Consider the following 57,671-nt stretch of genomic DNA (forward strand, 5'->3'; position numbering starts at 1 on the left):
GGTAACACCCAAGCGAGCCATGAACGGCATGACAAACATTCCCTGACGCCACATCGGATTTAAAACGGGGTCAGAGGGATCAAAAATTGCGAGTTCGTAGAGGGCCATTGAGCCAGCCCAACCTGCTACGAGAGCAGTGTGCATTAAATGTACAGAAATCAGCCGTCCTGGATCATTCAGAACTACTGTATGTACCCGATACCAGGGTAGTCCCATTGACTACGCTCCTCCTAGATTTGTAAGGTATACTTTTTTTAACTTTGCCATGAATACCCGGTTTCTTACCCTAAAGTTGACAATTTGTCAAGCCTTATATAAGTTAAGAGAGTTTGACGGGTGATCTGCATCTATGTAACTGACGTGAAGTACCTCATCCCAATACACAAAATGCACGGGGGAGGTTTCGTGTCTGAATCTGCTGTTGCCTTTTAGGTTATCGGTTATCCGTTCCAGGTGACAGTAAATACAATCGGCTAGGTATCTTCTGTCCGCCTGTTTCCGGTTTCCAACTCCCTAACTTAGTCTTACACAGCTTCTCTAGTTGATTGCTCAACTTTGCTCTCTTAAGCTAGAGAACCCACGCAGCAGTCCGCCTTCCGCAGACCGAAAAAAAATTCTCTGATTTTACGCCTCAAACCAGTTTGGACTTTTGGAACAGTGACTCGTTTGATTGCCTATTTTAAAGAAGTGTATCGATAGTTAGAACCAATTGCAAGTCTATTGACAAAACTCACCGACGAACCCTGTGTAAAAAGCTCACAAAAAACGACCCACTTCACTTGCTGATCTGGCTTTATCCCCGAGGCTTTCCGTTCAATATTCACCGTCTGGAGAGATCAAAGCCGTCTCGATTCTTTGACATTGAGCTGAAGCCTTACACAAACGATCCAACACTTGATCAGCCGTAATCAGCCGAGTCAGAATGACTTGACCAATACTCCGACCTGAGTGATGATGATCACTGAGATCAGATGGCTTAACTTCTAGCATCAAAACCCCATCTTCTACCCGATGCAACCACATTTTTTCATTCTTGTCACACAAACAGAGATTCAGTCTCTGGATTTCCGGTGGGCGACGGTGAGCTGCTTCATCCCACAGACCACCAACACCCCAAACACGACCCACAGTCCATCCATCCGTTAAAAAGAAATATTTCATGGACGTTCTGGCGCCAACTCATTCTAGAACTCAACTTTAAGATAGCGCGAAATTCAAGCGGCAATAGATTTGATAATAATAGTTTTGGATTTGGATCAATGTGGCGAAATCCTCCGTCAATCCAATCAATTTACCAAAAAAAGCGGGTCAAAAGCCCCGTCGTTCACGACAGATTATGTTTGTGCTACGATGGCTTATCGTCAGCGACGACGACAAATTATGCTCGTATATGAAATGAAGCTGCAAGGAACATATTGCCAGTACCGAAGCTTGGATGAAGCCATTCGGACAGGTCTATTTGTTCGCAACAGCGTCATCAGGGCATGGTTAGACGGTCAAGTTAAAAGTCGCAACGATACCTACAAGCACTGCAAACTGTTGTCAGACAACCCAGAGTTTCCTTGGGCATCAAGGTTAAACTCAATGGCACGACAAGCACACGCAGAAAGAGCTTGGGCATCAATTGAAAGGTTTTATCGGAATTGCAAGCAGAAAATACCAGGCTCCAAAGGATTTCCAAAGTTTAAAAAGTATCAAGTTAGAGCGTCTGTTGAATACAAAACATCGGGCGGTCAACTTTCGGAAGACAGACGTTATTTAACGTTCACAGACAAGTTTCAAACGGGTACGTTTAAGCTTTGGGGAAGCCGGAACCTACACTATTATCAGCTCAAACAAATCAAACGAGTTCGGGTAATTAGAAGACATGACGGGTATTATGCTCAATTTCTGATAGACCATGAACGAGAGGAGAAAAAAGAACTCACAGGAAAACAAACAGGACTAGATGTAGGTTTAAACTATTTCTACACAGATTGTTCTGGCAATCAAATAGACAATCCTCGGTTTTTGAGAAAAGATGAACGCAAGCTTAAAAAGCTACAACGTCGATTATCAAGAACTCACTCGGGCAGTCGAAATCGCCAAAAAGCCAGAAACAAACTAGGTAGAGCGCATCTCAAGGTTTCACGCAGACGTAACGATTGGGCTTGCAAACTAGCCCAACACGTCATCCGGTCTAACGACTTGGTAGCGGTTGAAAACCTACGGATTCGCAACATGGTTAAAAACCATCATCTAGCTAAATCAATTAGCGATGCAGCTTGGTACAGGTTTCGAGAATGGTTAGAATATATGGCGCGAGTTTATGGGGTTCCAGTTATTGCTGTTGAACCCGCGTATACTTCTCAAAACTGTTCAAATTGCGGTAAAAAGGTTGTAAAAACTCTTGCCACACGGACTCACAAATGCCCTCACTGTGGGTATATTGCTGACCGGGATGAAAATGCCGCCAAAAACATATTGAAATCCGCATTAAAACAGCTATCAAATACCGTCGGGCAGACGGAAGTTAACGCCTCCCGAGAGATTGATCTCTGCTTTGTTGGGGAAACTCAACCTAGTAAGTCAGCTCGTGGAAAGAGGAAGCCCAGACAGTGATGTTTGGAATCTCCGTTGTTTACGACGGAGAGGATGTCAACTAACCCCAATCTCAACTCAGCCAATATCACTCAATTTTCACAACTAGACGCGATAATGAGAAGATTATTATAAATAATATTATACTAGCCCTTCGGTCTATGCGGCTAACAGGAGACATCCCTCAATGAAACTCGCCGATTGGATTGGTTTTTTTTGTCTGATTCTGGCTCTGCTCATCCTGTGGCAATTTCGACAGATTGTGTTGCTCATTTTTACATCCGTCATTTTAGCAATCGCCCTGAACAGTTTAGTTCGATGGTTACAACGCTTTCGACTAAACCGCAATCTTGCCGTGATCATTGCCCTCAGTTTAGTAGTGTTGTTTGGAACACTCTTTTTCAGTCTGGTTATGCCCCCTTTTCTGACTCAATTTCAGCAATTAATTGAGTTGGCACCCCGAGGATTCAATCAATTTATTCGTTGGGTAGATAACCTATTAGAAAATCCTCCGATCTGGTTCCCCCAACAGTTGGAGTTTCGGGTTCCCACCATTCCTGAAATTGCTCAACAAGTGGGTCCTCTGGCTCAAAACGTCTTAGGTAACTTTTTTGCCTTCTTTTCCAACTCCCTCACCACTCTGCTCCAACTGCTGCTGGTGATTGTATTAACCCTAATGTTTCTCAGCAATCCCGTCGCCTATCGCACAGTCTTTGTCCGTTTATTTCCCTCCTTTTATAGACGACGAGCGGATGCAATTCTCTGCGGATGTGAAACAGTTTTATTGCAGTGGATGGCGGGAATCGTAATCAACTCTATTTTTATTGCAAGTCTCAGTGCAATTGGTTTACTCATTCTGGATATTCCCTTTGTCTTTGCTCATGCGTTGCTAGCCGGAGTTTTTAACTTTATCCCTAATATTGGGCCGGCTGCTAGTGTGGTTTTTCCCGTATCAGTTGCCCTTTTAGATACACCCTGGAAAGCGTTAACGGTCATTATTCTCTATATTGTCATTCAAAATTTAGAGAGCTACTGGTTTAGCCCGATGATTATGCAGAAGCAGGTGTCTCTACTGCCTGCCGCCACATTAACCGCTCAAATTTTCTTTGCTCGCTTTTTTGGTTTTTTAGGATTAATATTAGCCCTTCCTTTAGCAGTCGTTTCCAAAATTTGGATTGAAGAAGCCATAATGAAAGATATCCTCGATCAATGGCAAAGTCAGCGGGCAACATCTTTTATAAACACTTCCCCCGAACCTGTGAGTGAGTTTGAACCCAACTCTGAACCTTTCTCTAGTGATAGCCTTTCTCCTCTTGAAAATGAATCGGATTTTTCCTAATGAAAGAGATCGAACAAGTCGCCGCAGCTTTAGAAAATCAAGACTATCGCACTGCGGCTAAACTCCTAAAAAAACTGCAAAAAGAATCCCCCCAAAATCCTTGGGTGCAGTTGTATATTGGTCGTTGGTATGAAGCAACGGACAAGCTAAAATCAGCCGAAAAAATCTATCGACAATTGCTTCAGAATGCGACTCATCCTAAAATCATTGATCAAGCTCGAAAAGGTTTACAACGCCTCGAAGCTATCGAACAAAACCGACGACAAGCCGCGATTATCGCAGCCAAAACAGACCCCCGCAATACAGAAGCCGGAGTTTTAATTCTCGAACCGATTAATCCCGAACAAAAACAAGCCGCAGCCCAACATTTAGCTAAACTCTTGAAGACGGATACTTATACCGCTCGGATGCAATTACAGAGTCGAGGTTGGCGACTTTATCGCACAGGTGAAATGGCGGAGTTACAGGTTTATGGTCAAGAGATGCAAAATGCGGAAATTCCAGTCTTTTGGGTGAGTCTATCTGATCTTGAGAAAATTCATATATTTCGAGTTCTCTATTTTCAGTCAATCTCACCTCAACCTGTCGTTGTTTGTCAAAATGAGAATAATCAATTGGGGTCGCTGACGTTTAACTGGAGTGAGGTTACACAACGAGTAGAAGGTTTACTTCCCCTATTTATGGAAGCGATGGACTACGACCCCCGACGTCGCCGCACAGACCGATTTCGCCATAAAGAAATGACTCAGGACTATGCTCAAGTGTATGATTTACATCTGGGGGTTCGCCAGTCAATTCTGCGCTTTTGTGACCAAACTTATGACTTTCAGCAAGGAATTTCTTTACATCCGGCGACAACATCGGATGTTCTCGAAAAACGTTCTGATCTCGTAGAAAATACCACTCGTCTCAATTGGAATCGTCTACTGGAGCGATTTAATCACAGTTTAGCTAATGTTCGGCTCTGGTCTGATTTTACACCTTTTGCAGAAACGGCGATTGACTATACTCAACTTCTCAGCCGTTTAAACTCTCATGTTGATATTGATCGCAAATCTGAAACGCCTTGGGACCCTGCATTTCATCTCTATAGTGGTTTGGTTTTTCTCAAAACTCAATCGAAATAGCGGACAATATTTTAATCATTGTCATCCGCTACTTCCTCAATATTCAACTGTTAATCAACGTTACTAACGAGATCCAACTTGACGCGCCATATCCTTAAACATATTCATGCTGGGACCTGGACGACGACGGCTAGAGGAGACTGATTTCATTAAGTTATCCGGCGCAAAATTCATTCCTGCGGGAGTGCTTTGAAGACCATCATTAAAAGAAGGAAGTTCTTTCGGCTTCACAGAAATCGCCTCAACGGTTGCTTTAGCTTGTTCTTTAGCTTCCTGAGTTGCAGGCTTGGCTTTGGCTTTAGTGGTTTTTGTCTTTTTGCTGGTTTTTGCGGAGGGAGTAGGCTCCTCTTTTTCAACTTTCGCTTCTACAGGAGCCTGTTTAGATTCTTCTTTTTTAGCGGGTTCAGTGGGAGCTGATTGGGTTCCTTTGGAATCATCAAGCTCTAAAAAATAATCAGACTTTTTATTAAAACCCAAAATTTTACCTATCATTGCTTTCCCTCTATTTTTTTTAAAAGAAATATTTATACGTTAGATTAGAGGAAAACTGAAAGATTTGTCTATATTTATTTACAATAATTTACAATTATCAGGGTGATAGAGTACACTAATCAATAAACTAAGTAAAAATACGGATTGAATTATTGCAATTCTTGAATAGGACTCTCAGAATTGGAACAGCCGTCACTTGACAAACTGGACTATCACTGCTTAAACAACTCGGTAATATTCGTTTACAGTGTCGAATAAATTCATTTGTTGGGTTCCTATGAACAGCAGCCACCGTAATCCTGTTATCCTAATTCACGGTATATTTGATACCACGGCGATTTTCCGCACCATGTCAGTCTATCTCACTCAGCAAGGATGGGAAGTGCATTGCTTTAACCTGATACCCAATTATGGGTTTTTGGGAATAGACCGACTCGCCGCCCAAATTACAGACTATGTAGATCGAACCTTTCCGCCAGACCAACCCATAGATTTAGTCGGGTTCAGCATGGGAGGTTTGGTCAGTCGCTACTACGTCCAACGCTTGGGCGGAATTGAACGGGTACAACGTCTGATTACCATTTCCTCTCCCCATAACGGCACTTGGACCGCATACTTTTATGTTACACCCGGTACCCTACAAATGCGCCCTAACTCTAAATTTATACAAGATCTAAACCGAGATGTCGCCCAACTCAATGGGATTAACTTTACCTCTATCTGGACTCCTTTGGATGGGATGATTGTCCCGGCGAGTAGTTCTCAACTTCCGGTCGGTCAAGAGGTTATACTCAATGTGTTGCTTCACGCTTGGATGGTAAAAGATTATCGCTGTTTGAGTCAAGTCGCCGAAGCTTTATTGGCTCCGGTGAAAACATCCAAGCCGAACAATAATCAATATTTAGAAGTTCGCGACTTCAGGACTTCAGGAGTTAAGGACTTCAGGAGTTGGGAAAATCGGGAGTTGGAGGAATAGAGAAAAAACGGTTAACTCAAATCTCTGTTAACGGTTAACTGTAAAACGTGGTGAATAATTAAAGTTTAACTGCCTATTTTAAGATGTCAAATTTTAACCTAAATTGGAATGATTGGTTGTTGGGATCAAACCCTTGGATCATCGCGATCGCTTTGAATACCATTTTACTCAGTCTCGTGGCGATCGCCCCAAAAAAATTGCTGACGACGGCCGGAATCATTCATGCTGGAATATTAGGTGTATTAATTTGGGGCTGTTTAGGTTGGCAAGGTTATTTAGTAGTCGTATTTTACTTTATTGTTGGTTCTGGGGTGACTCGAATTGGCATGGCAGAAAAAGAAGCCGCCGGAATTGCTGAAAAACGCAGTGGTGCCCGAGGGCCAGAAAATGTTTGGGGTTCAGCGCTGACAGCGGCGTTGTGTGCGTTGGGAATTTTGCTAGTGCGGTTGCTGTCTGCTGAAAGTAGCATGACTAGCGAGATTATCTCTTTGTTGCTATTGGGTTATGTGGCGAGTTTTAGTACAAAGCTTTCGGATACCTGTGCTAGTGAAGTGGGAAAAGCCTATGGTCAACGCACCTTTTTGATTACGACGTTACAGCCTGTTGCCAAAGGGACAGAAGGAGCGGTCAGTTTAGAAGGAACCATTGCCGGGGTTGTCGCTTCGATTTTAATGGCTGTGGTGGGTTGGGGAACGGGTTTAATGGATGCTATCGGTATAGTTTGGTGTGTGTGTGCGGCTTTGATCGCGACGAATCTGGAAAGTGTGATTGGGGCAACTTTGCAGTCTGAGGTTCACTGGTTGACCAACGAAGTCGTGAATTTTATTAATACATTTATCGGTGCAATTGTGGCGATAGGACTGGCCCTGGTGTGGAATTATAGTCAAACATTGTGAATGACTGAAGCCTTGTTGAGACAGAGTTATTCAGGTTAGCATAGACTAGCTTGCTTGTTTTGTACAGTTGTTTTTTTGTTGAGGAAGTGACTCGGTATGGCTCAACCTTTTTTAACGGTTAATGATGAACCCATTACATTGGGACAGTCTTTAAGGTATTTGCAATCTTCGGGCAAGTTACAATCTTTTATCGGGGAAATGCTGCGCCAGTATGTTCTTGATAAAGAGCTAGCGGCGCAAGAAAACCTCAATATTAATTCCGCGTCTGTTGAACAAGCGGTGATTAATTTTCGACTCGAACGGAATCTCAGCGATCCCCAAGCCTTTCAGGAATGGCTGGAACGCAATCAAATGAGTTATGATTCTTTTCATCAACAAGTGGAAGCGGGATTTAAACGAGAGACACTGAAACTCTCGATTGTGCAACCGCAACTTGAAGCTTATTTTCAGGAACGAAAATCATTTTTAGATACGATTATTCTGTCTCGGATTGTTGTTGCTGATTACGAACTAGCAGAAACATTACATCGTCGTCTTCAAGAAGAAGAAGCTCGTTTTGAGCAACTTGCACGGGAATATTCTCTGACTCCTGAACGGAATGTTAATGGGATGATGGGAGCGGTGAGTTTGGGGTCTTTACCTGAAAATCTCAAGCCGATAATGACGGTCGCGACTCTCGGACAAATTGTTGGCCCTGTAGAGATTGAAGGGCGTTGGTGTATATTTCGCGTTGAGCAATTAATTGAAGCTTCGTTTGAGGATCCGAAATTGAAGCAAAAATTACAAAATGAATTGTTTGAACGCTGGATTAATGAAAAGCTGAAAAGCTTAACCGTCAAAATGCAAATTGCTGATTAAAAAGAGTGATGAGTGCCGATTGCTAATGGCTAACTTTTAAACAGAAATTAGCGATTAGCAATTAGCAGAACATTTACACTTTATTCGTCTTCTTTAGGGCCAAAAACAAACTGCAAAACCATCGGTTCTCCACCCGTTTGATGATAGCGATCTGCCCACTGTCTGAGGATTTCATCTAACTCCTCTAAAGCCTGATCAATTCGCTCAGGCGGAATATCGAGTTCTTCTAAAGCTCGCATAACTTTGGGTTGACGTTCCGCCCAGTCTCTCATTAAGCGGAAATATCGAGCCGTATCTTCGACCATGACATAGGTGCGCTCTTCTTGATCTTCTGGAGAATAGGATGCACGGGTGAGTGCATAAAAAGGCATTCCCCAAGGAGAATCAACTTTCGTTACCGTACCCGAATAAATCAAACGACGCTTAATATGTTCGGCTAAAGCTTCACTCAAAGCCATCCGCCGACTCGGATCTAAATCCTCTTGAGAGCGTCTATGAAGAAACTCAATTAACTCCATAAATTGAAAAGAGTTAATTAGTTGAGCATCCGGTAACAGTTTAGGAAGTTTGCTTTCGATCACGCGCTTTTCTTCTGGTGTCAGACTGTTACCCAGAATTCGCGGTTTTCCCGGTTGCCAGGAGTATTGTTCTAGCCAAACATAGGGAAACTGGATTAAGTAGCGAGGTTCTTGAGACCCCAACATTTTCAACAGTTTTCCTTCCGTTACCGCTTGTCGAACTTCCTCAACAATGACCTTAACGCGCTTCGGTTCAATATGATGCAGGTGTCCTGTCATTCGCAGGTTTTGATCCTGTTCCATATAGGTCATGTAGATGGCACATTTTGCTGCGGTAGCTGCCGCATCTAGAAAAGCCCCATGCCGATGCCCACTCGTCCGCATGGCACTAAAAGCCAAATATAACATGATCTGATCCATTGAGCTGGGGCTAAGAGTTTTGATCAGATCGGTATCTTTTCTCATGATTTTCCTTGAAATAGCCTATCTTGGAGGCATGGTATCATCCTCCGTTAACGGTCGCTTAGGTCTGAACTTGCTCAATCTTAACCTGAAGCAAGTCCCCTAATCACATCGCTCATACCAGTCCCTCGCCCCTGATGTAGATGAGGCATGGGTGCGATCGTGAAGTTTCATCCGAATCACGTACCATAGCACCCTCTGTTGTCAGTCAATTAGGACTGCTTTGCGTACATTATACCCTCAATAATGAATGAATTGTGTTAATTAGTTTCTATAATATAGACAAAAACCCTAAAAATGCAAAACTGCTAACATCCCAACAGAAAAAAGGTAGGATAAATAGCAGTCTGATCAATTGAATTCAGTTTAGGGTTGTTCAAGATAACATACTATGATGCTTTTGACTCTCTCTTTAAAATCAGCCGATCTTGAATGTATTTAACGACCACTCCCCCGACCAAAAAAAATGGAGTTATTTTCGGAGTTCACAGTTGGGTTCTCTACAAAGTTACGTCGTCCACTACCGCGAGAGGGATCAGAACCTTTGTTATTCTTTAAGTGTGCTGACATCATATATTTTTGGTTTTCTAATTCTAAAAAGGCTGTTGATTGATGATTGGCGGCTTGAACTTGACTCGTGATCCCCAAGAATAAAAGGCTAGTGAGGGCAAAAACTATTGTTAGTTTCATGGGAAATGTCCGTAATAAACCTGTCCATTTCTTGATACGAACCCAAGTTGATGAGATCAGGATAAGATTAAAAAATTTTCTACAAAAATTGATCTCGCGTTACAATGTAAACGGGTCTTTAAGTGTTTTTACGGAGACTTGACTGAACAATCAGGAAATTTTCTACAATTTAGATAGAGATTCTATTCTGTAATCGCGATCAACCCAAAACTCTATTCACGATGTAGGAGTCAGATTTTTATCTGTCACACTTCGCGCTCGTCTGTATTTGGAAATTTCGTTATATTCGGATGAGAATAGGTAGCAACAAAAATATTTGTGTGGAATGAAAATATTTTTATTCTGTTTTGATTCAGGGGTGGAACGCAGAGGATAACCTGAACTCTAGATCTGATAATCCTTAATCAGAGATACCTGTAAATTTCCGCGACTGTTCCCCCTCATCGGTGCAAATAATTGTTTGAATATTAACTCGATTTTTTGAGGGAATGAAATCAATTCAGATTCTCAATAACTTCGACAATAAACCAATGACCAGCATGATTTATTCGTCCTTTGACTGAAACTTGAGAACCATTAATACACTGTTTTAACTGTCGCTCAATCTCAGCATCGAGCGTTACTAATGTCCAGGTTTGAGCAGCTAGTTTTTGTGGAAAAGTCAGGGTTAAAGTATAGTTTTGTTCTTGAGTGCGATGAAAAACACCTTGAAAACAACTCCTGTATTCTTCCACTTCAGGCGTTGACAACTGGGGAGAACTTTTAGTGTTGAAATCAACTTGATTTGAGGATTGACTCTTGAGAGTCTGTAAAGACCAATGAGAATAAATTTGCTGGCATGAAAACTCTAAATCATAATAACCATGAGTCGGATACGCTTCTGGATATTGAAGATAATAACACTGCTTGTCTGCCCAATCCGGACGATCTGGGAGTAAATTAAACAGAGGAATGATAGCCGCAGGTGCAACCGGATCATGCAATAATTCTTGTTGTAGCCGATGAACCGATAATTCTCTCGGTTGACAACGATATGCAATACACAAAGCCGCCGCCATTCCTGCTGCTTGTCCGATGCCTAAAACCACAGGTTGCAAACGAGTCGCACCATTGGCAATATGAGACACGGAGATATTTTTTTCGCAGACCAATAACCCCTCCGTTTCGACAGGAATTAACGCCCGATAGGGAATTGTAAACGGTGTTCCCGTCCAGCGTCCCCCCCATCGCAAATATTTCAGTTTGACCGGGAAAATATCTTGAGTGTAATGATGATCATTGGGATAATTGCCAATGGCGATCGCATCACATTCGCCTGTTGTATAATTAATAGGGAGAGGAGCAACATTCCCTCCCGGCATCGGCAAAATATCTTGTTCCCGAATAGTCGTTAACCCTTGTAAGCGTCGGCTTTCCCGATAATATAAATGCAGGGCAAAAGATGTATCGAGAGAATGAGGAGACTGAATGTTATCAGTCAGTTGTGGAGACGGAAAGATTCCTGATGCCAAACCATAGCGGCGTCCGAGTTGCTTCTGAATAAAGCGGACAAAACTTTGAGTATGCCATCGGCTTTCTTGAAAAAATTCTTGCTGTTGGGCGGGAGATTGAATTAAGCGATTTAATCCTTCTCCGTAGTCATTCCCCCGACAAGGCCAATTAATCATCATTAGCCCACCCGGAAGCCGACCATAATTGAGAAATTGTTCGGGGCCATAACCTTCCCAAGCCCCCCCAAATTTTTCGGGGTTATCGATGGGAGGGGCGGGAATTTCAGGAGAAACGGCATTTTCCCCAAAATCCCGTAAAATCGCCACCCAAGTCGGGGCTTGTACCGGACAAGATTTTGTTAGAGAATTGGCAATAACAGGCGCACTGGGTTCTTCCCATTCGGTTTGCAATTCCCAACCCCAACGATAGGGAACTTCCGCCAGTGCCAATAAATCCCCAAGTTCAGTGGCATCTACAGTAATTTCAGCATTAACCGTGAACTCCGAAAATCGCACCCCGATAATTTTGTTGTCTCGTTTGAGGACTTCCTGCGGTTGATAGCCAGAAATCCAGTGCAAATTGGGTTGTTGTGATACCCAGTCGGCAAAAATTTCCGCCCCCACTTTGGGATTAAACGTAAAAAAGCTGACCCAACCCCAATCGAGTCCTTCAGGTTGTCGGCGTTTTAACTCTTGTAAAAATGCCCCCCACAACCCGGTTTGAAAGGCGAGTAATTCGTTGCCATCCGGTGCTGATACGCCGGCTGAGGTGAGCATTCCCCCCAACCAGGTGAATTCACTGATTAAAATAGTATTGGCACCTCGACGGGCCGCTTGTAGCGCAGCAGCAACACCACCTGTTCCCCCACCAACAACTAAAACATCGGCATTTAATTGGTCGGTCATGGTTGGTTTTGGGGTTTGGGGTAACGACAACAGATTAGCTTATCTTGATTAGCCGATTGAGGCTTTTTGGCAATGTGTTTGAGAGCAGCTTATATTGGAAACGTGGGGTAGCAACAACGTTTTAAAGCGAGCAGTCGAACATTCAATCGAGATGAAAACCTTGAGCTATTATCAACACCTGTTTAGAAAAACGAGTCTTTGTTCTGTCGCGCTGATGGGAATTTCTGTTCCCCTGATGATTGGAGGTTTGGGTATTCGGGGCGCAAAGGCTCAGTTTCTCCCCCCTAAACCGATTCCGGTTCCAACTCCTACTCTTAATTCAGAGCCAATTAATACTGCACCAACGCCTATTTCTGAGGGCTATATTCTGGGTGTGGGAGATCGCTTACAAATTGATATTTTTAATGTTCCTGAGTATAGCGGCCCCAACGGTCAACATCAAGTTTCGGTGGATGGTTCGCTGAATTTGCCTTTGGTGGGGAATGTTCCGGTGCAAGGGTTAACCACCGAACAAGCGACAGAAGCGATTAAACAACGTTACGCAGAATATCTGCAACGACCGATTATTTCACTGACCTTGCTTTCGGCCCGTCCGATGCAAATTGCGATTGCTGGAGAAGTTCAGAGTCCCGGTGCTTACACGTTCTCGGGTGTGGCTGGCGGTAATGCAATGCCTGGTGTCACACCCAGTTCCGGGGGTTTGCAACTGCCTCGGGTGACACAACTGTTGCAAATGGCCGGAGGAGTGACATCGCTTGCTGATATTCGCCAAGTCAAAATTCGTCGCAAACAGCCCGGTTCTGCGATTGAACAAATTATTAGTGTCGATTTGTGGGAACTGCTGCAAGCGGGAGATTTACGTCAGGATATTAGTTTGCGAGATGGAGACACGGTTTATATTCCGACGGTAACAGACATGAATCGTATCGAAGCCCGTCAGATGGCGGTGGCGAATTTTGCCAGTTCGACGTCTCAACCAATTAGTGTGGCGGTGGTCGGGGAGGTCAATCGTCCGGGAACTCATTCGTTGGCGACTTCCCAAAGTGTACCGTTACCTGACCCTGAAAATCCTCAACAATTGATGGAGTCTTCAAGTACGGAAGGGATGGGGGTGTTTACAGTCACGAGGGCGATTAAAACCGCAGGTGGAATTACGGCGATGGCGGATATTCGGAGTATTGAAGTTCGTCGCTTCAGTCGGACAGGAACTGAACAAGTGCTTTCGGTCGATTTGTGGTCGCTGTTGCAAGAGGGGGATTTGACTCAGGATATTGTCCTTCAACAAGGAGATACGATTGTGGTTCCGACAGCAACGGCATCAACTTTTAACCAGACGGACGATGTGGCAATGGCGAGTTTTTCTCCTGATACGGTTAAGATTAGTGTAGTGGGAGAAGTGATGAGGCCCGGACCTATTCAGGCAACACCGAATACTTCTCTGAATCAAGCGATTATGGCCGCCGGAGGGTTTAATCAGTCCAGAGCGAATCGAAAGACTGTTGAATTAATTCGGATTAACTCCAATGGAACGGTGACTCAAAAGATGATTACGGTTGATCTTTCTCAGGAGGTCAATGATCAGAATAATCCGATTTTGCGTCATAATGATGTTATTGTGATTGGACGTTCTGGCAGTGCTGCCTTTCAAGATGGGGTCGGTGGGGTATTAGGAAAGTTAGGCCCCTTTAATGGAGTTTTTGGAGTCCTGAGATTTGTCGGGATTTTAGATTAGAAGCTTTAATTTTGGGGGGTGTGAGGAGCGCACTTGTCCCGTTTTTGACTGTAAATTTCAGGTCGGTCGTTTTTTGGGATTATCCTGAGAAATGAGGTGATGTTTTTATGGAAAAGTTTTTGATAAAAAAAAATTCATTCTGAAGACTTGAAGCTGTATCTTTCTCAGGATATGATTGAAATAAAGCTTTAAACTGGCCGTCAAAAAATTAGCTTGGATTTTTATTTTTATCGATTTCAGTTTTGTTGGTCGTCCTTTTGGATAAACTTCGATTAAAACGTTTAGTCAACCACCTCTCAAATTACAATGAACACCGGAAAAAATAGTCAAGTCTCTGTCTTTCATCCTCAGAACAAAGCTCAAAATTTTGCCGCAGCTTACCCTTTAGAACAAGGTTCGTTTGGTTATCAACCTGAGTTTTATTCTCAATCTCATGCTCAACCCAAAAATCAATTCTGGAAAGGAATTTGGCGACGAGCAATTTTAATCTTAGGAATTACGGCGGCGACGACTTCTGGAACTTACCTCTGGACTAACCATCAAACCCCAGAGTATCGAGGTTCATTTCAACTGTTTATTCCCTCAAATTCTGACAGCGAAACTGGGGAAGCTTTATTTGAAGAATCAGAACCCGAACTTAGTTATGCGTCTCAAGTCAAGCTGCTACAAAGTCCAAAATTAATGTCGGGAATTATTGAACAAATTAAAACCCGATATCCCGAAATTAACTATAGTGCATTATTTAATCAGAAAACAGGTCAAACCGTATTAGAATCTGATAAATTGTCAATCACTCCCATTCCTGACACTCGTATTTTAGAAGTTAGTTATCGGGATACTGAACCCCAGAAAGTGCAGTTTATTCTTGAAAATATTGCGAAAAGCTATCTTGATTCTAGTCAAAAAGAAGAACGGTTTGACCCGAACCAAGAGCAATTGAAGCTGATTAACAATCAACTCAATCCCTTACAATCTCGGGTAGAAGCAGTTAAAAAAGAACTGCTCAACTTGCAAAACCAGTACACCTTTATTACTCCTGAGATTAAAACCAAACAACTCACCGAACAAATCAGCCAACTCGAAGTCGAAAAACTGGAAACGAGAGCGCAACTTGAGCAGCAAAAAGCCAGTTATTTAATCATGCAACAACAGCTAGGACTACAACCTGAACAGGCGATGTTAGCCTCAGCGTTGTCTCAATCTCCTCGCTATCAAGCATTGTTACAAAAACTGCTAGAACTAGAAACGAATATCGCCATAGAATCGGCTCGTTTTACCAGTAAAGCACCTCAAATTCAAGCCTTACTCGACCAACGTCAGAGAATTTTACCGTTATTAAGTGAAGAAGCTGAACGAGTTCTCGGACAAGATTTGTCGAGTATTGACCCCCAAATTTTGTCTTTTCAAGACTCGATTCGCATGGGTTTAACTCAACAATTGGTGACTACGGCAAACCAAATTTCAATGTTGGAAATTCGCACCCAAGTTTTGGATAAAGCTGCTCAACAATTAAATGAATCCGCTCAAGGTTTTCCAGCGGTCATGCGACGTTATTCTGATTTAGAACAAGAATTACAAGTCGCAACCAGCCGTTTAAATGATTTATCGCTCAGACGTCAAGAACTTCAGTTAAAAGTTGCCCCGCCGCCGCCTCCGGCTTGGGAATTGATTGCTGAACCTTCTATTCCTCGCAACCAACAGGGAGAACTGATTAGCGTTTATCCCATTGTGCCATTAAATTTGGCGCTGGGTGGACTGGCGGGTATCGTTTTGGGGGTTGCCGCCGCACAGTTAGTGGAACGTTTAGATAATGTTTTCCACAACACCAACGAAGTCACAGACCGAGTACCCTTTCCCTTGTTGGGTGTAATTCCGGCGAGTAATGAAGCGTTGATGCTTCCCGCCGCGACAATGCCTCGGGTAGCGGTTTCGACGACTCGAACCTATGAACCCAGTTGTACCCCGTTTCAAGAGGCGTTTCGTTCTCTGAGTGCGAATATTCGCTGCTTAAACCCAGAAAGTCCTGTTCGTTCTTGTGTGATTAGTTCCGCGACTCCCGCCGATGGCAAGTCAACCGTGGCGATGAACCTGGCAATGGGCGCCGCAGCGATGGGACAACGGGTGTTGTTAGTTGATGCAGATTTGCGTCAACCCAAAGTGCATCGGATGTTGCAACTCTCCAACGAAAAAGGGTTGAGTGATGTCTTAATTCAAAACCTAGAAATTCAAGATGTTGTTCAGCAAACTCTCAGCGATGAGAATTTGTTTGTCTTAACTGCGGGTCAACCGATAGCAGACCCCACCCGGTTGTTATCTTCGGCATCGATGCAGGCGTTGATGGGTCACTTAGCAGAGATTTTTGATTTAGTGATTTACGACACGGCGCCGCTGTTAGGGTTGGCGGATGCAAACTTGTTGGCACCTCATACAAACGGGTTAATGATGGTGGTTGGTGTTGGGAAGACAGACCGGGCGGCGGTTGATTTAGCGTTGCGAGAATTGCAAATGGCAGGTGTTCCCGTGTTAGGAATGGTTGCCAATGGAGATAAGCAAGAACGCAAATATTACGCGGCTTACTATTAAGTTCTAAAAACGGTTATTGGGACGGATAAACTCACCACAAAGGCACAAAGTCACCAAGATGTTTATTTCTTAGTGTCTCTGTGTCTTCGGGGTTTATTTGAGCTTTTTAACTGTGGGATAACTGCTGTTGGCAATTAAATTCCAGTTTAAAATCAGGTCATTAGAATCACCTGCAAGTTCAACTCCATGATTCAATTCTGCTTTTTGTAGAGTTTGCCAAACGTCACGAATTTGAATCATCTCAGCAGCAATATTCGGGTTGTCTGCGGAAAAACAAATAATCAGAAGTTCAGCCGTGGGGGTTTGTTTGAGGAATAACCATTCTTTTTCTTGCAGAGACATTGTTGATGTACTTGAATCAATGGTTTTAACAATGACTTGAATTTCGGGTAAATGGTCACTCTGACAAGACCAATCAAAAACGGTATTATTCCTTAGAGTAATATTATCATAACCCAGATTTTTATACAAGGTTTTGGCTAATTCTTTTGGGGAGGTTATTTCTAAATTGGCTGCTTCTGAGAATTCAGAAGTCGATAAACTGCAAATTCTCAATTCATCCAAAAGCGGGTGTATTTGAGTCGGTTCGGTATCAATTAAATTTGCCAGGGGAAGTAAGTTTTCCAAGCCAAACTCGCCGAAATGATGATTCAAGCTTTCTGTTAAATAAGATAGCATAATCTGGCGATTCGGATGACCGAGAATGTAAAAGGTATTTTGTTGGGAATCAAAATAATCTGTTCCCGGTACCGCTTCGGCAATTTGTAATTCATTGGGTAAAAATAAGTTAACGCTAATTTGACTTGCGGGTTGAACTTGAACTCGGGTTAAAAAGTTGCTATCGCAGATAAATTCTATATCCTGTTCGTGAATAAATAATCGTTTTAATCCTTCTAAAAATTGGGTATAATTGATGGTAAATTTCCATTGTTCACACCATTGTAAACTTTGGATATCGTTCGTTAGATGAACATTAACAGGTTGTTCACTCACATCTCGCAGTAATGAAAGACTACCGCTTCGTTTCGCTAATTTTGGGGAAACTTGAGGATGAAGAATTCGTTTAGGTTCAATATAGTCTTTTCGCCAAGGTGCATCCGGAATTAAAATTTCTGTGGCTTCACACAATGTATTCGCCGCAGTTAACAACAAAATATTATTAACGGATTTTTCCTCCAAATCAAGTTGTAACTCTAATCGCTTTAATACCTGAATAACACAGTTTAAATCTTCTAAATATAGAGGTTGATTCTTGTATTCTTCTACAATTTCTTCAATCAAATTGAGATCATCTTCTACCGTTGGAGATTGACGTTGACCTAAAAGTTGATAAACTTCTCCAATTTGATGAGAAAATGAGATTGTAATCCGACGTTTACCAAAAAATGAAACAGTTTCAGTAAACACATGAACGGGTTTCCAGAAGGTGTTAGTTGACTCATCCCACAAACAACAACACCATTCAAATCGTTCTCGAATTTTCTGGCGTTCTTCCTCTGTTGTTTGGCGGTTATCAACAAAATTATCGTAGAGATGCTGATAAATTGAACGCACAGACTTGAGAACAATTTCGGTTTGTTCGGCTGGGGGTTTGTCGAGATTTTCCCAAGTTTGAATAACCGCTTCAAAATGGTTGAGAACTTCTGCGGATGAAAGAGGAATAAATCCCAGTTTTTGCAGAAAATTTTGAGTCTGTATCTTTGAAACAGGAAAAATAGGCTTCTGACTCGCCACCAAACAAGCCTCATCAACCCAACCCACTTCATCGGCTTTGTACAGTCTATTTTCTGGAGAAATTGCAGCCGGATAATTTTGTATAAATTCTGGATTTCGTTCAACCGCTAACCAGGCTTTTTCTCGCAAGGCTTCCGCTAGAGTTTTACTTCCATTATTGACTCGAAAATCGAGAATATTGCCATTGTTCGCAATGTATGAGAATATTTCTAGTACAGCATCTCGAACTGCATCTCCTCCCAAACGGCTGGCGGTTTGGATAAGCTGTTCAATACAGGCGAATATATCCTCAGCATTGGGATTATTTTGCATTCCCAGTTGAGAGAAAAACTTCAGCCAATTTTCAAGTTTTTCCCCATAAAACTCAACATCAGGAAATACCGCTTGATTTCCTAAAATTGTTTTGACAATTTCCCGATCTGGATGGTAGATTAAACTAGGCGATCGCAATCGTCCATCGTTACACCGAACTAAACGCGCTTTTTTGATTTTATCTTGGAGTTGATAAAAGTCATTAGAATTTTCTTGAAACTCCAATTTAAGGCTATTTAGATTATCTCGAACCCAAGCCAAAGCAATCAACTGTTCTTCGTCGGAAAGGTAGGGATATTCTCGCAGCAAACAGTCTTGAATAAAGGTAATTTTATCCAAAACGGGAACTTTCAAAAGTTGGAAGAATGTCAGCCATTTTGTTTGAACGGTTCCCAACTTCAAAAGTTTAAGTTCGCCGCCAATTTCTGGGGGTTGATAGCCATTTTTGGGAAGATAAACGGGTTCGTCGGTTAAGTTGACAACCTCATCAGCGACGGTGAGGTAAAGGGGAAGTTGACGCAACTTTTCCAATCGTTCATCATTATATTTGTTGTCACCCGTCAGCCATTTTTTATCGGCTAAAAAGTCCAGCAATACTTCACAATGTTCGGGATGGTAGGGAGAAAGTCCCGGTTTATAATAAAGGTGAATAGTATCGACAACATCGGAACCTGTTACAAACCAAATCAGTTGATTATACTGTTTTTTTGCAAAATCTATAATGGCTTTTTCCAGCTTTGGCGGTGCGTTAACGATTTTTACGCCAAAATATTGTAAGGATTCTAAGGTTTGCTGACTGATATTTCCCGAAATTGAATTATCATAAATTAGCGGTGTTGTCACCGAACCCCCCCGATAAAGTTTTCCATCTGTTGCGGGAACGAGGGGAATTGTGTTCAGTTTTTCTTGAAGCTTATCAGCATCCCTCGAAGGGAGGTAGTTTGTAAAATACTGATAAACTTTCGTTAGCCATCCTTCGTTAGGAAGTTCAGTATTATCAGAATTCCAAGCTAAACCATCAGCATCTTGACTGTCTAAAATTAGAGTTAATTTACTCGCAACTTCTAAAGGAGTCATTTCCGAAACTCCTTCGTGTATTGCTGAGACTATTGTTGATAACTTCGGATGAAGGAACCATTCGGGATAACTTGCAAAAATTTCTCGAACTAAATTGATATAAGTATTATCAACTTTAATTCGAGCGTTGTCAACATAAACTGTTCCCGTTGAATTATATCCGAAAACTTCTAAGCTGTTATTCGCCAAAACCGCCAACGGTAAACCCCGTAAATCTCTATGATTATCACTCACACAATATCGGAGTAAATGATAAATCCAATCTAACCGTTTTAAACAAGGTTTGGGAGCATTTTTTAACTCAACAGTAAACCCAGCTTTTTCTATCAAATGCTGTCGCAATTCTGCGGGAGTAAACGGTTTTATTTGGGAATTTAAAGCTTCAAATGCTGTGAGAATCGCTTGGGGTAATTGGGGTTCGGTAATATCAATTTTCTCAACTCGTAGCGGTTCCAATAACTGTTTATACCAATCTCCCGTTAACGTTTTAATTGTATTTGGAGAAACCCAGCGAGTGCTTGAAATCACCTTAATATTGTCTTGGATTTCAAGTTCTGTATGTTCAACCGCAGAACGAACGACGGGTTTACAATAAAGAAGCTGAATGATAAACTGATTCAGATGTTCTAAAGCTTTGCTGGTTGTAATTTTTTTAATCGGCCAAAGTTGATAATATTCTTGAGGATTATACTGTCCTAAATCTTCAACCAAATCTGCAATTAAATTCGCACAAGCATGAGAAACAACATGACGAACTAATAACTGATTCCAAATCGCTCGCGGACGGTCTTTTCCGGTTTGTCCGAGGTCACTGCTGAGGTTATCTCGGGAACTATTTAAGTTAAAAAATCCGTTAATATGTATCGGAAACTCCGTCTCTAAAGGAAGCGGTAAAAAACAATAAACTCGCCCCCGAATGGGTTGTGCTTTTTCTCCCTGACAAGAGGTAGAAATACGAGCCGCAGCCCCCGCCCAAGGTAACACTTTCTCCCGACTTTCATACAGGGCTGTGATGACGTTTGCGAGTTCTTCACCCTCATCAATTCTAATTACTTGAGCAACTCGCCAAATTGATGTTATCGTATTTTTTAAGCTAACTGTCTCGATTTCGTGGCGATAGGAAATAGCGGCTAAAGATTCTTGATGGCGACAGTGTTCAATGAGGAGATTAAAATCATCGGGAATTGCATTAAGAATAGTTTGACGTGCTTCTTGAACTTCTTGATCATTTTTAGTTGTGATTCTTAAAATTTCCTCACGAGTTCCATCACTATCCGCCGGAATTTCATAAACATGAATTGACTGAACTGACTTCAGAAACAATAATAATTCTTCGCCGCACGCGACTAACTCCTCCAAAAGTTCTTTAACATTTGACTCCGTAAACGCTTGCTTGCGAATTTCACTTTCTTTCGCCTGTTCTTCGGTTCTTAGCGGTAAACGAAATAACGTTCCTTGAAAATCTTCGCTATTTTTTGCGAGTCCTCCCGCTTCGTAAACTTTTAGAAAATCGGGATAATTTTCCCACCATCCCGCAGCGAAAAAGTGCCATTCTCGCCCCGGTTCCTGTTTGGAAGTTCCCGGAATAGCATTTCCATGAGGGTCAAAAAAGATCAGGCGATTTCGAGAGATAAAACTTGGATAGTCGGTAACATGATAAACGGCGTTGAACCCAACCCCAAACCTTCCTGTTTTTTGTAAATCTTGTGCTTTTTCGCTCTGTCCCAAACTGCGAATACTGTTAAAATCTCGCTCGGTAAATGTGCTATTATTATAAACGAGCATAGCAGGCCCTAACAGTTTAACCATCCGTTCGTCGGGGAGGTTGGAAGCAGAATGAGTCCGCCAGTCAAGGGTAATTTCAACTTGGGTGGCTCTGGCATCATCTGCATTTTGAATCAGTTCTTTAATAATCCCAACGCCTTCAGGATAATCTCGAATAATTCCCCGTAAACGAGCAATTAAAGGTTCAAACTGATAAAAAGAGGTTCCGGTGATCAATTGATCATTCATGGCTATGCTATTTTTTCCTAAAGCATTCTCAATTTTTTAGTTCTTCTTTCTTGAAGCTACACTAAAAAGAAGCAAAGAACAATAGCAAAAACACTGAATTTTAAAACAACTTTTGTTGAAATATAAAGCGAAGTCAAGAGATTTTACGAATGTAGTTAGTCTATCAAATAATTAAGTTAATTCATCAGTCTGATTCACCCAAAAATCAGGTTTCAATCTTTAAAATCATAATTCTGGGTGATTTCAACCTGAGACTGACTGCGGGAAACATTACCGCCTCGCTGTCACAGATGACGCGACATCTAGATATTTCTCTCGCGGGGAAAAAAGATTCAGTATAAACTCGCATCATTGTCCCAAAAATTTAAACATTTTACAAAGAAGTATAAAAAGATCTAAAAAAATGTATCAATTTATGTAGACGAATCAGCCCTAGAGAGGTTAAATAATAGTTATGGGTAGTTCAGAGTTAGGATAAAGAAGGAGGGAACAGGTTTAGAAAACGACCCGAACTTTTATCTTAAAAAAAACTAAAATTTATTATGGGGATTGCTACAATAAATCCGGCAACCGGGGAATTGCTCAAAGCATTTGAACCGTTAACGGACTCTGAAATCGAAAACAGTCTCAGCCTCGCCCAGAAAGCCTTTGAACAGTATCGGCGTCTGCCCTACGAACAAAAAGCCAACTGGATGCAGAATGCAGCCAACATTCTCGAACAAGATGCCGAGAAATTCGCTAAATTGATGACGCTGGAAATGGGGAAAACCCTCAAATCAGCGATCGCCGAAGCGAAAAAATGTGCTGTTGTGTGTCGCTACTACGCGGAAAACGCGGCTCAATTTCTGGCCAACGTTCCGGCCGAAAGCGATGCCAGTCAAAGCTACGTTCGCTATGAACCATTAGGGATTATTTTAGCGGTGATGCCGTGGAATTTTCCATTTTGGCAAGTTTTTAGATTTGCAGCCCCCGCACTAATGGCGGGAAACGTCGGCTTGCTAAAACACGCTTCCAATGTCCCCCAATGTGCATTAGCGATCGCAGACATCTTTACTCAAGCCGGTTTTCCCGAAGGCGTTTTTCAAACCCTGTTGATCGGATCAGCTCAAGTCGCGCAAGTGATCAGTGATGATCGCGTCAAAGCAGGAACCCTCACCGGAAGTGAACCCGCAGGCATGAGTTTCGCCTCCCTAGCCGGAAAACACATTAAAAAAACTGTACTAGAATTGGGGGGTAGTGATCCGTTTGTCGTTCTCGAAAGTGCAGACTTAGAAGCGGCAGTCGAAACGGCAGTTACCGCTCGGTTGTTAAACAACGGTCAGTCCTGCATTGCCGCCAAACGGTTTATCTTAGCCTCCGCGATCGCCGATCAATTTGAACAGCGTTTGGTCGAAAAATTCCAAGCCTTAAAAATTGGTGATCCGATGGCAACCGATACCGATATCGGGCCGTTAGCGACACCTGACATTTTACAAGACATCGACAAACAGGTGAAAGCCTCTGTTGAACAAGGTGCAAAAGTGCTGATTGGCGGTCAACCCCTGGCACAACCCGGCAACTTTTATCCGCCCACCATCTTAAGCGATATCCCACCCGGAACTCCTCCCTACACCGAAGAATTTTTTGGCCCTGTAGCGTTGATGTTCCGTGTCTCCAGCCTGGATGAAGCGATAAAACTGGCAAACAGCACAGTCTTTGGTTTAGGTGCAAGCGCATGGACGACAGATGAAGCGGAGCGCGATCGCTTAATCTCCGAACTAGATGCGGGTGCTGTTTTTATTAACGGTTTAGTCAAGTCCGATCCTCGTTTACCCTTTGGCGGAATCAAACGCTCAGGCTACGGACGAGAGTTAAGTATTCAGGGTATGCACGAATTTGTCAACATTAAAACCGTTTGGATTAAGTAACACAAATTCGGAATTTAGGATTCAAAGCTAAAATAATTCAGGCAAAACTGAGCCATTGAGTCTAAGTTGATCCTGATTGCGATTAGTCATGAAGTCAACCGATTCATTCTCAGCTTTGAATCCATTTTCATTCCGATGGGCAATCAATTTCATCGAATTTCCTAATTTCCAATTTTTAGACCTGACATGAACACAGCAGAACTTCTGGTCAAATGCCTCGAAAATGAAGGAGTACAGTATGTCTTCGGACTACCCGGAGAAGAGAACATGGCTGTTCTCGAATCCTTAAAAAGCTCCTCTATTCAGTTTATTACCACCCGCCACGAACAAGGGGCCGCTTTTATGGCAGATGTCTATGGACGCCTGACCGGAAAAGCTGGAGTTTGTTTATCCACCCTGGGGCCAGGAGCAACTAACCTCATGACAGGTGTGGCGGATGCAAACCTCGATGGTGCGCCTCTGGTGGCGATTACCGGACAGGTGGGAACTGATCGAATGCACATTGAATCCCATCAATACTTAGATTTGGTGGCAATGTTTTCGCCTGTAACGAAGTGGAATTCTCAAATTGTTCGACCGAGTAACACCCCGGAAATTGTTCGGAAAGCCTTTAAACTTGCCCAAGCGGAAAAACCTGGTGCTGTTCATATTGACCTCCCCGAAAATATTGCGGGAATGGAAGCAATCGGACAACCCCTCCAACGAGATAAGCGTGAAAAAGTCTATTCTGCTTATCACAGTATGAATGAGGCAGCCGTTGCTCTGTCTAAGGCTAAAAATCCGATTATTTTAGTTGGAAATGGAGCGTTGCGAGCCAATGCCAGTGACGCTCTGACTGAGTTTGCCACCCAACTCAATATTCCAGTTGTTAATACTTTTATGGGGAAAGGTGCGATTCCCTACACTCATCCACTCTCATTGTGGACGACCGGATTACAAAAGCGCGATTATATTAGTTGTGCTTTTGAAAAGTCTGATTTGGTGATTGCGATCGGTTACGATTTGATTGAATATTCTCCGAAAAAGTGGAATCCAGAAGGCACAATTCCCATTATTCACATTAGTGCTACTCCATCTGAAGTCGATAGTAGTTACATTCCCATGGCGGAAATTGTCGGAGATATTTCAGACTCGCTCAATGAAATTTTACGCCGTTCAGATCGCACCGGAAAACCCGAACCTTATGGGCTAAAATTACGCTCATATATTCGTCGCGATTATGAACAATATGCCGATGATGATGGCTTTCCAATTAAACCCCAAAAACTGATTTATGATTTGCGTCAGGTGTTAGGGCCAGAGGATATTGTCATCTCGGATGTTGGCGCTCATAAAATGTGGATTGCTCGTCATTTTCATTGCGATCGCCCCAATACTTGTATCATTTCTAATGGGTTTGCAGCGATGGGAATTGCTATTCCCGGTGCAATGGCAGCGAAATTAGTTAATCCTCATTTAAAGGTGGTCGCCGCGACAGGTGATGGTGGGTTTATGATGAACTGCCAAGAGTTAGAAACAGCTTTACGGGTGGGAACTCCTTTTGTGACAATTGTTTTTAATGATGGCGGTTATGGGTTAATTGAATGGAAGCAAGAAGACCATTATGGTGATTCTTCCTTCATTAAATTTGGGAATCCTGATTTTGTCAAATTTGCCGAAAGTATGGGATTAAAAGGCTATCGGGTAAACTCAGCAACAGACTTAGTTCCGATCTTAAAAGAAGCACTGGCGCAAGATGTTCCGACTGTGATTGATTGTCCAGTTGACTATCGAGAAAATGCTCGATTTAGCCAACGGTCTGAAGGATTGTCTTGTCCGATTTAACACTCTGAGTTCAAACTGAGTAGAGCGTTTTGGTGAGAAGAAAATTAGATTTTTGACACAATGAACCGTTTTCTGTGACAATAGTTGAAATGACTCCCCGCTTAAACGAACTCGATGAAGATTGCGACTTGGAATGTTAACTCAATTCGTACCCGCAAAGAACAGGTGTTAGCTTGGTTGCAGGCTAACCCTGTTGATCTTTTGTGTTTACAAGAAACCAAAGTTATTGATCCAGATTTTCCGCGATCGCCTTTTGAAGATTTAGGGTATCATTTGTATGTTTCTGGACAAAAAGCTTATAATGGTGTCGCAATTTTTAGTCGTCAACCTTTGGAAGATGTTAGTCTGGGTTTTACCGCAATTTTAGCTCAAAATACCGTTCAAACTTTTGACGAACAAAAACGAGTCATCGCTGGAACAATTGATGGAATTAGAGTTATAAATTTGTATGTTCCTAACGGTGCCAGTGTCGGAAGTGAAAAGTATCTCTATAAACTCAGTTGGTTAAAACTCTTAAAAGAATATCTACAAAAAACCCTAGAAAAAAACCCAAATATTTGTGTTTGTGGAGACTTTAACATCGCCTTAGAAGATCGAGATATTCATAATCCCAAAGGTCGAGAAAATCATATCATGGCATCTGATGCTGAACGTCAAGCCTTAAAAGAGATTCTAGAATTAGGGTTAGCCGACGCCTTCCGCAAGTTTAACTCAGAAAGCGAACAATTTAGTTGGTGGGACTATCGCGCTGCCTCTTTTCCCCGCAATAAAGGATGGCGCATCGATCATCATTATTTAACTTCGTCTCTGTATGAAAAAGCCAAAAGTTGTATCATTGATAAAACGCCCAGAAAATTAGAAAAACCTAGCGATCATACTCCTGTTATTGTTGAGTTTTGAAATCTCTTTAGCCATTGTCTCTAATCTTTTCTTCGTGTTTTTGTGTCTTTGTAGTAATATGAAATCTGGTTATCGCTTCCCACTCAGACTCAAGTTGGACTGTAAGATAAGTTTTTATAATCAATAACTAGAAATGGTTTTAAAAAATAAAATTTTGTGGGTAAAATCGGATTTTTAATTGAGAAAATTTCTTAAAAAGTTGACGAAATTATAGGGGTTCTGGTAGACTATAAAAAACACCTCCCAAGGGGTTACTCTGTCTACACGTCAAAATAAAGCCTACAACCCTTATTCTGTGGTTAAATATTAGGATATCCTGACTGAATTTTTTCAACAGCGACGCACCAATTTTCAGCTACTCAGCAAAACCCCAAAATCGGCATATTGACAAAATCGAGTATTTGTGCATTTCTCAGTCAACAGGTTTGACAAAACCCAAAAATTTGAGGAGTCAGAAATTAATCTTGAAGTCTCCCTCACGACTAACCTCCAACTCCTCAGCATCAAGATTCGATTGAACCTTAACTAATTCTAGAAGTTCATTTGAGATCTATCTTGATTACTCTCACAAATTAACTGATCGCTTCCCACTCAGACTCAAGCTGGACTGTAAGATAAGTTTTTATAATCAATAACTAGAAATGGTTTTAAAAAATAAAATTTTGTGGGTAAAATCGGATTTTTAATTGAGAAAATTTCTTAAAAAGTTGACGAAATTATAGGGGTTCTGGTAGACTATAAAAAACACCTCCCAAGGGGTTACTCTGTCTACACGTCAAAATAAAGCCTACAACCCTTATTCTGTGGTTAAATATTAGGATATCCTGACTGAATTTTTTCAACAGCGACGCACCAATTTTCAGCTACTCAGCAAAACCCCAAAATCAGCATATTGACAAAATCGAGTATTTGTGCATTTCTCAGTCAACAGGTTTGACAAAACCCAAAAATTTGAGGAGTCAGAAATTAATCTTGAAGTCTCCCTCACGACTAACCTCCAACTCCTCAGCATCAAGATTCGATTGAACCTTAACTAATTCTAGAAGTTCATTTCAGCAGCTTGAACCTTTTCAACCTGTTTCTTCTTGAGAACCAGCATAATTTGAGTCAACATCACCAAAGCAAAGAAAGCCAACAACCACTGAATCCGACCTGCACTTTGCAAGACAATTTCAGTATCCGCTTGACCAAAACCACCCACATTCGGATCGCGGTTAAGGGGCTGACTGGCGGTGATCTCTTGACCTTCGGAAACAATCAGTTCAGGGCCAGGAGGAACAGTATCAACAACTGTTTTACCCTCAGCCGTTTCAATACTGACTTGGTAGCCAACGCCTTCTTCTTCGGTAATTTGAGAAATAGTACCCGCCGCAGAAGCTTTGTAAACCGCGTTGTTACTTTGGTTTCCAGCCGGATAAACCTGACCGCGACCTCGGTTTCCACCGACATGAACAGCATATTTACCGTAAGTTACAGAAGCATCTGTTTTCGGATCAGGAGAGAGAACCGGGAAGACAATTTCCTGGTATTGTTCACCCGGTAACGGCCCAACCAAGACAATATTATCTTGATCTTCGCTATAAGGTTGGAAGTAGAGATCGCCCACTTCTTCCTTTAATTCTTCAGGAACTCGTTCAGACGGAGCAATTTTAAAGCCTTCGGGAAGCATCAAGACAGCCCCAACGTTCAAGCCGCCTTTGCTACCATCCCCTAAAACTTGCTGTGCGCTGCTGTCATAGGGAACTTTAACAACCGCTTTAAACACAGTATCCGGTAAAACAGACTGAGGTAATTCAACTTCAGTCGGTTTAGCACCGAGATGACAGTTGGCACAAACAATTCGTCCAGTCGCTTCACGGGGAGTCGCCGGAGCAGTTTGCTGCGCCCAGAAAGGATAGGCAGCAGCCGCTTGAGGAAGGGCAATATCACTGGTGAGGAAGAAAGTCACCGTTGCGATCGCAACCAGCGCCATCTTCCAAGTTGCCCGAATGCTACGATGCAGCATTGCAGTTTGGTCAGATTTTGACATTAGTAATGTTCTTAACTCGCTCAAAGTCAAAGGATTTTACTTGAGATCAGGAATCTTATCGTTAAATCTCCCCAATCCCAAATTTTATGTATGGCAGGGAATAGGCAAGAGGGAACAGACACCCCTATAACAAACAGTTCACCCTTTGGGGTTCGTCATCACCCTCTGCCCGGATCACCGTTTCAATTGCTATCAGTTTATTAAGCCCACCAAGGATTTTCACCGGTACGGAAATCGGTTTCTGTCCAGGGAGTAAAGCTGACTTTATCATCTTCAACATTGGCATGAGCCAACGCCAGAGACAAAGGAGCAGGTCCGCGAACAACTTTACCTTGGGCATTATACTGTGAACCGTGACAAGGACAGATGAATTTGTCTTCGCTACCGTTCCAAGGGACAACACAACCTAAGTGGGTGCAAACGGCGTTAATGCCATAGTCTGATAAAGTGCTGTCATTTTCGACCACCAAGTAGGTCGGATCACCTTTTAAGCCTTGGGCTAAAGTGCGATCGCCTGGGTTATGGTTAGCTAAAAACTCACTCGCAATGATGTCATTTCCCAGTGCATCTTTAGCAGTCACACCACCACCGGCACCACCGCTTGATGCAGGAACAAAATATTTAACGAAGGGGTAAAGCACACCCAGAGCTACGCCTGTGGCTGACCCGAACGTTAAAAGGTTCATAAATTGACGACGCCCCATATCGGGGACTTCCGGCGTTTCAGAAATTTGAGTCATAGTTGACGCAGTTGATTCTGTCTTATGTTAGTTTTCGAGAACTTTGGAGCCAACAAACAAAAAATGTATTGCAGATTCGCTTGAACTATTGCACCAAGTCTGCTATGGGTCAAGACCTTAGAGAATGATTCTGTACGGTTTTTTCCCATCATTAGAGCATTATTACATTTTTTTAACTTGGTCTTTTATTATTACAGAATGTAACATAGAGGGGTTCATTCAGGAGTGCGTCATGACGGGAAAAGAACTACATCAGCTAGTGTTGGACAAGTGGGGCGTATCCTATGATGTACAGTTGCGGCGAACCCGAGGCAAAGTTTTCTTACAGATCATGTGGAAGTATCTCGAACAACTGTCTTTTCCGTTAAGTGAAGCGGACTACATCGCTCATTTGAATGCGATCGCTCAATATCTCAATGGATGGGGAAGTGTAGAATTGGTGAAAGACTACATTCAAAATACCCGAGAAAAACCTCGCCTGGGTAAAGCAGTCAGTATTCCTCTAGACTTGGGAGAACGGGCTTCTGAGTGGATCTTTTGACAGTCACCTGGGAGGGAACAGGTTACAGGAGACAGGGGCTAGGAGCAGGGGAAGATTGATAATTCATAATTCATTTGAGTGAGAGCAGTAACTTAGTTGACGATTTATAGTACAACACGGTACTATCTGTCAGATCACATCATACATCTATGCAACGAGCTTTTAAAACAAAATTAAAACTGAATAATAAACAGAAAACTTTAATGGTGCGGAAGGCACCGACAGGCAAGCACTCGAATTTAATTCGAGTGAACCTGTCGGCTCAACACGCAGGCTATTCTAGATGGGTTTGGAATTGGGCGTTGAACCTTTGGCGTCAAGCTTATGATGCAGGATTGAAGCCCTCTGTTAATAAGCTCAAAAAGTTCTACACCAATCATGTTAAGCCTTACTATCCCTGGATGAAAACCTTGTCCTCAAGGGTTTATCAGTTTGCCTTCATGCACTTGGGAGAAGCATTTAGTCGGTTTTTCAAAGGTTTGGCTAAATATCCAAAGTTCAAGAAGAAAGGCAGAAATGATAGCTTTACTCTTGATAACTGCGGTAAGGTTATGCAGTTTTCAGGGACTCGGTTAAAGATCCCCTTCATTGGATGGGTTAGTACCTATGAGCCGTTACCTGAAATCAACACAAAGCGAATTACAATCAGTCGTACTGCCGAGAATTGGTACTTATCCGTCGCCTATGAATTTGAACCCGAACGCACGGAGAAGTCAAGAGAATACCTGGGTGTTGATGTTGGGATAAAGGTTTTGGCGACTTGCTCAGACGGCACTGTTTTTGCTAATCCCAGAGCGTACAAGAAGGCAACTCAAAAATTGGCGCGACTTCAACGCGAACTCTCTAGAAAGCAAAAAGGTTCAAATAACAGGAATAAGGCTAGACTGAAACTGACAAAAGTACATGAAAGAGTGGCTGACATCCGAAAAAATACAATTCATAAATTGACCTCTTGGCTCTGCAAAAATCACGCGGTCATTGGGTTAGAAGACTTGAATGTTTCTGGGATGCTAAAGAACCATAAGTTAGCGGGTGCTATTGCCGATTCGGCTTTTTATGAAATTCGCCGCCAAGTTGAGTACAAGGCTGATTGGTACGGTTCAATCGTAGTTTTTGCGCTATAGATTTTATCCGTCGTCTAAAACTTGTTCAAATTGTGGGCATATTCAAGAAATGCCTCTAAAAGAAAGGGTTTTCAACTGCAAAGTTTGCGGCGAAGTCAAAGATCGTGATTTCAACGCCAGCCTCAATGCGCGAACATCGTGGCCGTTGGCTATTCGGTTTGAGCCTGTGGATCGGGTACTGCCGACAGTCCGAGATGAAGCAGCGCAAAGTCCGATCTCGGCGGTTTCCGTCGAGAAGGAACTTTGCAAGACAGGAACGAAACTTTGATACGGTTTGTACCGTGTTATGTCAGTTTTCGATAGCAGTTTATATATCCTATCAAGATAGCTGAAAAAAGTCGATATCGTCTTCCCCAGTTTGGGTTATCCCAACAGGTGAATTTAGCAGTGATTAAAAGATGCGTTTTCCGAGAGGAACATCTTGATCCGGTTGAACTAAAGCAACTTTTCCTTCATCTATAACAACGCCTAAGACTAGCACTTCCGAGATAAAATTAGCAACTTGTTTGGGCGGAAAGTTGGTAACAGCGATAATTTGTTGATTGATTAAATCTTGTGGTTGATAAAGCTTTGTCAATCCAGCACTTGACTTTTTGATACCCAATTCTCCAAAATCAATCCAAAGTTTATAAGCCGGTTTACGAGCTTCGGTAAAAACTTCAGCTTGAATAATTTTTCCGACTCGAATTTCTAACTTTAAAAAATCTTCGTATGTGGCTTCATTCATAGAGTTTTGCACACTAACTAGAGAAAAGACACCCCTCACATTCCACACAATTCGAGAGTTTTTAGATAATTATTCTACAGGTGACAACAGTTTAAATTCTGTGGAATCAACCATTGCATAACCTTGAGGCCATTGGCTATAAACCCGAGCTAACAAATATTGTGCTAACTTATAATTCCCCTCATTAGACCAGACCCGAGCTAAACTCATTGTTGCTCTAAGTTCTAACAACTTTCCACCTTGAGCATGAGCAATTTCACAGGCTTTATTGAGATAATATTCAACCGATTGAGAATGAGGAGAAGACGCTTGACTTTGAGCCACTAACATAGCCACCTGTTCAGGATTTAAGTTTTGTCCCCCTCCACCTTTGGCATACATCAACTCTCCTCTAAGCCGAAAAAGTTCAGCTTCCCAAAAGCGTTCTCCCGTTCTTTCAACAGTCGATAAAGCCTCAGTTAAAACCGCTAACCCGGCTTCAAACTGTCCGGCTTTCGCATGAGCTTGAGACAGTAACCCCAAGAAATACGTCCAAGAAATTTTAGCACCTGTCGCCGCATGAGCCGCAATACCTCGACGAAGTTGATTAATACCCAAGTCCGTTTTTCCGAGTTCAACCAGCGCCCAACCCTGCATAATAATTCCCGTCGCCAACCAAAACTCAAACCGTTGTTCAGTCGCCAAAGCGATCGCCGCTTCCGCTTGATGTTTAACCGCTTCCGGTTCTTGACGCAGTTGATGAAACATCGCCTTCATCGACAACGCAAACCCGGTACTGTAAGGATGAGACAACTCCAACGCCAAATGAATCGCTTCTTCACTATACTCGAGGGAATCTGCGGTATGTCCGAGTAACCAAGCACTCAACGACATATAAGATAAACTCGCCACTCCCACATCTTGTCCCGTCAGACAAGTTTGACAAGTGCGATTGGTTTTTTGATAGAGTTCATAGCTGACTTTCCAATGTTCGTGAGCCGCTTGTAACCGTCCGAGATAAAATAAAGCAAATCCCAGGGTAAAACGAGCTTCCATCTCTAAAATCGGGTCATTATGGCGTCGAGCCAACCCCATTAACCGACTAGCAAAATCCAGAGCAATGTGATGTTCACAACGGGCGGCATGATAACCCCACAGTCCCCACAATACAGAAAACAATTGCGGAGTCGTTCCGAGTTCCTGACAAATTTCCCGACTGCGTTTGTAGATCTGTTCAACTTCTAGAGAAGCATAACCTTTAGTCGCAATTAAAGCTTTACCCAAAGTCGTTTGTAGATCGAGTTCTTGCTTTAATAAATCGAGACTCGAAGATCCGCCCAGTAAAGAAATAGTAGGACCCTGTTCAGCTTTAAGGCTATGAATCAAATCTAAACCGGATCTCAGATGAGCAATTGCTTCTTCATTAGCCGAACCCAAAAATGCCTTTTCTCCGGCTTTTTGCCAATAGTCAATCGCACAAAAAGACAATCCAGCTTTGGTATAGTGATAGGCAAGTAACTCCGGTTCACGACTGGTTAACAGTGGAAATTCAGCTTCCAGAACACGAGCAATACGACGATGATATTGCGCTCGGGTACTTTTGAGCAAAGAATCATAAGCAGCATCTTGAATGAGAACATTTTTAAAGCTGTAGACGGCTTTGGGAAGTTCACCGTTGACAAACAATAATCGTGTTTCGACTAACTTTTCTAGCCCTCGAATAATGCTACTTTCATTGAGATTTATGGGTACGGGTGCCGGACGACTGGCATCTTTTGTGTTCAGGTCTTCAGATCCGATCGCGATCGCCCGCAACAATTCATAACTAAACTCTCGACCAATACTCGCCCCCAGTTGAGCAACTTCTTTCGCTCCATCGAGGCGATCAAGTCGTTCCATCAACAAGCCTTTGAGAGTATCAGGAATACTGAGCGTCGGTAATGGGCCTGTGAGTTCGTAGGTATCCTCTGTTTCTGTAAATGGCCCCGACTCCACCACCATTTTAGTCATTTCTTCAATAAACAGGGGAATCCCGTCACTTTTTTCAACAATCAGTTTTGAGACGGCATAGGGAAGCCGTTTACCGCCTGTAACGCCCTGAATAATTTGTTCAATCTGATTCGCCGGAAGATGATTGAGATTAATCTGACTCACATGAGGAAGTCGCAGCCAATGAGATTGAAAACCCGGTCGCATGGTATAAATCCGCAAGATGGGATAATTGGTTTCTTCTCGGATCAGTCGGTCAGCAAGTTCGAGGGTCGAGGGATCAATCCAGTGCAAATCTTCCACAATCACCAGAAGCGGTTGCTGACTAGCCGCCTTGTGGATCATCGCCAGCATAACTTCTAATAGCTTTTGTTTGGTGGCTTGGGGCGACAGGTTGAGAGGTCGATAACGCCGTTCATCGATAGGGATAGAGAGTAACTGACCAAACAGGGGAACAGCCTCTTGGCGAGGAATTTGATGAGCATCGAGAAATTGTTCCAGTTTAGCGAGTTGTTGCTGGGGTGAGTCTTCACGAGTGAGTTTTAAGACTCGTTCGGCAATCAATTCAATGATCGGATGGAAAGGCGTATTTTGATAGTAGGGAGAACAAAACACTTCCCTTAAAGTGTAGGCATCGTTAGCAATACGTTCTCGGAAGGCTTGAACTAAACGGGATTTACCAAATCCGGCTTCTGCCATCAACAGGACAACTTCTCCCCGTCCTGATTTAACCCGTTCCCAAATGGCTTGGAATTGTTCAAGTTCAGCTTCTCGGCCTACATAGGGAGTCCAACTACTTTGAGCGACTTTCTGACGCTTGCAGGAGGAGGTTTCTTGTAAAACTTGGTAAATTTCAACCGGAGTAGAAACTCCTTTGAGTGAATGTTGACCTAATGACTGAAATTCAAAAATACCTTGTACCAGTCGTTGGGTAGTCGGACTGACAGCAGCGGTATTGGGTTGAGCAAACCCTTGCAGTCGGGCGGCAATATTGGGGGTTTGACCAATGGCTAACTGTTCCCGTTTATTACCCGCGCCGACCTCCCCAACCACAACTAACCCGGTATGGATACCCAAGCGCACAGACAGTTGTAGACAACGATTGGCAATACAACCAGGTTTGAGTCCGGCAATCGCTTTGATAATGCCCAAAGCAGCACGCATGGCACGTCCGGCATCGTCTTCATGGGCGATGGGGTAGCCGAAGTAGATTAAGATGCCATCTCCGAGATATTGGGCAATGTATCCTTCGTAGTGAAGGACAACATTGGCGCAGGTTTCCTGGTATTTTTGAATCAGTTCTCGTAGTTCTTCTGGGTCGAGTTCTTCCGATAGTGCCGTTGAACCTACCAAGTCACAAAACATGACCGTTAGTTGACGGCGTTCAGCGGGTCGGATCGGAGTGGGTTCTAGGGGAGTGATGGGAGTGACCTCTGGGGACTGACTCTCATTTTTTAGGGATGTACCACATTCTGTACAATACTTGGCTTGGGGTGAATTTTTATGGTGACAGTGGGAACAAACTTTAGATAAAGATGTGCCACATTCCATACAGTAATTTGCACCTTCTGAATTTAAAATGCCACAATTCGGGCAATTCATCATTACCTGAATATTTTGGCTAAGGGAAGAAGTTTTGCTCATCTCAAACCTCACGGCAGGGAGTTGTCTGTCAGTTCATACACATCTTGCATCGTATAGGAGAGTCAAACAAAGATCCGTTCATTTCTCTCTCTTGGCTTTACCCGTTTGTCTGCTTTGACACAGGTGTTGTTTTTTGGGGGTAATACTACGACAGTCGAAACGCCAGAGTGCATAATTAAATCAAGATATCAACCATTGTAGGAAAACCTATAGCTTAAGCTAGAGCTAGGGGTAAAAGTATTTTTCGCCACGTTGGGTGATTAAAACAATGACAAACGTAATGTGCGATCAGCAGATGAGTGCTGAACAGGATTATGACCAACAGTGTCTTGAGAAGCTAGGCTGGGCAATGAAACAGCTTGACATTGTTGTAGAACCTCAAGATCTGGCTAAAATTACAGAGCTGATTGTTCAGACGATGACAGGGCCTTGGCGTTATTTTCATACGCCAGAACATATTTTTGAGGTTGGGGGGTCTGAGCATCCGATTGAGGTACTGGCGGCTTTATTTCACGATGTCGTTTATGTACAGGTCGATCAAAGTGTTAACTTTAATTTGACTTACTACATTGTTCCGTTTGTTCGTCAGGTGTCTGAACATCTGGTGATTCGGGATGCTTCTGAGTTGCCCCCTGACAAAAGCTTTGAGATGGTGATGCAGGTATTTAACTTCTCTCCTAGTCAGGTACTTTCGCCTCTTGAAGGACAAAATGAGTTTTTGAGTGGTTTGGTGGCGGCGAAGGTTCTTGACCCGTTTTTACCGCCTGAATTGATTCTTCAAATTGTTGCCTGTATTGAAGCGACGATTCCTTTCCGAACTCACAACGCAGAAGGACTCAACAATAGTGATATTTTATATCGTCGTTTACAACAGATTACTGCACAGTTAAATCTGAAGTTGACCTCAGAGGAGTTGAGAGCGACTGTGATTCGTTCAGTGTGTATTTCTAATCGAGATGTGGGTAGTTTTGCTCACCTGAATCCAGGTCGTTTTTTAGATAATACTTGGAATTTACTGCCTGAAACCAATCATCATCTTAAATATTCCAGTTCTTATACGATTAATCAATATCGCACGGCTCTACAAAAGATGGAAGGCTTTCTCAATTTTATTAAACCGGAAGTAATCTTTCATCAATTTCAAGGATATCCGACGGATGAAATTTATCACGATTTAGTTGAACGCGCTCGCAAAAATATTGAAGTTGGACGACTTTATCTGGGAACTAAACTGTTTACTATTGCTTTTTTAGAAGCTCTTTCTCTCCGTTTTGGACGAGTGATTCCGGTTTCAACTTTAATGGGAGAAATGCCGACTGAAAGCTTTGTGGCGGCTTCTTTGGTTGACTTTCTACCGGAGATTTCCCATCCTCGTCAACCCAAAAATGAATTAGATCAACAAGTGTTAACACTGTTAGATAAGGGACGCACTCAAAGTGCCTCTTATGATATTAAAAATTCTCCTCTCGCTACCTATATGGTGAAATCGATGGGGTTTGATGAGATTCGACATCAACGTAACTGCGCCCAAGAATTCTTTCAAAATGCAATTTCTGCTGAGGACTTTTTAGCGGGTTGTGATGCGAATGTGAAAAAGACGGTGACAGATGGCATTGTCAAGTTATTTGATAGTCGCAAAGAGGCTTTGTGTCGGTCTTAAGAGGAGACAGGGGACGGGGAATAGGCAACAGGCAACAGGCAATATCTCCCCATCACCCCCTCTCCCTACCTCCCTATCTCCCTTCTTTTTTCCAGCGTTCCGTCCCTTTTTTTGTCGGTAAACCTGCTGCGTTAAATGTCCAAATATCTCCTTTATTTTGTGGCCCGTAACTGAGATGAATCGGTCTATTTTGACTATAAAAATATAAGGAATCAAAAGGCAACTTTTGGGCGATAATCCAATCCACAAATTCACTGCTGTCTAAACCTTTAATTTGACAATCACAAGCCGCCCCCAATCGTTCACAATAATATCGACCATTTTTTTTAACTTCATGGGCAATATGTTGATCTAGATGGGGTGCAACTCGACCATTTTTAAGTCCGGTAATCGGATCTTTTTTTTCAAGAAATCGTTTTAAATCCTTTGAACAAAATCCATACGTTAGGTGAAATCTTTCGAGTCCAAAATGATCAATAATCGGATCAATCAGCCATTGATTTAACGCTTGAATCGCGACAACGCTTTCGGTCGAATCGGGATAGGGATTAATCTGAGTTGTATATTTTTGATAGGTCTGAGTGCAAGTACAAAAGGATTCTAGAGTCAGATACTTTCCCAGTTTTACATCTTTCATCGTTCTTTGGGACTTTTGAACTATGATGGAATTGAAGCCTAAATTAAATCAGAATCTATTAGAGTGTCAAGGAAAACAACAAAAATATTGCAGTTTGAGGTGATCACCAATTGTAAAATACCCACTGAAACCATAAGTCATTACCCGTCAGATTTCGCGATTCGCATAAAACGTGGATGAGATAGAATACTACTACCAAATCTTAAATCTTCAGCCTGATGCAACGCTTGAGGATGTCAAACAGGCTTATCGAAATTTGGCTTTGATTTGGCATCCAGATCGCTATCCTCATGATTCTCGCTTGCAAGCCGAAGCCGAACAAAAATTTAAAGAAATCAATTACGCTTATGTTCGGTTGCGATCGCTATTGAGTGATCCTCAGTTTTCTGTTTCTCGTCTACGAACACCGCCTAGTCGTGATTCCCCACGCCCCACATCACCCGATGTCAATGTTCAAACTTCGACGGTTCATCCGAACACTCCTCCATCGGTTAATTCCCCTCTCTCCGAGCCAAATTCCCCTCTAATTCCGTGGGGATGGCTAGCAGGTACTTTTTTAGGGTACACCCTAATTGGATGGATTCTAACCACCATTACCGTTCCCTTATGGAATGAAATTCTCGCCCTGATCTTGTGGTTAATTATTGCGATTTCCGCCTCCTGTGGAGAAAGGTTTGAACATTCCTGGTTTATTGCTTTAATGATTGCGGGTGGAATAGCGGGATGGGTGACGGGAAATCAAGCAGGTGGAATGGTAACAGGAAGTGTTTGGACGATGATTGGGATGGTATTGGGTGCGATCGCCGGTTCACAAGCCCGAATCAAAGCGATTTTATGGATACTCACCCTCGCCGGAATTTCTGCGATCGCAGGATTGGTCGCGGGAAGTAAAACGGGAGATTGGCGCGGATCGCTGTTGGGCGGTATTCTAGGAGCAGTCATGGGGGCGACAATCGGAATGATTTGTGATCGAGCTTTCCAAACCAAAGGCAGGAGCAAAAGCCATGTCGGAAGCGTCTTTGGTTTTGGGTTCGGAGCTTATATCGGTGCATGGACGGGTGCAGGACAAAATGCCGTGATTCGAGCCTTTGAAAAAACAGGCTTAGAAATAATTTTTGGAGTATGGGGTGCGATTGTCGTCATTTCTGGAGTCATTGCCCAAATGGTTGCCGGAGAAAAATTAATTGAATCCTTTCATGGATTTTATACTTTTCTGATTCTCGCTACAACTTCTGGTTTAGGATTAACACTCGGATACTGGCTCGCAAATAAAGGTTGATTTTGCTATTCCCTACTGATTCAAACAATAACTGCAAGAATGAGAGTTTACGGACACAGGTATTGCTTGGGTGGACAACGATGGAACTCAATTTACGCAGATTTTTTCGGGCATCTAATCCCGCAAAAACATTAAATTTTGGTACAATAGAAGACCGACAATACTATATTGATTTTTCTGAAGTTCGTGGCGGAAAACTGATTGAACAAATTGCCCGGACAATTACTCGCCTGTCTCCAGAAAATCCCACTTGTCAGCTTTTTACTGGACATATTGGTTCGGGAAAGTCCACAGAATTGTTACGACTGAAAGCGGAATTAGAAGAACAAGACTTTCATGTTGTCTATTTCGAGTCGAGTAAAGATCTCGATATGGCGGATGTAGACATCACCGATATTTTGCTGGCGATCGCTCGTCAGGTTAGCGAGAGTATAGAACAACTCCAGATCACATTGCAACCCACCGGATTTAAAGCCTTGCTTCAGGGTTTAGCAAATGTTCTACAAGCCCAAATTGATATTCAGGCGGATCTCCCGGCGTTAGGAAGTGTGAGTGGGGATACAGAGGGAGAATTTTCTCTCTCGTTAGGAATTGGTAAAATTACGGCTAAAGCTAGAGATAGTCGTGACCTGCGGACTCGGTTACGACAATATTTGGAACCGCGTACCAACACCATTTTACAAGCGATTAATCAAGAATTGCTGGCACCGTCTATTGAACAATTAAAGCAGCAAGGTAAACAAGGATTGGTGGTGATTATTGATAATCTAGATCGAATTATGAGTTCGAGAACCGCCACTGGAAGACCTCAACCTGAATATTTATTTATTGATCGCGGTGATCAATTAAATCAGTTGGGTTGTCACGTTGTTTATACGATTCCTTTGGGATTAATTTTTTCCAATGATTTAGGACGACTGACTAATCGATTTGGCGGTGATCCGAAAACTTTACCGATGGTTCCGGTTCGTTTTCCGGATGAAACGCCTTGTGAAGCAGGGATTGAATTGTTGCGACAAATGGTTATGGCGCGATCATTTCCTGAAGTTAAACCGGATGAATATTCGAGTTTTATTCCTCAAGTTTTTGATCAACCGAAAACTTTAGAGCGGTTGTGTATGATGAGTGGAGGTCATGTCCGAACGTTGTTGGTTTTGTTGTATAGTTGTCTTCAAAAAGAAGATCCACCGCTTTCGAGAGAGGCTTTAGAAGATGTGATTTTACAACGTCGTCATCAGCTATTATTGGCGATTGAAGCCAATGAATGGGAAATGTTGCGTCAGGTGGGGAAAACTAAAAAGTTAAGTGGTTTAACTGATTATCAAACTTTACTGCGGAGTTTGTGGGTGTTTGAATACCGTTATCGTAAAGATTTTTGGTTTGATGTTAATCCCATTTTGGTTGAAGCCCCGGAATTTCAAAGCTAGTTAGACTCGGTTATGGTAACGGATGGGTTGACTGCGGGGTTTTTCAGGTTGATGATGTTGGAAACGGATTGTTAGATAGATCGGGGATAAGTATGAATTAAGATGATCTATCCGTTTTACTCTTAGCATTGGTTTCATTATCTCTGTCCAAGTTGAATCCGTTACCAGGGGGATGTCATAATAACAAAAGTGTTAACCTGAATAGATTGATGATTCAAGGAACAACAAAACTTTTGGGTGTGATTGGCGATCCGATTGAACATTCTTTGTCTCCCGTGATGCACAATGCAGCAATTGCTGAGATGAGAGTAGACTATGTTTATCTTCCTTTTCCGATTCAATCCACTGATTTAGATGCAGCTTTAGCCGGATTTGCGGCGATTGGTGTTCAAGGATTTAATGTGACGATTCCTCACAAACAAGCGATTCTTTCTCGACTCTCTAAAGTTTCCAAAATTGCCGAAGCAGTGGGCGCGGTGAATACGGTTTGGCGAACTTCTGAGGGGTGGGAAGGAACAAATACTGATGTGGCTGGATTTCTCGCACCGCTACAAAATATTAACACATTTTGGTCTAAAAAAACAGCCGTTATTTTAGGAAATGGGGGTGCTTCTCGGGCGGTTGTGGCTGGATGTGTGGAGTTAGGAATTACAGAGATTTATGTGATTGGAAGAAATCTACAAAAGTTAGAAGTCTTTCAGCAAAGTTGGTTAGAATCTCCTTTATCTTTATCGCTACAAATTCAGACTTGGGAGAATTTAACTGAGATTATTCATCAAGCTGATTTACTCGTGAATACAACGCCAGTGGGGATGTATCCTCATGTCGAAAATTCTCCCGTAACAGAAGCAGTAATGGATCGGCTAAAATCGGATGCGATCGCTTATGATTTGATTTATACCCCTAACCCGACTCAATTTTTATCTCTAGCTAAAGCCAAAGGTGCAATTATTATTGATGGCTTAGAAATGTTGGTTCAACAAGGTGCATCCGCATTACAGCTTTGGTTAAAACAATCCGTTCCAGTTGAGGTGATGCGTTACTCACTTCAGAAAAAGTTAGGATTGTTGTGATCATTACAAGTATTACTGGGGTAAAGCCGAGATACGTGTAAAATAGGACATGACGTAAATTTTTGTAACAATATCGAATTTTAAGTATTTTTTATGTTAGTAGAGGACATCAACACTCATTCAACAAGGGCAGAGTAGAACAACTACTCTGTCCCCACCCAGAAAAATTCAGCAAAAAGTATTTTAACTTGGTATTGATGTTTCTAAAACGTGTGCGGACAATTCATAACAAAGCTAAAGAAGAGTTGGACAGACTTCGACAGAAACATCTGGAGACAACGGAAAAATTAGTAGACATTTTCACGAATGTATTGCAAGTGTTTGGAGATGAGTCTACCGATACGGAAACCATGACGGAAATTCAAAGTATTTTGAATACAGCAGGAGGAGTTGAGCAACTTTTGATTGAATGCGAAGGAGTTGGGGAATTATAGTCGAAAGAACCGTTTATACCAAGCTTTTCAAGAACTCGGACGGGTGGTTAGAACGGTCTTTTTATTACAGTATATTTCGGATGGGCAACTGCGACAGCAAATTACGGCAGTTACCAATAAGGTAGAAGCTTATCATGGCTTTGCCAAATGGTTTTTCTTCGGAGGTGAAAAAATTATTGCTAATAATGAATGACCCGGACGAACAGGAGAAGATTATTAAGTATAACGATTTGATTGCCAATGCAGTGGTGTTTCATAATACGGTTGATTTGACTGAAGTGTTGTGTCAGCTTAAACGTGAGGGGTATTTAATTTTACGTGATGATGTAGCAGCTTTAAGTCCATATTTGACAGGCAAAATTAAGCGTTTTGGAGATTATCTGATCGATTTAGATTCAGTGCCACAGGCTTTATATGAGGGGATAACACTAACATTTTAAGGCGAGAATCGGCTTTTCTTTACAAAACTTTACATCGTGTCCGATTTTGCACGTATCTAGGCTTTACTCCGTTAAGAGGCTCTTGGGTCTGAGTTATTTATGGACGGGTTCCCTCAATGGTATTCAGCTCCAGATTGGGGGGACTTGGCTATTTTATGCTGTATTGGTGGAAAACCTTCAAAAATCCACCCAGAAGTTTAATTTTCTGGATTTTGGCAAGCGATATACTTGATTGAGATGACTGGCAGTCCTTCGTCGGAGAGAGTTTAATGATCCATCTCAATCAATTGATTGTCACATTGATGCAGGTGGTGATAGAAAATGCAGGAGCCGAAACTGGTGCTCTGGTTCTCCTGGAAGAGGATCAACTTACTGTGATGGCTCAATGTAGCGGAAGTAGACAGTGTGACCTAGAAAAGCTTGCTGTTGCTGACTGTGCAACGATTCCTGTCTCGGTCATTCACTCGGTAGAACGCACTCAAGAAACTTTGGTGTTTGATGATGCAGTCAGCGAAGCGTCTTTTTCAACTGATCCTTATATTCAACACCAACAGACGCGATCGCTCCTGTGTATGCCAATTCTCCAGCAAAATCAGCTGATCGGCATCCTTTATCTGGAGAACAATCTCAGTACCGGAGTGTTTACCAGCGATCGCTTACAAGTCCTGAAACTGTTGATGGCTCAGGCAGCAATTTCACTAGAAAATGCTCGGTTGTATGAACAGTTAGCAGACTATGCCGAAACACTGGAACGCAAAGTAGAAGAGCAAACTCAAGCCTTGCAGCAGGAGATCGCGGAACGTCAACAAACCGAAGCCGCATTGAGACAAAGTGAAGCAAATTATCGCAACCTGCTACAAACCGCGAATTCCGTCATCATTTGCTATGACACGCAAGGACGAATTCGATACATCAACGATTATGGGGTGAAACTCCTGGGCTATGAAGAACATCAGATTGTAGGGCGAACCTTATTTGAAACCATCATTCCAGACATCGAAACCTCTGGGCGGGATGTCAAACCCTTTGTCCATGATTTACTTCGTAATCCTCAAGCGTACCCGCAAGGCGAGGGTGAAAACCTGTGTCGAGACGGTCGGCGAGTTTGGATGGTCTGGTCGAATCAAGCCATCTTCAATGACCAGGGAGAGGTCGTTGAAATCTTATCGGTGGGCAACGACACCACCCAGCGTAGGCAAGCAGAAGAGGCATTACAACGCAGTGAAGCCAAGTTCCGAACGATCTTTGAAAATTCCCAGGTTGGTATCTACCGAACCCGCCTTTGTGATAGCTTAATTCTCGATACCAATCAACGCTTTGCCGATCTGTTTGGCTTTGATTCACCAGAGGAGATGATCGGGCTTGAACACACTACAGGCTACTATGTCGATCCTAACGTTCGCCAACACGCTATTGAGGTGCTGAAGCGGGATGGGGAACTGCGAAGCTTTGAAGTCCAGATGCGAAAACGAGATGGGACAGTGTTTTGGGGACTTTTCTCTTCTTATTTGAATGCAGGCGATGACTACATCGAAGGGGTGATTGCGGATATTAGCGATCGCGTCTTAGCAGAAACCGCGCTGCAAGCCTCTGAAGCAGAACTGCAGGCGCTCTTTTCAGCCATTCCCGATCCGCTGTGTATCTTCAATGCTGAAGGGCAATTGCTCTGTGCAATCAAAGGGAATCCGTCCTATGGAGAGGAGTATAGGGAGGAGTATACTGGCAAAACACTGCATCAACTCTATGCCAGGGAACAAGCCGATGAATTCCTGAGTTATATTCAGCAGGTACTGAGAACCCAACAAGTCCTTACCGTTGAATACAGCCAGTGGCTATCTGGACGAGAAATCTGGTTTTCGGCTCGCGTTGCCCCGATTCAGCACGAGCAAGTGATTTGGCTGGCGCGAGATATTACACCGCAAAAGCAAGCAGAAGAAGCCTCCATTTTAGAGGAGCGCAACCGCATGGCACGCGAAATTCACGATACCCTTGCTCAGGCGTTTACAGGCATTTTGGCTCAGGTGGGAGCCGCAAACCAGGTGTTAACGGATGATGTAGAAGCAACTCAGGCGCACCTAGACCTGATCAAAGAATTGGCGCGAACCGGACTGTCTGAAGCGCGGCGATCAGTAGTAGCGCTCCGTCCTCAGCTTTTGGAGGAAGGCAGTTTACAGAGCGCTCTACATCGTCTCATCGCTCAAATCAGAACTGCCGCAATGGATACCACTCTATATTATGAGATTGAGGGTGCAGTGTATTCTCTACCCACTGAAGTCGAGAGTAACCTACTGCGGATTGGGCAGGAAGCCTTAACTAATGCGATCAGACACGCCAACGCTGATGAAATTCGAGTGGAGCTAATCTACGATCGCAATCAGTTTTGTTTGCGCGTGAAAGACAATGGACAGGGCTTTGGAGTTGGGAGTATTCCATCCTCTGAGGGGTTTGGTTTATTAGGCATGAGCGAACGGGCAGAGCGCATCGGCGCACAACTCACGATTCGGAGTCAACCTGGACAAGGAACAGAGATTATTGTCACCGTCGATCGGGAGTAGCATCACGATGAGCCAAGCCACAACAATTCGGGTTCTGATTGCGGACGATCATGCTATTTTTCGGCAAGGATTAGCCACGATTATTAACCGTGACCCAGAGATGCAGGTGATTGCCCAAGCCGAAAATGGGGAACAAGCGATCGCTCTATTTGGGGAACACCAACCGGATGTCACGCTAATGGATCTGCGAATGCCGGAAGTGGAAGGAGTTGCCGCCATCGGTGCAATTTGTGCGCTCGTTAAATCTGCTCGGATTATTGTACTGACCACCTATGATAGTGACGAAGATATCTATCGGGGATTGCAGGCAGGCGCAAAAGGATATCTGTTGAAAGACACTGAACCTGACGAGCTTCTGAATGCCATTCGTACCGTTCATCGGGGTCAGAAGTACATTCCGCCTGATGTGGGAGCAAAGTTGGTACAGCGCCTTAGCAATCCAGAACTGAGTGAAAGAGAACTAGAGGTACTCCGCTCACTGGCGCAGGGGATGAGTAATGCCGATATTGCGACTGCTTTGAGTATCGGTGAAGGCACGGTTAAATCTCATGTTAATCGGATTTTGAATAAGTTAGATGTCAGCGATCGCACTCAAGCTGTAATTGTTGCTGTTAAACGCGGCATTGTCTGCTTGTAGAACTTTCGATCAAATTGGGATTCTAACTTGAGTTAGAACCAGCCTTCTACTCCACGATGGCATGGTTGCTCTATCAATTTATACTGTAAAAAATTTAACTTGCTATAGACGACGGCTTGAAAGCGATCTCCTATATTAAATTTATGCAAACAGTTATGCAGTCAATGGATTGAGTAAGTAAATTGCAAGGTTCCATGCCTGATGCAAATGTATAAAAATGAACGACGATCGTAGCCACAGTTCCTTACTTGTACCACCTTCAACCCAGGATTGGATGCGAGGTGTGCTGAGTGCTAAGGTCGTGCTGGTGATGTATGGAGACTATCAATGCTCCAGAAGTGCAGACGTTTACAGGATGATTAAAGCGATCAAACGAGAGCTGAATACTTGTTTTGGAGAAGATTATTTATGCTTCATCTTCCGTCATTTTCCGCAAGCACAGATTCATCCCAATGCTCAACGGGCAGCCCAAGCAGCCGTTGCTGCCGCCGCCCAAGGAAAGTTTTGGTTAATGAATGATACTTTATTTGCCCATCAACAGAAGTTAGAAAATGGTTATCTTGTAGAGTACGCCAATGATTTAGGGCTTGACATTCCTCAATTTCTCAAAGAGTTGTCTAAACAAGTGCATATTGATCGCACCCATGAAGATATCGAAGGCGGAATACATAGTGGAGTAACAACTGCTCCAGCCCTATTTATTAATAACATTCGATATACCGGACGCTGGAGAATGACAGAGTTGATGACAGCCATTATTGCTGCAAGTCACTAAGCTCTATCCATATCTGACTTGTTTGCTAGTGCTAGTGAGCTATCTAATTTCGATCAAGGGCCGGACGACAACGACTGGGCAGGCATCGACATCTTCCGCCTAGATGATAAAGGCAAGATAGTCGAGCATTGGGACGTGCTTCAGACTATCCCGGAAGCGTCGGCTAACGATAACACAATGTTCTAAACAGTTGAGTGCTGGTCGTGTGAAGGCCGGTTTGTACAACGGCACTGTTTATTCTAAATCAAGGAGAGTTGGCACAGATGGAATCTATGAAAGCAGCCGTATTAACTGCGTTTGGTGATGCTGAGAAGTTCGAGATTCAAACGGTTCCCACACCAACACTGAAGGCGAATCAGGTGTTAGTCAGAGTATGTGCAACCTCGATTAACCCGGTCGATTACCAAACTCGTCGTGGTGATTATAAGGAACTGGTTCAATTACCCGCCATCCTTGGAGTCGATGTTTCAGGGGTGATTGAGGCCATTGGCGAAGCTGTGGCTGATTTCAAGGTGGGAGACAACGTGTATTATTCGCCGCAAATTTTTGGAGAATTTGGTAGCTACGCTCAGTATCATGTGGCTGATGCAGCGATTGTTGCATTGAAGCCTGCAAATCTATCGCACATTGAAGCCGCTTCTTTTCCGCTTGCAGGCGGAACGGCTTGGGATTGTCTGGTGACCAGGGGCAATCTACAAGTTGGTGAAACAGTTCTCATCCATGCGGGTGCGGGTGGAGTGGGTTCGATCGCAGTTCAACTCGCTAAAGCGATCGGGGCATACGTTTTTGCGACGTGTAGTTCTAGAAACCGAGATTTCGTGACAGAACTGGGCGCAGATCGGGTGATTGATTACAAAAATGAAGATTATGTAGAAGTCATTCGTCAAGAAACAAATGGACTGGGCGTGGATTTAGTTCTAGATACGATCGGCGGAGAAACCATTCAGCGTAGTCTAGAAATCATTCGTCCCTTCGGTAGGCTGACAAGCATTGTAGACATTGCAACTCCGCAATCGCTTCTTGAAGCATGGGGTAAGAATCTGACGATTCATTTTGTTTTTTCACCCCAGTATCGAGCCAAATTAGAGGCTTTGACAAAACTAATCGAGCGTCATCAGCTTCGCCCAGTGATTGATTCAGTATTTTCTTGGGATCAGGTCGTTCTGGCACATCAGCGTCTAGAGCAGGGAGGGACACGGGGCAAAATTGTGCTGAAGTTCACAGAAAATTAGACCATCTCTTGTCTAGTTGATCCAGCTTGGCGCAAAGAAGACGAAACGATTTATGCACCTGAAATTGAGGCAACCGGATCACTCTAATCTAATCGCTCAAAACTATGAATTCACAAATAGCTCAAACCACCACTACTGCGGACTCGTCCGCACAACCATACCAACGGCACAAAACTCGATATGCGAGGCGTTGTTGTTGTGGGACTGAGAGAAAACACGATCGCATGGGCGCGGTTGTATATGGAGCAGCTTGCCCAAGTCCTACAAGCAGACATCCTAAAAGCAGTCTAACTGCTAATCAGCTTTAACTACAAGGAACAATCACCATGTCAACTGATGAGAACAAAGTTATCGCACCATCTCGACAGACTATGTATTCGAGAAAACTCATCAACAAGATAATCACTGCTTTAGGATGCATTTTTGTTACGTTACTCGTTGTGTTTTTACCTGCTACTACTACTGCACAAACTCGACCAGCAATGATTGCACCACAAACTCAACCAGAACAGAACCGCCGTGAGCAAGGCAATCAAGTTATCAATAAGCTAACCGGTGGAGCAGGGCAACCCGTACTCAATGCTCTCCGTCAGGATTTTCCGTTTCTTGCAGATGCGATCGTAGACTATTCCCTCGGTGATGTCTGGTCACGTCAGGGACTAGACGATCGTACCCGCCAGCTTGCCACTGTTGCCGTCTTTGCCGCCGCCGGAAATTTGCCACAGATGAAGATCCACGCAAGCTATGCCCTCAGACTTGGCGTAACGCAAGACGAACTTAAAGAAATCATTTACCTCACCACAGTAACGGCTGGTTTTCCGCGCTCGATTGATGCGGCACAAGCATTGCGAGAAGTCTTCACCGCGCAATAAAACGTTTTAGCACTACACCATAAGTTCGCTCGATAACCGCAAAATAAATAGGAGATAAGGCTCATGACGACGAATAAAGACACTCAAAAAGTTATTGCGATTACTGGAGCTAGTAGCGGTATTGGTGAAGCAACTGCTAGATTGCTGGCTCATCAGGGTTTACGGGTTGTGTTAGGGGCGCGACGCACCGATCGACTCGAAGCAATTGCTGCCGAAATTCGCTCCTTTGGTGGCGAAGCAGAATATCGTACCCTTGATGTCACCAATCTCGAAGACATGCAAGCCTTTGTCGAGTTTGCCCAAGATAAATTTGGTCGCCTTGATGTTGTGGTGAACAATGCAGGCTTGATGCCGCTCTCCAGGCTAGAGGTACTCAAGATCGATGAATGGAACCGCATGATTGATGTGAACATTCGCGGTGTGCTTCACGGAATTGCTGCTGCACTACCCCTCTTTAAGCAGCAACGATCAGGGCAGTTTGTCAATCTATCCTCGATCGGCGGTCACAACGTCTATCCAACCGCAGCCGTGTACTGCGCCACTAAGTTTGCAGTTTGGGCGATTTCCGAAGGACTGCGGCAGGAATCGACAGACATCCGGGTTACGGTGATTTCGCCTGGCGTGACGGAAACTGAACTTGCCAGCACGATCACGGATGCTGAAGCAGCGGAATGGGTGGGGGGATTTCGTGAGGCAGTGATTCCAGCAGATGCGATTGCACGGGCGATTGCCTTTGCGATCGAGCAACCCGCAGGGGTGGATGTGAATGAAATCATTGTTCGACCGATTGGGCAAATGAGCTAAGAAGACGGATCATTTGGAGACTAAACCAATGGCAATTCTGAAACAATTTGGGATTTTATTTGTATTGGGCAGTGTGGGAATTGTCATGTTCACGATCACGTCTATTCCTTTAATCGAGCAACAGTTAGCGAAACTGTCTCCAGAAACACTGGAAAAAGTGCCTCCATTGGGAACTTTAATGCTTCTGCAAGGACTACAGTATTCAATTCTACTGGCAATCAGCATTCTGATCGGAATTGGCTGTGCCTATCGTGTTGGATTAAGCTCCCATTTGATTGATCATTGGGTGTTTCATACCGCTAAGTCTCTATCTTTTGCTGTTGAGATGAAGTGGAGCTTGGGTGTGGGTGCAGTGGGGGCGATCGTTCTCTTGTTGCTCGATCGGTTGATGCAACCTGCCCTACCTGAAGCACTACAGGCAGCCAATAATACAGAACCAAGTGGGTTGAATTTGCTCACAGCAATGTTCTATGGTGGCATCACTGAGGAGATTTTGATGCGCTGGGGTTTAATGTCGCTGCTTGTTTGGATCGCGTGGAAAGGTCTAAAACAAGGCGTTACGTTGCCAAGTCAAGGGATTTACCAGGGTGCGATCGTTCTAGCCGCTTTGGTATTTGGACTACTACACCTGCCAGCGACTGCCGCGATCGTTCCCCTCACGACCGTTGTGATTGTCCGAGCGATATTACTCAATGGGATTGCTGGCATTGCTTTTGGTTGGCTCTTTTGGCAATACTCGCTTGAGGCTGCGATGTTATCCCATGTCAGCTTTCATGCCTTTTCCTTTGCTCTTAGTCTAATGCTTGCAAGATTTGTCTAAGCTTTTTTCTAAAGCGATTTCATGATTATTTCAAGAGAGAACAACCGGACTTGATTTTAGGAGAAATAGAATGATACTGCACGATAAAGTGGCGTTAGTTACGGGAGGCGCATCGGGAATTGGTCGAGCAACAGCGATCGCATTCGGTGCTGCTGGAGCCAAAGTGGTTTTCTCGGACATACGCGGTGTAGAAGGTCAAGAAACGGCTGATTTGATTCGCGAGACTGGGACGGAATGCTTGTTCGTGAAATCAGATGTATCGAGTGAGGCGGATGTCCGGGAATTGGTGCAGAAAGCGATCACGACCTACGGCAGACTCGATTGTGCCTTTAACAATGCTGGCATTGATCTTGCTGTTAAACCACTGCACGAACAATCGATCGAGGATTTTGACAAGATCATGTCGATCAATGCGCGAGGAGTATTTCTGTGCATGAAATATGAAATTCAACAGATGCTCACCCAGGGCGCAGGCGCGATCGTGAATAATTCGTCCACCAATGGTCTTGTTGGGCTGCCGGGAATTTCTCCCTACGTTGCCAGCAAACACGCGGTGATGGGGCTGACACGCACTGCCGCACTTGACTATGCCAAACAGGGCATTCGGATTAATGCTGTTAATCCCGGTCCCATTGCGACTGATCTAATGGCTCGTAGCGCTAACCAGATGGGCATCACGTTCGATGATCTCGGATCTATGGTTCCAATGGGTCGGATTGGTCAGGCAACGGAAATTGCTCAAGCAGTTGTATTTCTCTGCTCTGATGCTGCCAGCTATATTACAGGACAACCTTTAGCGATCGATGGCGGATATACAGTGAGTTGATTTTTGATTGTTGATCGTGGAATCACAGTGAATCGATCCATCAACAAATCAAACCGCGATCGCTTCTTTAAGAGATAATCAGCTCTGCAATTTTAGATGGTGAATCAAATGATTAAGTACAAAGATTTTGCGCCTCGAATTACTGAACGGGGACCCTTCGGCGGACCTACCGAGTATGAATCCTTCTCGGAGGTTGTGAGTGCTGTAAATCAGTGGATCGAAAGTACAACGATACAGGTGATCAATGTTGAAACTGTTGTTTTACCTGATCGGATTAAAGGCATGGGTGATGGTGACTACGGAGTGACGACCAGTAATGCTTTCTACCCAGTGATGATCAGTCAGGGTCTTGCAATCAATTGCTTTCAATGTGTGCGTGTGTGGTACAGAGAATAAGCTTTATCGGAAAGAGAAAAAATGAAACGATTTACCGGGTTTACTTTCCTGTATCTTGCGCTGGGAGTTTGTCTAACGGCGATCGCGCTTGGATACCCAAATCTACCTTCGGGTCTTCAAACCAGCCTGTTCATCAGTGCAGGAGTATCCTACCTTGTTTGTCTCTTCAGTACCTTCCCATTTTGGCGGGAGACGACAATCCGCTTCTATCGCCGCCGCAATTCACTGGTTATTCTACCCTGGTTGGTGATTGGATTCAATATTGTTTGGATGATCTGGGAGGTTCAGAGTCAGAACTGGACAATAGAAGCCATTTTACAAGCGTTTTCGCGGCTAATAGTTGTCTTACTGTTTGCAGAAATCATTGCGATTACATGGCAAGTGAATTCTGAACATTAGTGTCTAAATCGGATGATGCCCAAACAAACTCGTTTCAGCAACGCGAGATAGAGTCAAACATACTACACAAGGAACACCATGAATAAGCCCAAGTTTTTTGTCACCCCTGGTTATGGGGAACGCCTGCTGAATGAATTGCATTACTCGCAAGCAGTAAAAATTGGCGATCGCGTTGAGACATCAGGTCAAGGTGGCTGGGATGACAATCTGCAAATTACCGAATCGCTTGCAGACGAGATTGCTCAGGCGTTCCGGAATGTAGAGCGAACCTTGGCAACTGCTGGTGCGGGTTGGGAGCATGTTGTCCACGTTAATTCTTACCATGTTGGCGGGTTCCCCCCGGAGGTTAACGAAGTGATGTCCAAGCTATTTCGTCATTATATGCCCAACCACGCTCCAATCTGGACACAGGTAGGAGTCGCGGCGCTTGGACTACCCACGATGCGGATTGAAATTCGCGTGACTGCAATTGTTCCGTGAGTTTTGCAAGCGTTAATAACACAATTTATGCTGCTCGAAAACTGGTCTATCACTTAAAAGGAGAACTCAAGACTGTGAATTCACAAACAGCTCAAACCACCACTAATGCTGACGAGTCGGCAATCCGTGCTTTCCTTCACCAGATCTCAATTAAGTGCGGATATTCTCAAGTAGGTGCGGAATTCCGCGTTTTACAAATATTTACATCGTGTCCTATTTTGCGCTGATCTCGGCTTTACCCCTTACTGAAACCAGATCAAACATTGCTGTTTCCATCTGATTTCCAATAAAAATCCTATAGTCTGTAAAAATATCCATCGCCCAGTATTTATACTACTGCAAATTTACCTGCTGCTCTGATTTCAGGTACTACATTTCTTCCAAATGGGATGAACTGCGTTTTCCGGGAACTAAACCTCGACGTTCTGAAGTAATTGCTAATCGCATAAAACGACTTAAGTGTTGTAAATTGGGATGATCGGATAATAATTCTAACTGTTCTAACGCTTCTTCGAGTCGATAGCCGGAACGATACAAAATCCGAAATGCTTTTTTCAACAGCGCCAAATCTTCTGGGCTAAAACCTGACCGTTTTAAACCAATACTATTCAGCGATCGCACTTTCGGAGGTGTTCCTTCTACCATCATAAACGGAGGTACATCTTGAACAATGCGCGTCAATCCAGCAATCATTGCTAGTTTACCAATATGAACAAATTGATGCACACCCACAAGTCCACTAATTCGGGCTTGAGACTCAATATGAACATAACCCGCTAATGCCACACTATTAGCAATAATAACTTGATCTTCAATCACACAATTATGAGCCAGATGAGAATAAGCCATTAACAGATTTTGATTTCCTAAAATGGTAGCTTGACCTTCATAAGTCGCCCGATTAATGGTGACATATTCTCGAATCACATTATCATTACCAATGCGGACAAAACTAACGCCTCCCTGATATTTTAAATCTTGAGGTTCAGTTCCAATAACTGCACCCGGAAAAATTTGATTGCGATCGCCAATTTCTGTCCAGCCCTCAATCACGACATGAGGGCCAATGGTTGTATCACGCCCTACCTTAACATTTTCCCCAATCACAGCATAAGCTCCCACTTGTACACTGGGGTGTAGTTGTGCTTTGGGATGAATAACAGCCGTTGGGTGAATTAAGGTGATCATAGAGATTTGTAATATTTAGGGTTGGTGATGGGGGGTGATTTCAGAATGTTTAAAATCTAGTCCGATCTCTAAAATCACCTGATAACGCTGATTAGTCTATGCTAGAAAACATCAATTCGCCTTCACAAGTCCGTTTACCATCCACTTCGGCTTTGGCTTGAACTTTGGCAAAACGACGGCGTTTCAAGGAAAGTATATTAACCGTCATAATCAGTTGATCGCCGGGAACCACGGGACGACGAAATCTGACTTTATCGATGCCTGCAAACAGGAACAAGTTCCCATCAACATCAGGAATTTGGGTTAAAATCACTCCCGCGACTTGGGCCATCGCTTCGACGATCAAGACTCCGGGCATAATCGGTTTTCCGGGAAAATGCCCTTGAAAATGAGGTTCGTTGAAGGTGACATTTTTGATTCCCACCGCCCGTGTACCGGGTTCATACTCAATGATGCGATCAACGAGGGCGAAGGGATAACGATGGGGTAACAGCTTTTGAATTTCTTCGACACCCATAACAGCTTGAACCACTTTTGTCGCGGTGCCGTTGGGGGTTTCCACAGGGTTAGAGTTAACAGGATCGGATTTTACGTCTGACATTTGATCAAATTCACAGTTTCTAGTTAGCTTCCCATTTGTCGGTCAACTCTAGCAATAAAGTTCAACGACAGAGGGTTCAATGGGCGGCTAGGGCGACTTGTTGAATGCGTTGAACCAGTTGGGTATGTAGGTGGTGTCCGGCTTTGTAAGCCAAGTAATGAGCTTGGGGAATAACTCCCAACAAGCTCAAATCCCCTACTAAGTCTAAAATTTTATGACGGACGGGTTCATTTGAAAATCTCAAAGGGGGATTTAACCAACCGTCGTCGCCGCAAACCAAGGCATTATCGAGGGTTCCGCCTTTGATTAATCCGGCTTGTTGCAGGTGTTCGACTTGATGATCGAGAACGAAGGTGCGGGCCGGGGCGATCGCTGTTAAAAAGTCTTCCTGTTGCGGCACCCAACTATGCCATTGTTGACCGATCGCCGCCATTTCAAAATCTATGGCGTAGCTAAAGCGAGTTTCGTCTGCGGGGATAGCCATCACAAAAGCATCGCCCTGACGCACGATTATTTCTTGGCTAATGGGTATGATTGGGGTGGTTTGGCAGGTGATTGCGAGTCCTGCATTTGCGATCGCTCTCGCCCAGATTTTAGCTGATCCGTCTAACAACGGAATTTCTGGGCCGTCAATTTCGATGCGGGCGTGATCAACTCCCATGAGTGTTAAGGCGGATAATAAATGTTCGACAGTACGAATACTGGGTTTTAAGTGAGGATTTGAATAGTTAATATGATCGGCAATTGCGAGTTCGGTAGAAAGTGTGGTGGAAACGACTGATTTAATTGTTGCTGGAATAATCGGTTCTTCGGGTAAATCAACTCGCACAAAATAGCGTCCGACTGCGGAACTGGGTAAAATCCGAACAGTTGTTTTTAAACCGCTATGTAAGCCGATACCCGACTGAATAATTTCCGAAGCTAGGGTGTGTTGAGTATTTTCTGTCATTTGTTCTCCTTTGACTGTAAGTTGCGATCATTGTTGCCGATCTCAAGGTTTTTTGGCAATCTCACAGTCTGTTAATAGAAGTTTTGACTGACAGCTAGGGCAACAACTCAAAAATGTTCCTAACGATGAATATACAATAATTTTAACGCCAACTGAGATGAATTTTAGGGAATTGACATCATGGAAGCAGCCGTACAAACCCGCATCATCATTTCATCGGTTGCTGCATCATAAATTGAAGAAAGGTTGCCATTATCAATGGCTGACGGAGGTCTAATATTATCAATTTCATTATAATTTGAAACGCCAAGAATATACCACTGCCAAGTGCGACAATGACTTTTAGCATAGACCATTTCATCACCAATTTTGTAGGTAAATAAAGTTTCTCCTTTGTCATATAAACGAATACTGTACATGGAGACATCAAGATAAAGCTTTTTTCCCATAGATTCTCCCATATAAGACCAATAAAAAGGAGATTTTTCGGCGTTGGCGCCAGGAGTCTGGATTGAGATTAAGGTGGTGAACACAATCGCAATAGTTTTCGCAATAGATTTGATATTCATTATGCCAGATAGAGACAGCTACTTACTGGTTACGAATCTCTCGCCCTAAAATCAGAATATTTATCGAAAATAGTTGTTAAAACTCATAATTTACTTCTAAAATCTCCGTATATTCAAACTCATTGGGACTGTATTTAACCAAAGGATAACAAACCCCGCCTAATTCGATAGAGTCTTCCTCACAATCTGTTTTGGGGGAATTGTAAGACAAAATATATTCTCTACCAATACGTTTTTCCATTTCTTGGGCGACTTCTCCCCGCCATTGAGTTTTCGTGACTAAGACAATTAACTGATTGGCTAATTCTGGAATAATTTTAGCAATTTGACGGCGATAAATTTCATCTAAACTCCCAAAAGGAGAATCCATAACAATCGGAAATGTACTGCTATCTGGCCCCATGAGGGTATTTTTTTGACTCCATTCTCGCACTCCTTCAATAATTCCACCAATAAAAGATAAACTAAGAATTTGATTTTCTCCTGTAGAAGCGGCGACTTGGGCTTCATCTCCGGCTGTAGTTTCAACTAATCTTAATTCATATTGTTCAGTTAGCTTAGGAAGATAGGGAGTAAAGGAAATTCGACTAAAAATATTTTGAACTCGACTTTCTAGTTGCGAACGAAATTGTTGATCTAAGCGATCTTTGACTTGAGTTAAACGGGTAATTGCATCTTGAGTTTTTTCAATTCTTCTTTGGGCTAAAACTTGTTTCATTTCATTCATTTTTAGCTTATCAATCTGTCTTTCCAGTTGACTGACTGAACTCTGGGTATTTTCAATTTGTTGTTGGTTTGAACCCGTTTCACGGTTGAGGTTATTGATTTTAGTTTCGACTTCATCTAAGCGTTTTTGAAGTTCCTGAATATCTTCATCGGGGTAATTTCTCAGCTTTTTTTTGAGATCATCAAGTTGGGTTTCAATTCGAGATAACTCTGTCCTATTTTGGTTTAAGTTTGCTTGTTGTTGATCAACTTTTTGCCAAAATTCCGGAACTCGCTTTTCCATTTCATCAACTTGGGTACTCATGCGAATTGCTGTTTCTTCCACATCTGCAACTCCAGCTTTTCCTAACCAACTTTCGACTTCTTCTCGGTTGGGGGTTCCTGGGGTTAATTCACTCCCACAAATACAATGCTGTTGATGAATTAAATCTTGAATAAACTGTCGGGTAATTCCCGTTTGGAGTTCTCCTTTTTCTCTCAACTGTTCAAATTTTTCTCGGAATTTAGGAATTGCTTCTGAGAGGAAAACAGTATACCCTCGTGTAGAAATCTCTTGACGAATGGTTTCATTTGCTTGTTGAAGTTGTTGTCGAATTAGTTTTGCTTGTTGTTCGAGTTCATCTCGGCGTTTTTGCAATTCTCCAGCCCCTTTTAAGTCTAATAAACGACTGCTAAGGGTTCTTTTCAGTTCATTTTGATGATCTAACTCTTTTTCGATTTCGGTTTGACGCCGATTGAGTCGATCTATTTCTTGTTCTAATTTTTTCTTATCTTTGATATATTTTTTAGTTTCTGCATCTCCAATTAAACTCAGATCTGTTTCTAAAGATTTTCTGGCTTCTCCTAAATGTTTAATCGCTCGATTTAAGACTTCTACGCCTAATAATTCTTTTGTTGCTTCGGCAATTTCGGCTTTTTTATCATCTCTAACAATTTGTTCAATTCGTTCACCATCAAAGAAAAAATATTGATGTAAACTGATTGGTAAAATTCGATTAATAATATCATCAGGATGTTGAGGCGGTATTGTCCAACGTCCATCATCTCCCGCCACTTGCATATACAATTCACTGGGAGATTGTTCGATTTCTTTATTGTTTTTATACGCCCGACAAACTCGTTTAACTTGATAGCGTTTATTGTCATGTTGAAAGACAACTTCAACCCAACACAATACAGGTTTTCCGGGTTCTGACTCTGCGATCGCTCTTTTATTGACTAAAGACTTAGAAGCCGCAAAAGCAGCACTAAATTTATCATACAACACCCAAGTAAAAGCATTCATTAATGTTGTTTTTCCCGCCCCATTATTCCCATGAATAACTGTCGTATTCCGAACTCCCGAAGCTAAAATTATTTCAGGGGTTTGACTGTAGAGTTGACGAAAATTGCAGAGACGAATTGAAATCAGTTTCATTGCACCACTTCCTTAATAATTTTGAGGATATCATCATTAATATTACGAGGTATTTTCATATAGAGTTTATCGCGTTCGGCTTGTAAAACTCGTTCAATTATTTCTTGAACTTCTGGAGACGCATCAGCTAAGGGATCTTGAAGATTATTTGAGTCACTTTCGGTCTGATAAGATGATTTGTTCTCAGCAAAAACATTAGAAATTGTGCGACTTAAACTTTCAGAATATTGTAAACTCATTTTATGGAGGTTTAATTATCTCTAAATTTTACTGTATCACAGATCAA

The 57,671-nt window shown here is 43.0% G+C and carries 45 protein-coding genes and 3 pseudogenes; 30 read left to right on the forward strand and 18 right to left on the reverse strand.

Annotated elements, in window-relative coordinates; translation table 11 throughout:
• Together L8106_RS22775 and L8106_RS22780 are read right to left on the reverse strand one after the other, a co-directional pair.
• A pseudogene (locus L8106_RS22775) lies at positions 1 to 216 on the reverse strand (photosystem II chlorophyll-binding protein CP47); the annotation flags it as partial.
• 597 nt (positions 217 to 813) lie between these two features.
• The gene (locus tag L8106_RS22780; protein ID WP_009786827.1) at positions 814 to 1,161 is read right to left on the reverse strand and encodes a hypothetical protein; all 348 of its coding nucleotides are present in this window, start codon (positions 1,159 to 1,161) and stop codon (positions 814 to 816) included.
• A gap of 219 nt (positions 1,162 to 1,380) precedes the next feature.
• On the opposite strand from L8106_RS22780, the gene L8106_RS22785 reads away from it, so the two are divergent.
• The 3 genes from L8106_RS22785 to L8106_RS22795 all read left to right on the forward strand — a co-directional run bounded on the left by L8106_RS22785 (position 1,381) and on the right by L8106_RS22795 (position 5,046).
• A complete protein-coding gene (locus L8106_RS22785; RefSeq protein WP_039897012.1) occupies positions 1,381 to 2,601 on the forward strand; it encodes an RNA-guided endonuclease TnpB family protein in 1,221 nt (406 codons plus the stop codon).
• A gap of 166 nt (positions 2,602 to 2,767) precedes the next feature.
• On the forward strand, positions 2,768 to 3,919 hold the full coding sequence (locus L8106_RS22790; protein WP_009786829.1) for an AI-2E family transporter: 1,152 nt from the start codon (positions 2,768 to 2,770) through the stop codon (positions 3,917 to 3,919).
• Positions 3,919 to 5,046, forward strand: a complete 1,128-nt coding sequence (locus L8106_RS22795; protein ID WP_009786830.1) for a lipopolysaccharide assembly protein LapB — start codon at positions 3,919 to 3,921, stop codon at positions 5,044 to 5,046. Before L8106_RS22790 ends, L8106_RS22795 begins: the two co-directional genes overlap by 1 nt.
• 63 nt (positions 5,047 to 5,109) lie before the next feature.
• Here L8106_RS22795 and L8106_RS22800 read toward each other — a convergent pair whose 3' ends face one another.
• Positions 5,110 to 5,538: a hypothetical protein gene (locus L8106_RS22800; protein WP_009786831.1), complete on the reverse strand. Its 429-nt coding sequence runs from the start codon at positions 5,536 to 5,538 to the stop codon at positions 5,110 to 5,112.
• A 277-nt stretch (positions 5,539 to 5,815) separates the two neighbouring features.
• Here L8106_RS22800 and L8106_RS22805 point away from each other — a divergent pair, with 277 nt between their 5' ends.
• The 3 genes from L8106_RS22805 to L8106_RS22815 all read left to right on the forward strand — a co-directional run bounded on the left by L8106_RS22805 (position 5,816) and on the right by L8106_RS22815 (position 8,268).
• Positions 5,816 to 6,514, forward strand: coding sequence for a triacylglycerol lipase (locus L8106_RS22805; protein WP_083798466.1), 699 nt, complete (start codon positions 5,816 to 5,818; stop codon positions 6,512 to 6,514).
• 83 nt (positions 6,515 to 6,597) lie between these two features.
• Positions 6,598 to 7,410 carry a TIGR00297 family protein gene (locus tag L8106_RS22810; RefSeq protein ID WP_009786833.1) on the forward strand — a complete coding sequence of 271 codons (813 nt, stop codon included), beginning with the start codon at positions 6,598 to 6,600 and terminating at the stop codon, positions 7,408 to 7,410.
• Positions 7,411 to 7,506: 96 nt separating this feature from the next.
• Complete coding sequence (locus L8106_RS22815) at positions 7,507 to 8,268, forward strand: peptidylprolyl isomerase (RefSeq protein WP_009786834.1); 762 nt, start codon at positions 7,507 to 7,509, stop codon at positions 8,266 to 8,268.
• An 80-nt stretch (positions 8,269 to 8,348) separates the two neighbouring features.
• On the opposite strand, the gene hetR is transcribed toward L8106_RS22815, so the two are convergent.
• The 3 genes from hetR to L8106_RS22830 all read right to left on the reverse strand — a co-directional run bounded on the left by hetR (position 8,349) and on the right by L8106_RS22830 (position 12,334).
• A complete protein-coding gene (gene hetR / locus L8106_RS22820; RefSeq protein ID WP_009786835.1) occupies positions 8,349 to 9,251 on the reverse strand; it encodes a heterocyst differentiation master regulator HetR in 903 nt (300 codons plus the stop codon).
• A 435-nt stretch (positions 9,252 to 9,686) separates the two neighbouring features.
• Positions 9,687 to 9,938 (reverse strand): heterocyst-inhibiting protein PatX, encoded by a 252-nt coding sequence (gene patX, locus L8106_RS22825; protein ID WP_009786836.1) that lies wholly within the window; start codon positions 9,936 to 9,938, stop codon positions 9,687 to 9,689.
• Between the two features lie 494 nt (positions 9,939 to 10,432).
• Positions 10,433 to 12,334 (reverse strand): FAD-dependent oxidoreductase, encoded by a 1,902-nt coding sequence (locus L8106_RS22830; RefSeq protein WP_009786837.1) that lies wholly within the window; start codon positions 12,332 to 12,334, stop codon positions 10,433 to 10,435.
• Between the two features lie 214 nt (positions 12,335 to 12,548).
• Here L8106_RS22830 and L8106_RS22835 point away from each other — a divergent pair, with 214 nt between their 5' ends.
• Together L8106_RS22835 and L8106_RS22840 are read left to right on the forward strand one after the other, a co-directional pair.
• Complete coding sequence (locus L8106_RS22835; protein WP_198012990.1) at positions 12,549 to 14,066, forward strand: SLBB domain-containing protein; 1,518 nt, start codon at positions 12,549 to 12,551, stop codon at positions 14,064 to 14,066.
• A gap of 306 nt (positions 14,067 to 14,372) precedes the next feature.
• Positions 14,373 to 16,649 carry a polysaccharide biosynthesis tyrosine autokinase gene (locus tag L8106_RS22840; RefSeq protein WP_009786839.1) on the forward strand — a complete coding sequence of 759 codons (2,277 nt, stop codon included), beginning with the start codon at positions 14,373 to 14,375 and terminating at the stop codon, positions 16,647 to 16,649.
• A gap of 93 nt (positions 16,650 to 16,742) precedes the next feature.
• Here the strand turns inward: L8106_RS22840 and L8106_RS22850 are convergent, their stop codons facing one another.
• Positions 16,743 to 21,785 (reverse strand): sacsin N-terminal ATP-binding-like domain-containing protein, encoded by a 5,043-nt coding sequence (locus L8106_RS22850; protein WP_009786840.1) that lies wholly within the window; start codon positions 21,783 to 21,785, stop codon positions 16,743 to 16,745.
• 542 nt (positions 21,786 to 22,327) lie between these two features.
• On the opposite strand from L8106_RS22850, the gene L8106_RS22855 reads away from it, so the two are divergent.
• The 3 genes from L8106_RS22855 to xth all read left to right on the forward strand — a co-directional run bounded on the left by L8106_RS22855 (position 22,328) and on the right by xth (position 26,416).
• Entirely contained in the window at positions 22,328 to 23,692 is a 1,365-nt protein-coding gene (locus L8106_RS22855; RefSeq protein ID WP_009786841.1) for an NAD-dependent succinate-semialdehyde dehydrogenase, read from the forward strand.
• Positions 23,693 to 23,878: 186 nt separating this feature from the next.
• Positions 23,879 to 25,516, forward strand: coding sequence for an acetolactate synthase large subunit (locus tag L8106_RS22860; protein WP_039897005.1), 1,638 nt, complete (start codon positions 23,879 to 23,881; stop codon positions 25,514 to 25,516).
• Positions 25,517 to 25,630: 114 nt separating this feature from the next.
• Positions 25,631 to 26,416 carry an exodeoxyribonuclease III gene (gene xth / locus L8106_RS22865; protein WP_009786844.1) on the forward strand — a complete coding sequence of 262 codons (786 nt, stop codon included), beginning with the start codon at positions 25,631 to 25,633 and terminating at the stop codon, positions 26,414 to 26,416.
• A gap of 1,039 nt (positions 26,417 to 27,455) precedes the next feature.
• On the opposite strand, the gene petA is transcribed toward xth, so the two are convergent.
• Positions 27,456 to 28,445 (reverse strand): cytochrome f, encoded by a 990-nt coding sequence (gene petA / locus L8106_RS22870; RefSeq protein WP_009786845.1) that lies wholly within the window; start codon positions 28,443 to 28,445, stop codon positions 27,456 to 27,458.
• A 200-nt stretch (positions 28,446 to 28,645) separates the two neighbouring features.
• A complete protein-coding gene (gene petC / locus L8106_RS22875; RefSeq protein ID WP_009786846.1) occupies positions 28,646 to 29,185 on the reverse strand; it encodes a cytochrome b6-f complex iron-sulfur subunit in 540 nt (179 codons plus the stop codon).
• Positions 29,186 to 29,417: 232 nt separating this feature from the next.
• Between petC and L8106_RS22880 the strand changes: the two genes are divergently transcribed.
• Positions 29,418 to 29,726 (forward strand): DUF3067 family protein, encoded by a 309-nt coding sequence (locus L8106_RS22880; protein WP_009786847.1) that lies wholly within the window; start codon positions 29,418 to 29,420, stop codon positions 29,724 to 29,726.
• 149 nt (positions 29,727 to 29,875) lie between these two features.
• Positions 29,876 to 31,048 (forward strand): annotated as a pseudogene (locus tag L8106_RS22885) (RNA-guided endonuclease InsQ/TnpB family protein).
• Between the two features lie 193 nt (positions 31,049 to 31,241).
• On the opposite strand, the gene L8106_RS22890 reads toward L8106_RS22885, so the two are convergent.
• A complete protein-coding gene (locus L8106_RS22890) occupies positions 31,242 to 31,577 on the reverse strand; it encodes a tRNA-binding protein (RefSeq protein WP_009786850.1) in 336 nt (111 codons plus the stop codon).
• Positions 31,578 to 31,646: 69 nt separating this feature from the next.
• The gene (locus L8106_RS29905; RefSeq protein ID WP_009786851.1) at positions 31,647 to 35,189 is read right to left on the reverse strand and encodes an adenylate/guanylate cyclase domain-containing protein; all 3,543 of its coding nucleotides are present in this window, start codon (positions 35,187 to 35,189) and stop codon (positions 31,647 to 31,649) included.
• Between the two features lie 268 nt (positions 35,190 to 35,457).
• Here L8106_RS29905 and L8106_RS22900 point away from each other — a divergent pair, with 268 nt between their 5' ends.
• On the forward strand, positions 35,458 to 36,849 hold the full coding sequence (locus L8106_RS22900) for a hypothetical protein (RefSeq protein WP_369749472.1): 1,392 nt from the start codon (positions 35,458 to 35,460) through the stop codon (positions 36,847 to 36,849).
• Positions 36,850 to 36,922: 73 nt separating this feature from the next.
• Here the strand turns inward: L8106_RS22900 and L8106_RS22905 are convergent, their stop codons facing one another.
• The gene (locus L8106_RS22905; RefSeq protein ID WP_009786853.1) at positions 36,923 to 37,486 is read right to left on the reverse strand and encodes a hypothetical protein; all 564 of its coding nucleotides are present in this window, start codon (positions 37,484 to 37,486) and stop codon (positions 36,923 to 36,925) included.
• Positions 37,487 to 37,658: 172 nt separating this feature from the next.
• Between L8106_RS22905 and L8106_RS22910 the strand changes: the two genes are divergently transcribed.
• From L8106_RS22910 to L8106_RS22990, 16 genes and pseudogenes are all read left to right on the forward strand, one after another.
• Positions 37,659 to 38,765: a J domain-containing protein gene (locus L8106_RS22910; RefSeq protein ID WP_009786854.1), complete on the forward strand. Its 1,107-nt coding sequence runs from the start codon at positions 37,659 to 37,661 to the stop codon at positions 38,763 to 38,765.
• 80 nt (positions 38,766 to 38,845) lie between these two features.
• Complete coding sequence (locus L8106_RS22915; RefSeq protein ID WP_009786855.1) at positions 38,846 to 40,192, forward strand: P-loop NTPase fold protein; 1,347 nt, start codon at positions 38,846 to 38,848, stop codon at positions 40,190 to 40,192.
• A gap of 209 nt (positions 40,193 to 40,401) precedes the next feature.
• Complete coding sequence (locus L8106_RS22920; protein WP_009786856.1) at positions 40,402 to 41,265, forward strand: shikimate dehydrogenase; 864 nt, start codon at positions 40,402 to 40,404, stop codon at positions 41,263 to 41,265.
• A gap of 197 nt (positions 41,266 to 41,462) precedes the next feature.
• Positions 41,463 to 41,699 carry a hypothetical protein gene (locus tag L8106_RS22925; RefSeq protein ID WP_009786857.1) on the forward strand — a complete coding sequence of 79 codons (237 nt, stop codon included), beginning with the start codon at positions 41,463 to 41,465 and terminating at the stop codon, positions 41,697 to 41,699.
• Positions 41,680 to 42,139, forward strand: a pseudogene (locus L8106_RS30935) (Tn3 family transposase); the annotation flags it as partial. The gene L8106_RS22925 and the pseudogene L8106_RS30935, both read left to right, overlap by 20 nt.
• Positions 42,140 to 42,408: 269 nt before the next feature.
• Positions 42,409 to 44,694, forward strand: coding sequence for a PAS domain S-box protein (locus tag L8106_RS22940; RefSeq protein WP_009786860.1), 2,286 nt, complete (start codon positions 42,409 to 42,411; stop codon positions 44,692 to 44,694).
• A gap of 7 nt (positions 44,695 to 44,701) precedes the next feature.
• Complete coding sequence (locus L8106_RS22945; protein ID WP_009786861.1) at positions 44,702 to 45,331, forward strand: response regulator transcription factor; 630 nt, start codon at positions 44,702 to 44,704, stop codon at positions 45,329 to 45,331.
• A gap of 217 nt (positions 45,332 to 45,548) precedes the next feature.
• A complete protein-coding gene (locus L8106_RS22950; protein WP_039897009.1) occupies positions 45,549 to 46,106 on the forward strand; it encodes a DsbA family protein in 558 nt (185 codons plus the stop codon).
• 272 nt (positions 46,107 to 46,378) lie between these two features.
• Positions 46,379 to 47,338, forward strand: coding sequence for a zinc-dependent alcohol dehydrogenase family protein (locus tag L8106_RS22955; RefSeq protein ID WP_232228557.1), 960 nt, complete (start codon positions 46,379 to 46,381; stop codon positions 47,336 to 47,338).
• A 326-nt stretch (positions 47,339 to 47,664) separates the two neighbouring features.
• Positions 47,665 to 48,210, forward strand: a complete 546-nt coding sequence (locus L8106_RS22960) for a carboxymuconolactone decarboxylase family protein (protein ID WP_009786866.1) — start codon at positions 47,665 to 47,667, stop codon at positions 48,208 to 48,210.
• Between the two features lie 63 nt (positions 48,211 to 48,273).
• Positions 48,274 to 49,014, forward strand: a complete 741-nt coding sequence (locus L8106_RS22965) for an SDR family oxidoreductase (RefSeq protein WP_009786867.1) — start codon at positions 48,274 to 48,276, stop codon at positions 49,012 to 49,014.
• Between the two features lie 28 nt (positions 49,015 to 49,042).
• Entirely contained in the window at positions 49,043 to 49,834 is a 792-nt protein-coding gene (locus tag L8106_RS22970) for a CPBP family intramembrane glutamic endopeptidase (RefSeq protein ID WP_009786868.1), read from the forward strand.
• A 70-nt stretch (positions 49,835 to 49,904) separates the two neighbouring features.
• Entirely contained in the window at positions 49,905 to 50,660 is a 756-nt protein-coding gene (locus L8106_RS22975) for an SDR family oxidoreductase (RefSeq protein ID WP_009786869.1), read from the forward strand.
• A gap of 195 nt (positions 50,661 to 50,855) precedes the next feature.
• A complete protein-coding gene (locus tag L8106_RS22980; protein WP_232228558.1) occupies positions 50,856 to 51,056 on the forward strand; it encodes a hypothetical protein in 201 nt (66 codons plus the stop codon).
• Positions 51,057 to 51,077: 21 nt separating this feature from the next.
• Positions 51,078 to 51,455: a hypothetical protein gene (locus tag L8106_RS22985; protein ID WP_009786871.1), complete on the forward strand. Its 378-nt coding sequence runs from the start codon at positions 51,078 to 51,080 to the stop codon at positions 51,453 to 51,455.
• 78 nt (positions 51,456 to 51,533) lie between these two features.
• Positions 51,534 to 51,935 carry a RidA family protein gene (locus tag L8106_RS22990; protein WP_009786872.1) on the forward strand — a complete coding sequence of 134 codons (402 nt, stop codon included), beginning with the start codon at positions 51,534 to 51,536 and terminating at the stop codon, positions 51,933 to 51,935.
• 369 nt (positions 51,936 to 52,304) lie between these two features.
• Here L8106_RS22990 and lpxA read toward each other — a convergent pair whose 3' ends face one another.
• The 6 genes from lpxA to L8106_RS23020 all read right to left on the reverse strand — a co-directional run bounded on the left by lpxA (position 52,305) and on the right by L8106_RS23020 (position 57,624).
• Entirely contained in the window at positions 52,305 to 53,123 is an 819-nt protein-coding gene (gene lpxA, locus L8106_RS22995; protein WP_009786874.1) for an acyl-ACP--UDP-N-acetylglucosamine O-acyltransferase, read from the reverse strand.
• A 91-nt stretch (positions 53,124 to 53,214) separates the two neighbouring features.
• Positions 53,215 to 53,724, reverse strand: a complete 510-nt coding sequence (gene fabZ, locus L8106_RS23000; RefSeq protein WP_009786875.1) for a 3-hydroxyacyl-ACP dehydratase FabZ — start codon at positions 53,722 to 53,724, stop codon at positions 53,215 to 53,217.
• A 76-nt stretch (positions 53,725 to 53,800) separates the two neighbouring features.
• The gene (gene lpxC / locus L8106_RS23005; RefSeq protein WP_009786876.1) at positions 53,801 to 54,673 is read right to left on the reverse strand and encodes a UDP-3-O-acyl-N-acetylglucosamine deacetylase; all 873 of its coding nucleotides are present in this window, start codon (positions 54,671 to 54,673) and stop codon (positions 53,801 to 53,803) included.
• Positions 54,674 to 54,837: 164 nt separating this feature from the next.
• Positions 54,838 to 55,242, reverse strand: a complete 405-nt coding sequence (locus L8106_RS23010) for a hypothetical protein (RefSeq protein WP_009786877.1) — start codon at positions 55,240 to 55,242, stop codon at positions 54,838 to 54,840.
• 76 nt (positions 55,243 to 55,318) lie between these two features.
• Positions 55,319 to 57,385 carry an AAA family ATPase gene (locus tag L8106_RS23015; RefSeq protein WP_009786878.1) on the reverse strand — a complete coding sequence of 689 codons (2,067 nt, stop codon included), beginning with the start codon at positions 57,383 to 57,385 and terminating at the stop codon, positions 55,319 to 55,321.
• Positions 57,382 to 57,624 (reverse strand): hypothetical protein, encoded by a 243-nt coding sequence (locus L8106_RS23020; protein ID WP_009786879.1) that lies wholly within the window; start codon positions 57,622 to 57,624, stop codon positions 57,382 to 57,384. The genes L8106_RS23015 and L8106_RS23020 overlap by 4 nt, the downstream gene beginning before the upstream one ends.
• Positions 57,625 to 57,671: the final 47 nt, after the last annotated feature.

The organism is Lyngbya sp. PCC 8106 (genome assembly GCF_000169095.1).
Classification (GTDB): domain Bacteria; phylum Cyanobacteriota; class Cyanobacteriia; order Cyanobacteriales; family Microcoleaceae; genus Capilliphycus.

Excerpts from the sequence above, each read along its gene's own strand:
- L8106_RS22780 (WP_009786827.1), bottom strand. The coding sequence starts at position 1,161 with ATGAAATATTTCTTTTTAACGGATGGATGGACTGTGGGTCGTGTTTGG.
- L8106_RS22785 (WP_039897012.1), top strand. The coding sequence starts at position 1,381 with ATGCTCGTATATGAAATGAAGCTGCAAGGAACATATTGCCAGTACCGA.
- L8106_RS22790 (WP_009786829.1), top strand. The coding sequence starts at position 2,768 with ATGAAACTCGCCGATTGGATTGGTTTTTTTTGTCTGATTCTGGCTCTG.
- L8106_RS22795 (WP_009786830.1), top strand. The coding sequence starts at position 3,919 with ATGAAAGAGATCGAACAAGTCGCCGCAGCTTTAGAAAATCAAGACTAT.
- L8106_RS22800 (WP_009786831.1), bottom strand. The coding sequence starts at position 5,538 with ATGATAGGTAAAATTTTGGGTTTTAATAAAAAGTCTGATTATTTTTTA.
- L8106_RS22805 (WP_083798466.1), top strand. The coding sequence starts at position 5,816 with ATGAACAGCAGCCACCGTAATCCTGTTATCCTAATTCACGGTATATTT.
- L8106_RS22810 (WP_009786833.1), top strand. The coding sequence starts at position 6,598 with ATGTCAAATTTTAACCTAAATTGGAATGATTGGTTGTTGGGATCAAAC.
- L8106_RS22815 (WP_009786834.1), top strand. The coding sequence starts at position 7,507 with ATGGCTCAACCTTTTTTAACGGTTAATGATGAACCCATTACATTGGGA.
- hetR (WP_009786835.1), bottom strand. The coding sequence starts at position 9,251 with ATGAGAAAAGATACCGATCTGATCAAAACTCTTAGCCCCAGCTCAATG.
- patX (WP_009786836.1), bottom strand. The coding sequence starts at position 9,938 with ATGAAACTAACAATAGTTTTTGCCCTCACTAGCCTTTTATTCTTGGGG.
- L8106_RS22830 (WP_009786837.1), bottom strand. The coding sequence starts at position 12,334 with ATGACCGACCAATTAAATGCCGATGTTTTAGTTGTTGGTGGGGGAACA.
- L8106_RS22835 (WP_198012990.1), top strand. The coding sequence starts at position 12,549 with ATGGGAATTTCTGTTCCCCTGATGATTGGAGGTTTGGGTATTCGGGGC.
- L8106_RS22840 (WP_009786839.1), top strand. The coding sequence starts at position 14,373 with ATGAACACCGGAAAAAATAGTCAAGTCTCTGTCTTTCATCCTCAGAAC.
- L8106_RS22850 (WP_009786840.1), bottom strand. The coding sequence starts at position 21,785 with ATGAATGATCAATTGATCACCGGAACCTCTTTTTATCAGTTTGAACCT.
- L8106_RS22855 (WP_009786841.1), top strand. The coding sequence starts at position 22,328 with ATGGGGATTGCTACAATAAATCCGGCAACCGGGGAATTGCTCAAAGCA.
- L8106_RS22860 (WP_039897005.1), top strand. The coding sequence starts at position 23,879 with ATGAACACAGCAGAACTTCTGGTCAAATGCCTCGAAAATGAAGGAGTA.
- xth (WP_009786844.1), top strand. The coding sequence starts at position 25,631 with ATGAAGATTGCGACTTGGAATGTTAACTCAATTCGTACCCGCAAAGAA.
- petA (WP_009786845.1), bottom strand. The coding sequence starts at position 28,445 with ATGTCAAAATCTGACCAAACTGCAATGCTGCATCGTAGCATTCGGGCA.
- petC (WP_009786846.1), bottom strand. The coding sequence starts at position 29,185 with ATGACTCAAATTTCTGAAACGCCGGAAGTCCCCGATATGGGGCGTCGT.
- L8106_RS22880 (WP_009786847.1), top strand. The coding sequence starts at position 29,418 with ATGACGGGAAAAGAACTACATCAGCTAGTGTTGGACAAGTGGGGCGTA.
- L8106_RS22890 (WP_009786850.1), bottom strand. The coding sequence starts at position 31,577 with ATGAATGAAGCCACATACGAAGATTTTTTAAAGTTAGAAATTCGAGTC.
- L8106_RS29905 (WP_009786851.1), bottom strand. The coding sequence starts at position 35,189 with ATGAGCAAAACTTCTTCCCTTAGCCAAAATATTCAGGTAATGATGAAT.
- L8106_RS22900 (WP_369749472.1), top strand. The coding sequence starts at position 35,458 with ATGACAAACGTAATGTGCGATCAGCAGATGAGTGCTGAACAGGATTAT.
- L8106_RS22905 (WP_009786853.1), bottom strand. The coding sequence starts at position 37,486 with ATGAAAGATGTAAAACTGGGAAAGTATCTGACTCTAGAATCCTTTTGT.
- L8106_RS22915 (WP_009786855.1), top strand. The coding sequence starts at position 38,846 with ATGGAACTCAATTTACGCAGATTTTTTCGGGCATCTAATCCCGCAAAA.
- L8106_RS22920 (WP_009786856.1), top strand. The coding sequence starts at position 40,402 with ATGATTCAAGGAACAACAAAACTTTTGGGTGTGATTGGCGATCCGATT.
- L8106_RS22925 (WP_009786857.1), top strand. The coding sequence starts at position 41,463 with ATGTTTCTAAAACGTGTGCGGACAATTCATAACAAAGCTAAAGAAGAG.
- L8106_RS22940 (WP_009786860.1), top strand. The coding sequence starts at position 42,409 with ATGATCCATCTCAATCAATTGATTGTCACATTGATGCAGGTGGTGATA.
- L8106_RS22945 (WP_009786861.1), top strand. The coding sequence starts at position 44,702 with ATGAGCCAAGCCACAACAATTCGGGTTCTGATTGCGGACGATCATGCT.
- L8106_RS22950 (WP_039897009.1), top strand. The coding sequence starts at position 45,549 with ATGAACGACGATCGTAGCCACAGTTCCTTACTTGTACCACCTTCAACC.
- L8106_RS22955 (WP_232228557.1), top strand. The coding sequence starts at position 46,379 with ATGAAAGCAGCCGTATTAACTGCGTTTGGTGATGCTGAGAAGTTCGAG.
- L8106_RS22960 (WP_009786866.1), top strand. The coding sequence starts at position 47,665 with ATGTCAACTGATGAGAACAAAGTTATCGCACCATCTCGACAGACTATG.
- L8106_RS22965 (WP_009786867.1), top strand. The coding sequence starts at position 48,274 with ATGACGACGAATAAAGACACTCAAAAAGTTATTGCGATTACTGGAGCT.
- L8106_RS22970 (WP_009786868.1), top strand. The coding sequence starts at position 49,043 with ATGGCAATTCTGAAACAATTTGGGATTTTATTTGTATTGGGCAGTGTG.
- L8106_RS22975 (WP_009786869.1), top strand. The coding sequence starts at position 49,905 with ATGATACTGCACGATAAAGTGGCGTTAGTTACGGGAGGCGCATCGGGA.
- L8106_RS22985 (WP_009786871.1), top strand. The coding sequence starts at position 51,078 with ATGAAACGATTTACCGGGTTTACTTTCCTGTATCTTGCGCTGGGAGTT.
- L8106_RS22990 (WP_009786872.1), top strand. The coding sequence starts at position 51,534 with ATGAATAAGCCCAAGTTTTTTGTCACCCCTGGTTATGGGGAACGCCTG.
- lpxA (WP_009786874.1), bottom strand. The coding sequence starts at position 53,123 with ATGATCACCTTAATTCACCCAACGGCTGTTATTCATCCCAAAGCACAA.
- fabZ (WP_009786875.1), bottom strand. The coding sequence starts at position 53,724 with ATGTCAGACGTAAAATCCGATCCTGTTAACTCTAACCCTGTGGAAACC.
- lpxC (WP_009786876.1), bottom strand. The coding sequence starts at position 54,673 with ATGACAGAAAATACTCAACACACCCTAGCTTCGGAAATTATTCAGTCG.
- L8106_RS23010 (WP_009786877.1), bottom strand. The coding sequence starts at position 55,242 with ATGAATATCAAATCTATTGCGAAAACTATTGCGATTGTGTTCACCACC.
- L8106_RS23015 (WP_009786878.1), bottom strand. The coding sequence starts at position 57,385 with ATGAAACTGATTTCAATTCGTCTCTGCAATTTTCGTCAACTCTACAGT.
- L8106_RS23020 (WP_009786879.1), bottom strand. The coding sequence starts at position 57,624 with ATGAGTTTACAATATTCTGAAAGTTTAAGTCGCACAATTTCTAATGTT.